Source organism: Clostridium sp. OS1-26 (genome assembly GCF_030915445.1).
Classification (GTDB): Bacteria; Bacillota; Clostridia; order Clostridiales; family Clostridiaceae; genus Clostridium_AM.
On the sequence record NZ_CP133264.1, the window covers coordinates 2,882,876 to 2,940,546 of the forward strand.

A 57,671-nucleotide genomic window follows, 5' to 3' on the forward strand; every position below is an offset into this window, starting at 1 on the left:
ATAGATAAAGGAGTTACAGATACTCTTTTATTGACAATAGGTATTCCATATTCTGTTTCAATTTCTCTTCCAACCTTAACTAAGTTTTCTGCATATTTAGTTATTTTATCATAAATTTTAATTCTTGATTGCTTTCCATCACTATGGCAGCAATCTAAAAGAGATATACCCATTGTAATTGTTCTTATATCTAAATTTTGATCATCTACCATTTTTATTGTTTCCATTATATTGTTTAAATTAATCATTGCTTTAAAACTCCTTATAATTTAAATTTTGTACATTGAATTAAATATATCTTCTCGCTGAACTTTAATAGAAACATCTATTTCTGCAGCTTTATTTTCAAATTTAGTCTTTAAATCCTTAAATTCAAGCTGCATTTTTGACAAATCAACAAGCATTACCATAGTAAAGTAATCATCTATGAGAGTTTGATTAATATCTAAAATATTTACGTTGTTTTTAGATAATACAGAAGTTACTTCATGAATAATACCTACCTTATCTTTTCCTAGTACACTTACAAATGCTTTCATTTTTTATCTCTCCTTATGAAATTAAATTTTAAACAATTTACCCAGGTGTGTATCCATCGGACAAAATAAAAGAGACTAAATTTAAATTTAGTCTCTGGAAAGCAAGATTTTTGAAGCAAAAAATAAATAGTTATTTTTCTCGTTCAAAATCCCCTGTCCTTTTACCTGAGAGCTTCACCAAAATATATTTTGGCTTTCCCCTTCGGTGCTCAGTCGAGTCTCTCCAGAGGTTCGTCCAATAACGGTTTAATAAAATTATTCCGCTAAATTCATCCGATCCGTATTAAATTGTTTAATAGGATATTAACATAGACATCAATTTAAATCAATTTTCGAATTTTGTTTGTTTTTGCAATAAAAACGTTTTCAAACAGGAGATTCCTGCAAAAATCTTGCATTTTGAATTACAACTAAAACTTTTAATCTTTTCAGTTTTTAGAAGAATATAAACTTACCAATAAAATTGAAAAATAAGCAAATGTTAACGTTTAAATTTTATAATTTAGAAATGTACGTGAATAAAATACATTTGACTTTTGTGTGGAAACATTATAAAGTATTAATCATATTTGAGTTTTAAATCTAAATGACATTAATTGCAAAAAGGGGGCTAATACATTGTTGTATAGAAGTACTAGGGGGAACGGGAAAGTTGTGGGAGCATCTGCAGCAATAATTAGGGGCATAGCTGAAGATGGAGGACTATATGTACCAGAGGAATTTCCTAAAATTACAAAATCCTTTCAAGAGTTAGGGGATATGAACTATAGGGAACTTGCATTTTATATTATTAAAAAGTATTTTGATGATTTTAGCGATGATGAACTTAGAGAATGTATAGATAGAGCTTATGATGAAAAGTTTGAAAATTCTTATATAGCACCACTGAACTACAAAGCAGAGGCATATTTTTTAGAACTTTATCATGGAAAGACATTGGCATTTAAGGATATGGCACTAAGTATACTTCCCTATCTTTTAAAAACAGCAGTAAAGAAAATAGGCATAACAAAAGAAATAGTTATACTTACTGCTACATCCGGGGACACTGGAAAAGCTGCATTAGAAGGCTTTGATAGTGTTGATAAAACAAAGATTGTAGTTTTTTATCCAAAGGATGGGGTAAGTGAAATTCAAAAGAGACAAATGACTACTCAAGAAGGAAAAAATACTTTTGTAGTTGGTATAGAGGGTAATTTTGATGATGCGCAAAATGGAGTTAAGGAGATATTTAGTGACAAAGCCTTTAACGAATTATTAAATAAGAATAACTATATGCTTTCTTCTGCAAACTCCATAAATATAGGAAGGCTGGTGCCGCAGGTAGTCTATTATGTTTATTCATATGCAAAACTTTTAAAAGATAAAAAAATACAAGAAGGAGAAAGCATAAATGTAGTTGTACCAACAGGAAACTTTGGCAATATACTAGCGGCTTTCTATGCTAAAGCAATGGGGGTGCCACTAGGAAGATTAATTTGTGCATCTAACGAAAATAAAGTACTTACAGATTTCATAAACACCGGAATTTATGACAGAAGAAGAGAATTCTCTGTAACCAATTCTCCTTCCATGGATATTTTAATATCCAGCAATTTAGAAAGATTTCTATATGAAATAAGCGACAGAGATGAGCAACTTATAAATAATCTCATGAAACAACTTAAAGAAGAAGGTAAGTATGAGATAAATGAAGACATGAAAGAAAAGCTAAAGATATTATATGGGGACTTTGCTGATGAAAAAGAAACTCTTGCAGCAGTTAAAAAGGTCTATGAAACTTCAGAGTATGTTATAGATACACATACTGCAGTAGCCTATGAGGTTTATGAAAAATATAAGAAAAATACATATGATGATAGAGCTGCCGTAATAGCTTCTACTGCAAGTCCATTTAAGTTTCCAAGAAGTATAAATGAGGTTCTAAACTTTGCAAATAGTAGTACTTCAGATTTTGAGATGGTACAAATGCTATCTGAGAAGATGGGGGTGAAAATACCTAGGGGAATAGAGAGTTTAGATAAAAAAGAAATTCGTCATAAAGTAACATGTAAAAAGGATGAAATGAGAGAAGTAATTAAAAATTTTTTAGGGGAGTAGGTGATAGTTATGGTAGAAGTTAGAGTACCAGCAACAAGTGCTAATATGGGACCAGGCTTCGATTGTCTTGGAGTAGCAGTTAATATGTACAATAGATTTTATGTGGAGGAAATCGAAGAGGGACTTGTTTTCGAAGGTTGTGAAGATAAATTTAAAAATGAAGATAACCTGATATATGTCGCAATGAAAAGATGTTTCGAAAAGATAGGCTATAAACCTACCGGTTTAAGAATAAGAATAGAGAGCGATATACCTGTATGTAGAGGTCTTGGGAGCAGCGCTGCCTGTGTAGTAGGGGGAGTTATTTGTGCCAATGAATTAGCTGGAAGAGTTTTAAATAATCAAGAGCTCTTAGATTTGGCAGTGGAGGTTGAAGGTCATCCGGATAACATAAATCCAGCCTTCTGTGGGGGAATGACTGTTTCTATATCAGAAGGCAAAAAGGTTGTTTACAACAATGTAAGGGTTAAAGAAGGTATTAAATTTTGTGCACTTATACCTAATTTTACATTATCTACAGAAGAAGCCAGAGCAGTTTTACCTAAAAATATAGATTATAAGCAGGGGATTTTTAACGTAGGAAGAACTGCACTTTTGATATCAGCATTAAATAATGGGGATTTTCATTTAATCAAATATGCTTGCAAAGACAAGCTACATGAGAACTACAGAGCTCGGCTTATAGAAAATTTTTATTCTATAAAGGAAGAGTGTGAAAGACTTAATTGTTTGGGCGTATTTTTAAGTGGGGCAGGCCCAACAATTATGGTTATGCTTAAAGAAGAAGACAAGGAGTTTTGCAAAAATATTCAAAGCTTTTTAGAAAATTTACAAAGTAAGTGGAAAGTTAAAGAGCTTAATATAGACAATGAGGGTACTGTGGTAAATAATTTAGGGCAGCTAATCCAGTGTGGGTAAGCAGAGAACCAAAATCTTAAGCAGGCATCCAAAATCTTAAGTAGATATCCCAAATCTGTGATTTGGTGATAGTCACTTACACAGCGTGCTGATTTTGAGATGGTCGCTTACTCCTCTGACATAAGGAAGAGGAGTTTCATTTAAACAATAAATGGGGGGCTAAAAATGAATAATTTAATCGTAGCTAAGTTTGGAGGAAGCTCACTTGCTGATAGTGAGCAGTTTAGAAAAGTAAAGAACATAGTCTTAGAAAATGAGAAAAGAAGATATGTTGTGCCTTCAGCACCAGGTAAAAGGTTTAGTAAGGACTACAAAATTACAGATCTTTTATATTTGTGTCATGCACATGCTCAAAATAGTATATCCTTTGATGATGTTTTTAAGCATATAGAAGAGAGATATACTGTCTTAGCAAGGGAGCTAGAGGTCAGGATAGATATAAAAAAGTATCTTGATGAAATAAAAAAGAAAATCGAAGATGGGGCTTCAGCAGATTATACAGCTAGCCGTGGGGAATATTTAAATGGACTAATTCTTGCTGACTATTTAGATTATGAATTTGTAGATGCAGCAGAAATTATACGTTTTAAAAATTATGGCAGGATAGATTTTGAAGCTACACAAAAAGCTGTAGATGAAAAGATGTCAGCTGTGGAAAGAGCAGTTATACCAGGCTTTTATGGGGCAATGCCTGATGGAACTATAAAGACTTTCTCAAGAGGAGGTTCTGATGTAACTGGGGCAATAGTTGCAAGATGTTTAGGCGCAGAACTTTATGAAAACTGGACAGATGTCTCAGGCTTTTTAATGGCAGATCCAAATATTGTAGAAAATGCAAAGCCAATAGAAGTAGTAACTTATAAAGAACTTAGAGAGCTTTCTTATATGGGGGCAAAAGTACTGCACGAGGAAAGCATATTTCCAATCAGAGATGTATGTATCCCTATAAATATAAAGAATACTAATAGACCACAGGACAAAGGAACTCTAATTGTAGATGATGACAAGCCTATAAGCTACAGTGGAACTATCACTGGTATAGCAGGAAAAAAAGGCTTTACAGTTATAGCTGTACAAAAAATGCTTATGAATTCAGAACAAGGTTTCTGTAGAAAGCTTCTTTCCATATTGGAGAGTAATGGAGTATCCTTTGAAAATATGCCCTCTGGTATAGATTCTGTTTCCTTGGTTATAGAAGATACACAGCTTGGAGATAAGCTGGATAACATATTGGAGGAAATCAAAAGGCAGTGTAATCCAGATTCTCTAGAGGTTTATCCTAATATGGCACTTGTAGCTACTGTGGGTAGAGGGATGGATAGAACTAAGGGAATATCCTCAAAATTATTTAGAGGTCTTGCAGAGGGAGACGTAAATATAAGAATGATAAATCAAGGAGCAAGTGAAATAAATATAACTGTCGGTGTGGAAAATGAAGATTTTGAAAAAGCACTAAGGGGCATATATAAAGCATTCGCATAGTTCGATAGCTTATAACTAGAAAAGAGGGGGCAAAATTATGAAAAAGGTTAGAATAGCGTTATTAGGTTTAGGAAATGTAGGTAAGGGTGTTTGGAATATATTAAATTCTAATAGAGAAGCCATAATGAAAAGATCAGGTTATGATATTGAGATAGCAAAGATACTGGTTAGAGATATAAATAAAAAGAGAACTGTAGATGTTTCAGAAGAACTTTTAACTACAGATGCAGATGAGATATTTAATGATGATAGTATAAAAATTGTGGTAGAAGTTATGGGGGGAATAGAACCTGCAAAGGATTATGTGTTAAATGCTATAAGAAGAAAGATGCATGTGGTAACAGCTAATAAAATGCTTATTGCAACTAACGGTCAGCAAATCTTTAAAGAAGCAGAAGAAAATGGGGTTATTGTAAACTTTGAAGCTAGTGTAGCTGGTGGAATTCCTATAATCAATGGTATAAATGAAAGCTTAACTGCGAACAAAATACAAGAGGTTGTTGGTATAATCAATGGAACTACAAACTATATACTAACTAAAATGACTTTAGAAAACATGAGTTTTGAAGAAGCGCTAAAGGAAGCACAGGAAAAGGGATATGCTGAGGCAGATCCAACCTCTGATGTAGAAGGTTATGATGCTGTTTACAAATTAGCCATTTTATCTACACTAGCCTTTGAAACAGAAGTAAACGTAAATGACATATATGCAGAGGGAATAACTAAAATAAAGGCTATTGATATTGAATATGGTAAAGAACTCGGATATGTTATAAAACTTCTGGCAATAGTTAAGGAAGCAAAGGGCAAGTTGGAGCTTAGAGTGCATCCTACAATGCTTCCGGCTATTCATCCTTTAGCAAATGTTAATGATTCTTTTAATGCTATTTTCATTAAAGGAGATGCTGTAGGAGACTTAATGCTTTATGGAAGAGGAGCGGGAGAACTGCCTACAGGTAGCGCTGTAGTTGGAGATATTATATCGGTTTTGAGAAACGATACTGAAGGATCAAATGTTTTAACTAGGAATTACACAGATAAAGAAGTAGTTCCTGTAGAAAGTTTTAAATCTCAATATTATTTAAGAATTTCAGTAAAAGATCTTCCAGGGGTTCTGGGAAAAATTGCTACTATTCTTGGTAAAAACGAAGTAAGTATTTTATCCTTTATACAAAAGCCTAAAAAAGGAGAGTTTGTATATATAGTTATTGTTACCCATGAAACTCTTGAAGGTAATGTTAATAAGTCTTTGGAAAATATAAAGGAATTGGAAGAAGTAAATAAAATTGAGAATGTAATTAGAATTGAAAATTTAGATTGTTAAAAAACTATAAAATGTTTTTGTGTTAAAATAACTTAATAAGGGTATGAATGAGAGGTGTGGAGAATGACCTTTTTAATAGAATGGTTTAAAACACGAAAAGTAATTTTTGATTATTTTGAGAGGAAGGTGATGTTATAATAACAAAAAAAGGAGAATTTAACATGATAGAGTATAGAATAGCAAATATAAATGAAATAGATGAAGTTTTTGAAGTATGGAAAGAATCAGTAAAAGCTACACATGATTTTTTGAAAGAACAAGATTTTCATGAAATAAAACTACAATTGAGAGGCTATCTAGATAAAGTTGTAATCGAAGTGGCTTATGATACGGAGCTAAAAAGTATATTGGGATTTGCAAATGTAAAAGACAACAATTTAAATATGTTGTTTTTACATCCAGATTCCATTGGAAGGGGAATCGGCAGCAGTTTATTTGATTATATGATGGAAAAGTACGCCTTTTTATCACTAGATGTAAATAAGGACAATCCAAAGGCAAAAGAGTTTTATTTACACAAAGGATTTAAAGTAGTATCTGAATCTCCAACGGATGATGATGGAAGACCTTATCCAATATTGCATATGGAAAAAGAACTATAAGGAACAAATTAGGATGGAGCCGCATCATTTTAATGATGAGGCAAGTTTGAAGACAAATGGGAGAGACTATCAGATGTTCCGATAGTTCTCCTAACCCAATATAATTATATATTTTCTGTTTTCATTGCTCTCATAGAATTTAATACAGCAAGTAGTGTTACTCCAACATCACCAAACACTGCTTCCCACATAGTACCCAAACCTAAGGCTACAAGAATTAATAAGATAAGCTTAATGCCTAAAGCAAAGAATATATTTTGCATTACGATGGTTCTTGTTTTCTTTGCTATTTTTATAGCTGAAGCAATTTTTGAAGGCTCATCAGTCATTATAACTACATCAGCAGCTTCAATTGCGGCATCAGAACCTACTCCACCCATTGCTATGCCTATATCGGCTCTTGCCAGAACTGGAGCATCATTTATTCCATCGCCTACAAATACTAACTTACCCTTTGCTGATTTTTCTTTATCTAGCAATTCTACCTTTTCAACCTTTTGATCTGGCAGTAGTTCAGAATGAACTTCATCTAATCCTAATTGTTCAGCAACTTTAGTTCCAACAGTTTTGTTATCACCTGTTAACATTACTGTTTTCTTAATGCCAAGAGATTTTAGAGCCTTAACTGCTTTGGCTGAATCATCTTTAACTTCGTCTGATATTACGATATATCCTGCATATTCTTTATCTACAGCAACGTGAACTACGGTACCTATAGTTTCAACTTGTTCATAGGCTATCTTTTCTTTAGTCATTAGTTTATAGTTACCAGCTAATATTTCTTTACCTTTAACCACAGCTTTTACGCCGTGCCCTGATATTTCTTCATAGTTTTCTATTGAGTCCTTAACTACTTCTCTACCATAAGCATTCAATATAGAAGTTGCTATTGGGTGATTAGAATAACTTTCTGCATAAGCTGCATAAGTTATAAGTTCATTTTTTGAGATGTTATTTTGTGATTTTACTTCAGTTACCTTAAATATACCTTTTGTAAGTGTTCCTGTTTTATCAAATACAACCACTTCAACATTGTTTAAAGCTTCTAAATAGTTGCCACCTTTAACAAGTATTCCATTTTTTGAAGCTCCACCTATTCCACCAAAGAAACCAAGTGGTATAGATACGACTAAAGCACAAGGACAAGACACTACTAAGAATGCCAATGCTCTATATATCCATTGTGAAAAAGTAGCACCTTCAATAAATAATGGTGGAAGTATAGCTAATGCTAACGCAGAGAAAACAACAGCAGGCGTATAGTATCTAGCAAACTTTGTAATAAAATTCTCAGTTGGAGCCTTTTTACTACTTGCATTTTGAACTAAATCTAATATTTTTGCAATAGTAGAATCTCCAAATTCCTTTTCTACTTCAATCGTTAAAAGTCCATTTTTATTAATAACTCCACCTAAGATATTATCTCCTACTCCAACTTCTCTAGGAACTGACTCACCAGTTAAAGCGGAAGTATCTATCATTGAATTACCTTCAATTACTTTACCATCTAGTGGAACTTTTTCTCCTGGTTTTACTACTATAATATTACCTACGTTAACCTCTTCTGGTGATACTTTTTTTATATCATCACCCATCTTTAAGTTAGCAAAATCAGGTCTTATATCCATAAGAGCTGTAATAGATTTTCTTGAACGATTAACTGCTATCCCTTGAAATATTTCTCCTAACTGATAGAAAAGCATAACAGCTACACCTTCTGGATACTGTCCAATAGCGAAAGCACCAATAGTTGCTATACTCATAAGAAAGTTTTCATCAAACACTTGTCCTCTGCTTATATTTTTTAATGCTCTTAATACTACTTCTCCACCTACAAGTGTATAGCTTATTAGATAGAGTATTAGCTCTATAGCATTTGAAAACTTTATAGCTGTTGCTATTCCAAAAATTGTAGCACCAACAACTAACCTAATTATTTCTCTTTTATTGCTTTCACCATGTTCATGTCCATGATCATGAGCTTTATTTTCTGATGTCTTGCTTTTATTTTCAAGTTCAATTACTTTAACATCAGGTTCTATTCTTTTAACTATTTCCTTTACTTTTTCTATGATATCATTTTGCTTCGATAGGTTGTCTATTTCCAAGATAAGCTTTGTAGATATAAAATCCACTACAGCTAATTTTACACCATCTATATTATTTGATTCTCTTTCTATCTTTGCAGCACAATTGCCACAACATAAACCTTCAAGTAGTATTTCTTTTTTCAAAACTTTTTCTGATTGGTTTTCTTTTATTTTTACATGAGATTCTATTTTTTGAATTTCCTCGGATGTTGCTGCAATTAATTCTTGTACTCTATTTATTTCTTCAATTTCTAAAGTCAGAGTTTTAGTTAGGAAGTTTACATTAGCTGAACTTATTCCTTTAATTTTACTAACCTTTCCCTCTATCTTAGATGCGCAGTGAGCACAATCTAATCCTTGAAGAATAAACTCTTTTTTAATATTTTTGTTCATAGTTTTTATCCCCCCAATAGTAGTTTAGTTTTTTTCAGATATATGAATTAGGCCTTGGTCAAATATACTTTTAACGTGTTCGTCTTCTAAAGAATAATAGACTACTTTGCCCTCCTTTCTATACTTTACAAGTCTTGCTTGTTTCAAAACCCTTAGCTGGTGTGAAATAGATGATTGGGTCATTCCTAGTAGTGCGGCTATATCACAAACACACATTTCAGCTTGAAGCAAGGCACATAATATCTTTATCCTTGTTGTATCACCAAATATCTTAAATAAATCAGCTAAATCATAAAGTAGTTCCTCTTGAGGTATACATTTTTTGACTTTACTAACTACATCCTCGTGAATTATTGTACAGTTGCAATTTTCAATATTATTTCTATCCTTCATAATTTATTTCCTCACTATTCAAATACATGAACATATGAACAATGATTCATATGTTCATGTATTCATTATATGCAAACATTTTAATCTTGTCAATTAAATAAGAAAATTTTTGATAAAAAAAGAACAGTTTTTTGTTTTTGATAAAATTCTTAATTAATGTTCTTTTTTATTAGTACTTAAAATACTAATAATATATATTAATTCTGTTAGGAGTTATTATGAGTAGATTTCTAAACACAATATTTATTACGGGTCTTTCAGGATATCTAACTGGTTGGATAGGCATTCTTGCTGGTATTACTTTTTCTTTTTTTATTAAACATCGGGGAAGAAAATTTAAAGGAACTGCGTTAGGATTTATTGGAGGTTTGATGCTTGCAATTGTGTGCTTTGATTTATTACCTGAATCTTTTGAGGCTGGGAGCATTTACATAGCTACAGTGGGAATTACTTTTGGGCTTATTTTAGCAGTAATTCTTGATGGTAGACTAGAGCACAACAAAGTATCTGTTTTCAATAATAAAGGACATAGATTTTTAAAGGCTGCCATTTTTATGGCTATTGGTATCGGAATACATAATATACCTAGTGGAGTGGCTCTTGGTTCGCTGATATCTACTTCACCAATAAAAGGATTTCATCTTGCAATAGCTTTAATTCTTCATGGAATTCCTGAAGGACTTGCAGTTGGAATTTTTTTAAGAGAAAGTAATGCAAGCACATTTAGTCTTATATTTATATCTGTGCTCACTTCAATTCCAATGGGTATAGGCTCTGTTCTCGGTGGTATTATAAGCAAGATATCGCCAGTTGTAATCTGTATAAGTCTTGCTTTTGCAGGAGGAATGATTCTTTATATAATTTGTAGAGAAACTCTTCCCTCAGCTCGCGATACGTGGAAGGGAAGAATGTCTACGATAGGAAATGTAATAGGTATGATTGCTGGAATGTTAATAGTATCTTTTTTAGACTAATAATAAAACTCCTATTAACTTTTTATTGAGTCTAATAGGAGTTTTACTTATAAATTTAAACGATAAAAGTCTATCAAAATTCTAACTTATAGTTTTTTCAAATTTATAATTAATTATATTTTACTACAAAAAAGACCATAGACATTAACTTATAATGTTTCATCTACAGTCTGACCGGAGCTTGAATAGCACTGGTCTATTAATTAAACTAAAAATGATTATAGAAAACAGTTTCTAAAATATCTTTACGTTTTGCATGATTAGGATGAGGTTTTGCATCTTTGCTTGGATAGCCTATTGGGAAAATACATACTGGTTCAAGATTTGATGGTATATTAAAAGCGTTACGAACAGCAATTGGATCAAAATGACCAACCCAAGTTGTGCCCAATCCAAGTTCAGTAGCTTGCAGCATCATATGTGTAGCAACGATACTTCCATCAATGTCAGTATGAACTTTTCCATCATAAGTACGTTTCCATGCTTCATCTTTGTTAGCACATATGAGTAAAGCCATAGGTGCATTAAAGTGATAAACCGTACAATCTTTTAGTTTAGCAAGTGCCTCGTTACTTTCAATTACTAAGATTCTTTGAGGTTGATAATTTACTGCAGTAGGGGCTAATTGTCCAGCTTTCAAAATTAAATCTAACTTTTCTTGTTCAACTTTTTTAGTATCAAAACTTCTTAAAGAATATCTTTCCTTTGCTAATTCTATAAAATTCATATATAAATACCTCCCTTTTATATGTTATTTGTAATGTAGTAGATTTTATATACTAGTCTGCTTACCCAATCTTACTCCCATATCAAAAGCCTTTTGACAGTCTTTAGGGAATTGTTCTTTTCTAACTTTTGCTTTTTCCTTTTCATCAAATGCTGTTACAACATATTTTGAATAATCATCAAACTGGTATGTGTCGTTGACAATCAATGATTCAGAAGAACCAAAGAGTCTTTTCATAACCATCTCTGAAGATTTAAAATCTTGTTCATATCCTAAATCTTTCATTCGTTCATTAGTTACATTCATAGTATAAATGAATCCAGTTGATATTTTTTTTCCAAAAAGACTTGAATAATCAGCATCATAAACTAAATATTGAAACATGAACCTTTCTAAAAAAGATCTCATAGCTCCAGTAACTGATGCAAAATATATTGGAGATCCAAGAATAATGGCATCAGCATTTGCAGCCTTTTCAAGTATAGGTGTTAAATCATCCTTTAAAGCACACTTACCATAACTTTTACCATTTTTCAGTTTGCAAGCAAAACAACTAACACAACCTTTATAATTTTGGTCGTAAAGATGGATAATCTCTGTTTCAGCTCCTTGTGAAGCTGATCCTTCAAGTGCTTTATTTAGAAGAATAGCAGTATTTTTATCTTTTCTAGGACTTCCGTTAATTGCTAGTACTTTCATTAATCATACCTCCATGTTTGCTTTTTTATTAAAATCGGAATAAATTATTTTATGATTCTTAATATACTCTTGTTTTAATTTGTACTGGACATTTCTCGCCGCTTATAAACCACTGACATTTTTTACATCCAAGGCAGGAATTATAATCTAGGTTTTTCATAGACTTTACCATAAAATTTGAGTCTGCGAGAAATGGTTTTCCATAAGCTACAAAATCGCATAACTTGCTTTCAATTAAGTAATTACCTCTATTTAATGTCCGTATATCATTTACAACGGTAACAGGAATATTTACATTCTTTTTAATTTGACAACCAGTATAGATGACTTCATTAAACTGAAAATCTTTGGGAAGTTCAAGGTTTCTGTCACTAGGTATTCCAGAAGAAATATGCAGCATTTCTATGCCTAAATTTTCTAAAGCTTGAGCAGTTTTGATATCGGTGTTTAAACAATCATTCCACCCCAATCGATAAGAGATGATAAAGTTATCGTCGGCAAATTCTTTTATTCCCTCAACGATTTTTTTTACTAAAGATAATCTCCCATTTATATCTCTACCATGCTGATCTTTACGCTTGTTTGAAAGGGGAGATGCAAGCATATTGAGGAAAAAACCATGTGCGCCATGTAGTTCAATACCATCACAACCAGCTTTTTTACAGGTTTTAGCAGCATTAATAAATTCATTTTGTATTTCTAAAATATCTTCTTCTGTTAAGTTATTAATAGTATCGCCATTTTGATAACCGATGCTAGGATAGGCAAGCTGTGCAAAAAAATTTGTGCCATTATCATGACAAGCTTTTACTATTGTGCTTAGATAATCTATATGAGAATCTGAATATGCACCTGCTCTACCATCTAATGTTTTTCTAGCCGTTATTGAAAGCGACTGAGAAATAATAAGTCCAATTCCAGTATCTGCTCTTTTTAAATAATGCTGCAGCATTTCTTCTTCCATAATCCCGTCATTACTCTGTAAACCGAAGGGAACCATAGGAGCCATAACCACTTTATTTTTAAATCGGATGTTTTTAACTTTAATTGGATTTAAAATTTCCATTATGATTTCATCTCCCTATAAATTTATGTGTAATATTTGGTATTTATTTTCTTTACATTTTTTATTATAATAACTTTGAAGCAAAAAGAAAGTATGCACTTTTTTGTAGCATACTTACCGTTAGGAGAGTGTAACTTAGATGAATACATTATGTCGTAGTAAACAAGCCCCTTTTGAATATACCCTTGCTATTATTAGTGGTAAATGGAAAATGAAAATAATCTATGAATTGGCTTGTGAATGTACATTACGGTACGGCGAACTAAAACGAAATATACCTTATATTACGCATAAAATGTTAAGTGGTCAACTCAGAGAATTAGAGAATGATGGAATTGTTGCACGTAAGGAATATCCTCAAATTCCTCCAAAAGTAGAGTATTCTTTGTCTGAAAAAGGTCTATCGCTAGTTCCTATAATTAATGAAATGTGTAAATGGGGTAAAAAAAATAAAGATATAATATAATGGAGTATATAATTGTATGGATATGTAAATAGATGGAGGAATGATGTTATGGGAGAATTGTCTGCCTTACCCAATATTGGGAAAACAGTTGAACAACAATTGAATAAAGTTGGAATAGAAACAATAAAACAATTAATTGAAATTGGAAGTAAGCAAGCTTGGTTGAGAATAAAAAGTATTGATGACTCTGCGTGCATAAATAGGTTATATGCTTTAGAAGGCGCGGTAGAGGGAATTCGATGGCATAATCTTTCAGAAGAAGTAAAAGCTGAGCTAAAAGAGTTTTATAATACTTTTAAATAATAGATAGAAATATATTAAAATGTAGTATATAAGCCAAAATCAATGTTCTTGGAGGTGATTTTTATGGAATGTGTTGAGATTAGTCAAGAGAAAAAAGAAAAATATCTTGAAATGGTAAGAGAATGTAGAGAAATGATTACTGAACCAAAACCATTAACTCCAGGAGAATATTGGGATTATGTAAATGAGGTGTGCCCTAGCAAGGATGATAAATAAATACTAAACAATATTTTGTAATTAAGTTGCTAAAGGAGATGTAATTATGAGCATAAAAATGATGCACCATGTATGTATTCAAACGGAAAAATATGAAGAATCACTTCAATTTTATACTAAAATTTTAGGATTTGAACTAGTTACAGAAACTGCAAATTTTCATAAAAGAAATTTTAATACATGGTTAAGATTAGGAACATTCATGATTGAATTACAGACTGGTAAAAAGGGAGATAAATTAAAAAGTTGGAGTCCATTAAATGAAGGAATAGTTCATATGTGCTTTTTAGTGGATAATGTTCAAGAAGAATTTGATAGAATAAAAAAATTAGGATATACAAACTTTAAGATTAAAAATGGAGAGATAGTATATAAAGTTGAAGATGGATATTTATTTAAAATTAAAGCACCCGAAGGCACAGAGATTGAAATAAGAGATTTACCGATATAGAGACTCAAAATTATAATTAATACTATAAGCAGGCATACAAAATCTATGATTTTGATATGATCGCTTACTCATTCGACGATAGGAGAAGGAGTTTCATATTAATTATATCATATGTATTTTTAGATATATATTAGGACAAATTATATATGAAAGTTTAAATACAGCAATTTGGTGTGAGGTATTATTATGATTGATAAAGAGACAGAGATAGATATGGAACTAGGAAGACATACAAAGAGACGTAATAAACAGCAATATGAAATAGATAAGCAGATAGATAGTATGTTAGCTTATGGTTCTGTTAATCTAGGATTAAATAATGTAAAGAGAGAAAGTTATTCAGAGGAAAGAATAAAGGAAGATTTAAAAAAATAAATCGGCCCGCATCCGCAGAGCGGGCGATATTGCATTCCATTACCATGGGATTTACCATAAGGCGTTTATTCTTTACAACGCCAAGTTCTTTTAGTTGAGATATCAATGCTTCATTGCTTCTTTTGCCAGATCCAGGAAAGCCTTTAATGCCGGTGAAACCCACTTGTCTTTGTGGTAAAGCATTTGTGTTACCAAGTCAAAACTAGTTCCCGCCCAATCAAGCTCAACTAACAGATTCCTGTTCAATTCATCCTCAACTGCAATTCGAGGAAGTAGTGTTATTCCCATACCACTTATGGTAAGCTGTTTAATAGCCTGGATACTGCCAGCTTCTATAATATACTTAGGAAAAACCCCAGCCTCTTCTAAGTTCTTCTCAAAAGTGCTACGATACCTGCAACCCCTTTGTGAAAGGATTACAGTGTATGAGGCTATATCTTCAGGAGAAATATGATGTTTGAAAGAAAGCGGGTGCCCTGGAATTGCCAGCAAAGCCGCAGGTTCTGGAAATTCCAGATCTGAAATGAATTCGGAAGTACATATTTTCGAGCTAATTACAAAAGCCACATCAATTTCATTTTCTCTTAATAATGTTTGTGATTCATTACAACTTGCCATTTTTAGAATTATTTTAACTGCAGGATATCGCTGATGGAATTCCTTGAAAAGAAGAGGTAACCTTAAGGTACAGAGTGATTCGCTTGCTCCGATAGTTATGGTCCCTTCTAGTTCATTAGATGCAGTTATGGAGTTTTTCGCTTCATTGTAAAGTTTAATTATCTGTTTGGAGTAGGCCAGAAGTTTCTCACCCTCGTGAGTCAAAAATATATTTTTTCCTATTCGGTCAAATAAGTGAACTTCTAATTCTTTTTCCAACAATTGTATTTGGGAGGTTACAGAGGACTGTGAATAGCCTAGATAGGCTGCAGCTTTTGTAAAATTATTAAATTTAGCTACGGTAACAAATGTGTTTAATTGACGTAATTCCATTACTTCACCTCATCATCAATCGTATTTATCGATTGTTATCATTAATATCATTAATTTTACTAATTAATATCTCTATGATAGCATAAGATATATAAATTGCAAATATATCATCTAATTAAGAGGAGGGGTTATATGAATAAGTTAATACATGTTGCCAAACAGTTTGAGAAGAGAGGAATCAGTGCGAGGGTATTTCCAAGTCGTTCAGAAGCACTTGGTGCATTGCTAGAGACAATTAAAGATGGTCAGACGACGGCTTTTGGCGGATCAATGACTCTTCAAGAATTAGGAGCATATGAAGCCCTAATGAACAGTGGAAAAAATGTACTTTGGCACTGGCGGGTTTCTGGTGAGAAAGTACCGAAGCTGTTGAAAGATGCCATGAATGCGGATGTATATGTTTCCAGCAGCAACGCAGTCATTGAGGATGGCAGACTATTAAATATTGATGGAGTAGGAAATCGAACAGCAGCCTTGTTCTTTGGGCCTCCCCGAGTTATCATTATCGCTGGGAAAAACAAACTTGCACCAGATTATTCTTCCGCTCTGGAACGAATCAAAACTGTAGCATGTCCCAAAAATGCTGAACGATTGAATCGAAATCTGCCTTGCCGCATTACTGGTAAGTGTCAGGACTGTCGCAGTCCGGAACGTATATGCCAAGTGTCAGTACTGATTGAAAATAATTTAAACCAGAGATCTTTGGAGGTTTGGTTGGTGAACGAAGAACTTGGATTTTAACAGTTCGCACATGTGATTGTGTATTATAAACTTAAAGGAGGTAGTGCCATGGATAAAGTCAATATACGTAAAGAACTTGCATCTATCAATGAACACTGGTCTCAGAAAATAATCGGAGAGGCCAATGGGCAATTGTTTAAACTTGCTAAAGGAATAGGTGAGACAAAATGGCATATGCATGAGGATCAAGATGAGCTATTCATTCTTTACAAAGGTCAATTGACCATACAACTGAGAGATAAAAACATTGAGCTGTTTGAAGATGAAATGTTTGTTGTGCCAAAGGGAGTAGAGCATTGTCCCAAAGCTCTTGGAGAAGTCGAATTTTTGATTGTTGGCTTAAACATTACCTCAAATGAAGCGGGTGGAAAACCAAATCTATAAATATATAAGTATCCATCAATGAACATAAGTTGATCCTGTGTTATATCTGGGAGATCACGATTGTCGTGTTTATAGATATGCTGAGAAGGATAAAGCTGATAAGTTTCAATCTTTTCTATAAAAGTATTGAGTCAATATGATTTTTATCATATTGGCTCATTTATATTTATGAAACAAGAATGAGGTTTTATGTAGTATGTGGAGTTGATAAAATATATATAGAAAAAAGATTGGAGGAACTATTTATGACAAGAGATATTTTTAATGCATAGCAGAGGCTGTTGCATTATTATAAAAATATGATGAAATAGCCTTTGCAAGCCCTAAAAGTTGAATGACTAGGAGGAGCAAAATGAGCTATTTAAAAAAATATCAATGGGAACTAGTCCCTGAAAATTTACCAATAGTAAAAAGAAATTGTCCTAAATGTAATGAAAAAGCACATTATATAAGTAGTGAAAAATTTAGGGTAAATGCAAATAAAAATAACATTGACATTTGGCTAATTTATCAATGTGAAAAATGTAAATCAACTTGGAATATGACAATATACGAAAGAATGAAGCCTTATGAGATTAATAAATATGAGTATGAAAGATTTCTTTCGAATGATAAAGGATTAGCTAGAGAATATGCTTTTAATTTAAGTATATATAATAAAAATAAAGCCGAAGTTATTTTAGAACATGTAAATTATAAATTAATCCAAAAGAAATTAGAAGCATATTATATAAATGAAAATGAACTTGTTATTGAAATTGTTTGTAAGTATCCGATAGAACTGAGAGTAGATAAGCTTTTAAGTGACAAACTTGGACTTTCAAGAAGCAAAATAAAAAATATGCATAAAAAAGGAGTAATCTTCATTAAAGATAATAAAAATTTATTAAATATAAAAGTAAGAGATGGAATGGAGATACATGTTTTAAAGGTAGTAGAGAATATAGAACTTTTAGAAGCTATAGTATAAGCCGTTTTATCATCAAGAAAGAGAATACTCAGATGCTATATAGTTCAAGCCAACCTCTAGTTTTAAAAGAGATTGGCCTGAATTAGCTTATTCTATTCCATTCGAGACTTTAAAGCTTCAGCCATGGAGATTCTAGTTATCTTTCTTCTGCTTAATAACTTTGATAGTTCATAGGTTAAGTATATTATAATGAAACCTACTAAAACATAAATGTAGTTTATAGTTACGGGGAAGGAGACACTCATGTTTTTGGTTATTGATTTAAACATAGCACTTAAGGATGCAAGAAGCAGTGATACTCCAAGAATATAGCCGATTACTACTATAAAAGAGGAACTGTTTAAAATCAGAGAATAAATCTCCTTCTTTCTGTAGCCTAAGACCTTCATAAGAGAGATGGTTTCCTTATTTTCCTCTATAATAAGGGAAGTAACAACATATATTACTATAAGCCCAATTATAAAGGACATAAAAGCTATACCTCCTATAACGGCCTGAAGGGGTCTTGTCATTGTATTAAAGGCATTTCTCATATCATCAACTGTTACAGCAGCTAATAGCTTGTTTTCTGGAATATCTATTTTTTCTGAACTCCATAGCCCCGTATAGCTGACTGAGGGGAATCCCAGCATATCATTAAGTTTATCAAGAGGTATATAAATATATTCACCTACGTAAGTTTCTGCTATACTATCGACTGTTATATTATGCTCTTTTGAGTCCAGTCTGTTAATAACTTTAGCAGTATCCTTTGGTTTTATGTTAAGCTTATCAGCTAGAGGTCTTGTTATAATAACTCTATCAGATTTCAATACATTGCCTGCTTTATCTTTAAAGGAAATATACTGAGAATTAGGACTTACACCATATACCGTGAAAGTTAGCTTGTTGTCTGATTTTAATGCAAAGGGTATTTCAGAGAAAGCTTCACCTTTTTCCGGTTTACCATTTTGAACAGAGTTGAATACATATTGATAATTATATTTAAATGCTTCACTAAAAGAATCTTTGATTAAGTAGTCCATAGAACTCTTTGCTGCAAAGCCCATTAAGAGCAGCATCGTTGCCATAATAACACCAAGTAAAAGAAATGCACTTCTTGGAATGCTTCTAAGCAGTTCTCTTATTCTAAACTTAGTATTGAAACTTAACTTATCAAGCTTTATCCTTCTTTCTATGAAGCCAACCTTATTTTTTTTCTTTCCGCCTCTCATAAGTTCAACAGGTGAATCTTTAAGTGATTTATTTACAACAAAATAGCTGAAGATAATTAAAAAGATTACCGGAAGCAGAACACTTATTATAAGATAATTTACATTAAAGCTTAAAGAACCTACAGGTATATTAAAGTATGACACATAATAGGAAATCATAGGTCTTAAGGTTATGGTTCCAAGTATAGTTCCAATTACACCGCCTAATAATGAGATAACTAAAGGATACAAAAGGTAATGTTTCATAATCTCTCTCTTTTTATAACCTAATGCATAAAGAGTGCCTATAATAGGAGCTTCTCTCTTTAGCATTCTCCACATTACTATACCCGTTAATATGCAGGTAAGAAGTAGTATACTTACAGGCATAGATGAACTCATCTCATCAATCCCGGCAAGCTTTGCAGTCATATAGGTTACTCTTGGGTTATCCGTTACATTCATCCAGCTGAGGATAATAAAATTTTCAGTTCTTAAGTAATCTTTAAATTGAGATATTTTATTATCTAAATTGCTTCTATCACCATTAAATCTTATAGCATAAAAACTATTGCCTCTATTTAGAAGGTTAAAATCATCTTTTCCTATTACTGCTATACCAAAACTGTTTGGATCATTCAGTATATCTGATTCTGATTTTAATGGATATATATAATTCGGCAGAGACATAAAGCCGGAAATAGTGAAATTCTGATTATATATTTTTATGCGGTCACCAATCTTTAATTTATTAGCTTTTGCATAGGAGGGATCAATAAGAATATGGCCGCCACTTAGAGTTTTACCTTCAATTATTGCAGGTATATCAACTTTAGTATTTTCTCGGAATATTCTCAGTGTTTTATTCTTTGATATGGAATAATCAATTGACTTTGATTCTTCTATGCTCATATCGAATTTTGACTCTAAAGCTTCAATATTATTTAATTTTTTATCGGTCATAAAATTTACATCTTCCTGCTTATAGTCTCTTTCAAAAGAGGATAATAGTCCGGTTAAGTTGACTGAAACTAAATTAAACATTGTAAAAAGGAGGCAGCTAAAAATAATAAGCAATAAGGAACCAAGGTATTGAGATTTGCTTTCCAACATGGTCCTTTTAATTTTTTTATTTATGATCATTACCACTCAATCCTTTCTGCAGGCGTAGTTGTCTTATTGACTATGCTCTCTACGATTTCTCCACTTCTTACCTTATAAACTCTATTAGCCATAGCACTGATTGCAGTGTTATGTGTTATCATAAGTATTGTTGAGCCAAAATCTTTGTTGATTTTCTGAAGAAGCTTCAATATCTCCCTGGAGGTTGAAAAATCAAGTGCACCGGTTGGTTCATCACATAATAAAAGTTTTGGATTTTTAACTATTGCCCTTGCAATGGAAACTCTCTGCTGTTCACCACCACTTAATTCCCTGGGAAATCTATGCTTTTTATCAATCATACCTACCGCTTCTAAAACTTCATCAGTGTTAAGAGGGGATATGCTTATGTTTGAAACAACCTCTATATTTTCTCCTACAGTAAGATTAGGTATTAAGTTGTAAAACTGAAATATAAAGCCTAAACTTTCTCTTCTGTAGTCTGTGAGCTTTGTATCATTTAATTTAGTAATTTCAATATTATCCACTGAAATAATACCGGAGTCGCATCTGTCAATTCCACCTATAATATTAAGAAGGGTTGACTTCCCGGAGCCTGAAGGACCAAGTATAACTCCAATTTCCCCCTTGTCTAAATCCATTCCTACACCTTTTAGAACTGCTGTAATTATCTCACCGGTCTTATAGCTTTTCTTTAAATTTTCTACTTTTAAAAACATTTACTTTCTCACCTAACATTCCATTTTTTATTAATTCAATCATGGCATTCAATTCTTTTTCGTATAATTTAAAAGGTTCATATATTATATCTTTTCCTACGCTTTTCGCTTTATCCATCATATCTTCTCTCAGATGGATTAAAAGCGTTCTTGAGCTTTCGTACAGGTAATCAAGTATATTTGCCTCTTTTCCATGCTTTCTACGTCCTTCAGAATAGCTGCGTGTTTAATTGTATAAAGGTAATAATTATTTATTGACTTTCTCAGAGGATTTCACTAAAATGATAATGATATTCATTATCATTTTAATTATAAAGGAGAATTAATATGGTTTTAATTTATTCACTAATTTTTGCAGCAGTTTTATCACTAGTTTTTACATCAAGTATTAAGAAACATTATTGGTTTTATTACTCATTATCAGGATTAATAGCAATTAGTACAACCATATACGAAATCTCAAGACTTACTTCTAATATGAAACTTTATGGATTTATTTCTATCCTAGAGAAAGCATCCATAAAAGGTATTTTTTCAATATCGTTTTTTATATTAATTATGTTTGCAGGTGCTTTAAAAGCAAGGTGGACAATTACAAGAAAATTATTAAGAATTAGAGCTGAATTAGCTATTATAGCTTCCATTCTTTTATTACCACATGGTCTTATATATTTAATTCGTTTTATTATTAAAGCGATGAATGGTTCTTTATCGGTAATATACGTGAGTTACATAATTATTGGGACTATAGGATTTATTATAATGATACCATTGTTTATTACTTCACTTAAAAAGGTAAGACTTAAAATGGAAGGTCGTCAATGGAAGAAGTTGCAAAGATGAGCATATCTTTTCTATCTCTTAGCATATCTTCATATTTTAATTATATTAGTAGGCAAAGAAAAAATAGATTGGTTAAAATTAAGCACTTATACGATAATATTTGGTGTTTATATAATCTTAAGATTTATAAAGTCTACAAATATTAGACAAGCTTAAATTGTGTCACTATACATAAACCTAGTTTTAAGAAGTTTATAATATACTTACATATTATTAGTGTGTTTTACATTTAAAATTAAATATTTTTTAGTTTAATATAAAAAGAGAGAGTAAAAAGACTGTAATAAGAGTTTAGAGAATAAACTTTACTATAGTCTTTTTAGTTTTTATTCTTTTCATAGAGTCTGTCAATAAATTTGTGTAAACTCTATTAAAATTTTTTCAATATGAATATATATTTTTTATTATATTCCACATTGGAGTTTACACAGAATATTTTACACTTTCTATGAATCAGATATTTTGCTTAAATACAATGATAAACTCTGTGAATTCATTATATATTGAGTTTACAATTATGTTATGTTCAAGCTTATTACATAGCTCTTTTACTAGATATAGCCCAAGTCCTGTAGATTTCGCATTGTTTCTACCGTTATTCCCAGTAAATCCTTTATTGAAAATTCTGTTTAAGTCTTCCTTTTTTATGCCGCATCCAGTATCTCTTATAATTACTATGAGCGAATTATCCTTTTTTTCACCTGTTATAGATATAGAATCCTCAGATTTAGTATATTTTAGAGCATTATTTATTAGTTGGTCAAATATAAATGAAAGCCATTTTTTATCAGATAAACAAATAAAAGCTACATTATCTAGATTCAATTTAATTTTCTTAGAAATAAAATATTTAGAATACCTTCGAATTATTTCTCTTAATATTTTTTCAAGTTGAACTTCTTGAATAAGAAAGTCATTATGAAAATCTTCGAGTCTTGACAAATAGAGTACTCGCTCAACAGAATTTTCAATTCGCATAACTTCATTGTCTATTTTATCTAAAAGCTGTTCACAGGATGGATTTTCATTTCTTTCTATTATAAGCTTTAATATTGATATAGGCATTTTTATATCATGTACCCACATATCCATAATTTCTGTATTTCTTTGAAAGTTATTACTAATTTTATTCATGGAATCTTCCCATTGTTCTTGGCAGTTTTTTAAAAGCTTAACATATATTTTTTCTTCATTAGTAAGTTTGAATAAATTAATATCATTAAACCTATTAATATTAATGCATTCGCTTAGCGAATGGAAAAAAATATTTTTTTTATAATAGCTAATACATATATAAAAGCTTAAAAATATTAAATTTACAATGACTATATATGATATAGTGTCAAGTAAAATTATATCTAATGGCGAGAAGATAATAACTAAAATAACAAAAGCTAAAAAAGAAAAGTTGAAAATAAATAATCCAAATTTATCTTTAATAAAATCTATAAATCTCATAATAATTCTTTATCACTACATTATAATGTAGCCTAAACCTCTCTTAGTTTCTATAAAAGTATCAAGTCCAACTTCTTTTAATTTTCCTCTTAGCCTATTTATATTTACAGTCAATGTGCTATCATCAACATACCAATCGCTATCCCAGAGTTTTTTCATGAGTTTATCACGGCTTACTATTTTTCCTATATTTTTCATTAATTCATGAAGTATTTTCAGCTCATTTTTGCTCAATTCTATAGTATTATTTTTATATAAAAGAAGAGCTGTAGACAAATCTAAGATTACTTCATTATGAACAATTTTATCAGAAGCCATTTCGTTAAAATTATAAGTTCTTCTTAAAATGGCATTAATCTTTGCAATTAGCACATCTATTGAAAAAGGTTTTTGTATATAATCATCTGCACCTAAGTTTACACCCATTATAATATCTAGGTTAGTGCTTCTAGAAGATATAAATATTATTGGTACTTTAGAGATCTTTCTTATTTCGTTACACCAATGAAAGCCATCATAAAAAGGAAGGTTTATATCTAGTAAAACTAGTTGAGGATTAAAAGCATTAAATTCCTCCATTATATTTTCTAAGTTATTTATTTTATAAACAGAATGTTTCCACTTTGTAAGTTCTTCTCCAATTTCATTTTTTAAGGTTACATCATCTTCAATTATCATTATTCGAAACATTAAGTACCTCCAAGTATAAATTTGTAAAACATATTGAGTAAAACATATCTACTAAGCAACATGAATCATTAAAACTATAAATGAAATTTATAAAAAAGTTTGACTAACACAATAGGCTATATGATTTTACAAGCACTCAAACTTTATTTAAAAGTAGCACTAAACCATGTATATGTGAATTATAGCATTAATCTGATATTATAGAAATTATAAGATGAAGAATGTTATATTACAAAAATGTTATGTTTATGTTATTTAAAGATATCGATAAAGAAATTAATGGTTTATATAATAATCTCATGAACTAAAGGCGTAGGAGGATATTATGGGAAATATATTGACTGTAGAAAATGTAAAAAAGGAATATGGAAAAAAGGGATTAAAATATGAAGCTTTAAAAGGTGTTAGTTTTAAGATTGAAAGAGGCGAATTTGTTGGAATAATGGGAGCATCAGGGGCTGGTAAGTCTACCTTATTAAATATAATATCTACTATAGATACTCAAACATCAGGTAAAGTTATTATAAATAATAAGGATTTAAGTAAATTAAATGAAGACGAAGTAGCTGACTTTAGGCGTGATAATTTAGGATTTATTTTTCAAAATTCAAATTTATTAGACACACTTACTATTAAGGAAAACATAATGTTACCATTGTCTTTAAAGAATGAAAAAGTATCTACAATAGAAAAAAGAATAGAAGAAGTAATAGAGACAATTGATATAAAAGATATTCTAAACAAATATCCCTACGAAGTATCTGGAGGGCAAAAGCAAAGAGGTGCGGTTTGCAGAGCTATAGTAACTAATCCTGCATTAATATTAGCAGATGAACCTACTGGAGCTTTAGATTCAAAGGCCGCTAGAAATTTATTAGAAACATTTTCAAAATTAAATAGTGAAAGAAAGTCTACAATTCTTATGGTAACTCATGATGTAACAAGCGCAAGTTTTTGCAATAGAATTTTATTTATAAAGGATGGTATTATATTCACAGAATTAGCTAAAGGAGAGAACAATAAAGAATTTTATTACAAAATTTTAGATACAGTAGCTTTACTTGAAGGTTGTGATAGAAATGAACTTATTTAATATATCCATGAAAAATGTAAAGAATAGTTTATCTAATTATATTATGTATTTTATGTCTGTAGTTTTCAGTGTATTTATATTCTTTAGTTTTAAGTCTATACAGTATAATAAAGCTTTAGTTAACATAGATAAAAGATTAATAGTAAGTATAAATGCAGCATCCATTATTTTAGCTTTGTTTTCATTTATGTTTATATATTATTCAAATCTGTTCTTTATAAATAGACGTAAGCAAGAGATTGGAACCTATAGCTTGCTTGGAATGAGGAAAAAGCAAATAGCAAGACTATTTATATATGAAAGTTTTATAATAGGAATGATTGCTATATTTTTAGGAGTATCTTTAGGATTTATATTTACTAAAATAATAACTATGATTTTAGTAAAACTTATGGGAGAAATTCTTGTAGTTAAGATGAGCTTAAGCTTAAAAGTTGTTTGTCAAACCTTAGTTACATTTGCAATTATATTTATAGTAATTGGTATTAGAAATAATATTGTAATAAGAAAAAAGAAGATTATTGACTTCTTTAAAGATGAAACAGACCCATTGGATACTAAAAAAACTTCTGCAATAAAGGGGATTATTGGAGTAATTTTAATAGTAATATCATACATGATAGCTACAAGTCAGTTACTATTTAAGGAAATTAGGTTGTCATTTGTTATTCTAATATTAATAATACCAGGTACACTTTTATTTTTCTCGTCAGCAACATCACTTATGATAAGCTTGATTAAAAGAAATAAAGTATTTTATTACAAAGGAAGGAACTTAATAGCTTTTTCTGAGGTTAGTTATAAAATATCCAGTAATTCAAAAATGCTTTCAATCATAGCAATACTAATAGCAACTAGTGTTACAATCTTAGGATATACAGTATATCTTTATTATGATATTGATAAAAACATAAAAGAAAATTATAAATTCAGTTATAACATAAACGCTGAAAATCAGAAGGTCGATAGTGAAATAGATAATATATTAGATAAAAATAATTATCAAATAAAATTTGATAGAACTATAGAACTTATAAATAAAAAGGCTAGTTATAAATTAGTTAATAAAAAAGATAAAATAAGTACTTCTAGTGAAGAATTTATACAACTTATAAAAGAAAGCGATTTTCAAAGCATAATGAAATATCAAAATAGAGAGTATTCTAGTTTAAAAACGAATAATGATATTTATTATATTAAAGAAAAGACCACAAACTTGTTTTATGAGACTTTAGAAAATAAATCAATAAATTTAATAGATGAAAATAAAATTTTTAATGTAAGCAAGCAATATGATGAGTTACTGCTAAATAAGTATTCAACTTATAGTTTAGTAGTAGTTAAAGATAGTGTATTTAATGAAATTAAGACTAAGGAAAATATATGGAAATTAAGAGCAATTAAGATAGAAAATGAAGAAAAATCACTAGAAGTATCTAGAAGTATTCAAAGGTTAGTCGATGAAAATATTAAATTTAAGCATCCATTTAATTTTATATCTAGTATTATAGAAAAGAAGGAACTCACACAGATTTATGGGTTATTTCTCTTTATAGGTATATTTTTAGCCATTGCATTTTTGCTTTGTACAGGAAGCATAATTCTATTTAAGCAGTTATCAGGTATATATGATGATAAAGAAAGATATATAATGCTTAAGAAATTAGGAGCAACAAATAAAGACATTAAAAAAATGTTGTCAAAGCAGTTAATGATTGTATTTATATGTCCTGTAATAGTTGGAACTGTGCATAATTTATTTGCAATGTCCATTGCACAAAAGATTATACAAAGACCTATAGTAATGCCTATACTTATAACTTTAGGAGGATATTATATTGGATATTTTATATACTACTTTGTTACTCTAAAATATGCAAATGATATGATAGCAAATTAAGAAAAATAGAAAAAGATGTAGCTTACTGGCTACATTTTTTTATTTAAACATTACAAAACTGTAATATAAACGTTATGTAGTTCAATGGCTCAGGTATCCTACTTAACTTATACTATATTTGTAAGTTAAAAGAAAGGGAGTTAAGATAATGAAAGGTATGTTAGAAAAATTAATAATATCAATAGTAAGCTTAGTTATGTTAACTAATTTGTTACAGAGCAATAATATTGCCCTTGCATCAAATAAAATTTCACATAGCAAAAGTGTAGAAGAGTTTAAAGATAAGTTAGACAAGTCTGTGCCAAAATTGCAAAAACGTTATGGAGTAGAAGGAACAGCTATAGGTATAATTAAAGATGGAGAAGTTAAATACGTATTGAATTATGGATTAGAAGATAAAGTAAAAGATAAACCTATAAGTAACAATACAGTATTCCAAGCAGCATCAGTGTCAAAAAGCTTGACAGCTTGGGGAATTATGAAATTAGTAGATGAAGGTAGAATATCTCTAGATGACCCTGTCGAGAAATATTTGACTCGATGGCATTTGCCAGATTCTAAATTTAATAAGGATGAGGTAACTATAAAAAGATTACTAAGTCATACAGCAGGATTAAATGTTCATGGATACTTAGGAATAGAGCCTGGTAAAAAAATATCTACAATAGAGGAATCTTTATCAACAAATAAATTTTCTAATAAATCATTAGAAATAGCTATGAAGCCAGGAAGTGATGTTAGCTACTCAGGCGGAGGATATACATTATTACAGCTAGTTATAGAAGAAGTAACAGGAAAAACTTTTGAGCAATACATGGAGAAAGAAATATTGAAGCCGCTAAAAATGGATAATAGTTCATTTAGTAACAATTTTTCAGATGATAATATGTCAAAGGGATATGGATATTTTAATCAAGTAATTCCAAACTATAATTTTACCGAGAAGGCTGCAGCAGGACTTAAAGCTACTGTACCAGATTTTTTAAAGTTTATATTAGCTAGTATGGATGGAGTTAATGATGAGGTTAGAGGAAGAAATATTTTAAAAAGTGAAACTGTAGATTTGATACATAAACCAATAATGGGTGATTCTGCACTAGGAGTTTTTTTGAAAAAGCTATCTGATGGTAGTGAGCTTTTATATCATAGTGGAGATAATAGGGGATGGCATGCTGTTTATGGTCTTATTCCAGAAAAAAAGGATGGTATAGTTATATTTACAAACAGCGATAATGGTATAGACTTAAGACAAGATATATATAATTTTTGGATAGAATATGAAACCGGAACATTACCTGAACAATATTATGCGATGGAGAAATATAGAAATACCAACTTTGTTATTGCAGTGTCCTTAGGAATTGTACTTGTAGTATATATTTTATTATTTGCTATAAGATTAAAACAGGGTAAAAGAGTCTTTATTTCTAAAAAAGAATACAAGACTTTATTAAAATCATTTATAAGGCTTTTTATTCCATTATTTGTGGCAGGCATAATATATTATGTATTATATGAAATGAATATACTTAAGCTTCAAGGAGGAGTTAAAAATATTGCTAGTGTAACTCTAGTATGGATAACAGTTTTATTTATAACTGGACTTTTCCCAAAAAACAAAATGAGGAATAAAAAGGAAATTTGCACTTCAAGATGATATGGTGAAGCATACCATAAGTAAATGCGGTTTTTAGTAAAATTGAATTGCGTTAAGAAGTAATATTAGAATTGGTTTCTCTAATCTTTTAGACAATCTATTTACTGGTAATTGCTTATAGATTTATAGCAACATTAATATAGAAATATTAATAAAATTTAAGGAGATAAGCTAAAAAATCACAGGGGATATATAATCGCCTGTGATTTTTGTTTTAATTAAAAATAGATTTTCATAAAACTACTTAAGGTTAAATTTAGTGAAAATTAAAGCTTATATTAAGCATTAACTAATTTTGAGGATTCATTTAAGTAGCTATCTTTAATACCAGCACTTAAAACACCCTTAATAGCTTCAGCTACATCAAAAACATTTTGAGGAGTAGCGGTAGGTATAACACCTGAGAATGTTTTTTTGTAGATTTTAGCTCCAGTCTTATCTGCTTCAGCTTCTACTTCAATGTGAAATGATGTTGAACTTAAAACTTTATTTACAGCCATATTGTTCATCTTCCTTTAAGTTGTTCAAGGAAGATATATGCATTTAAAGGGAGGGTACAGGGGAGGATGGAGAGTTTTTTTATTTTTATAAGTAATTATTAAAAAGAGAATACATTTTGAATAATATATAAATATAAATTATGTTATAATTATTATGCTAATTTAAGATGATTAAAAATATAAAAGATGAATTTGAAAAAGATATGTATGTAATGTATAATTAATTTAAATTTCAATATAGTTAAATTTGACTTATATAAGTTCATAATTGGTTGAACGTTTCTACCAACTACCATAATAGTTGATTATAAGTTAATTCTTTTGATGGAGTTAACTTATAATTCAATGCTTATGGTGGTTTTTTGTGCATTAAAAGTGATATTACTTAAGAAAAATAGTAAAATAGGAGGATTTTATGTTAATTAAAAATATTACACTAATAGATGAAAATTATGATGTTATAAAAGATACTAATATAGTTATAGAAGAAAATATAATAAGCTATATAGGTAAAGAAACGCCAGAAAATTATACTGGCTATACTTATGATGGGAATAATAAGGTTGCAGTTCCAGGATTCATTAATACACATTGTCATGTACCAATGACTTTAATCAGAGGATATGGGGAAGGACTACCACTTGATAGGTGGTTAAGTGAAAAAATATGGCCATTTGAATCATTTCTTACAGATGAAGACTGCTATTATGGATCGTTATTAGGAATTTCAGGAAATGCTTAAAAGTGGAATAGTGTCTTTTAATGATATGTATTTCAATTTAGAAGGAATATCAAAAGCTGTTTATGAAACAGGAATTAAAGCTAATCTGTCATATGGTTATGCTGATATTGAAGGCAGAAAAGATTATTTTAATGGAAATGCTTATAAAGAAACAACAATGTTAAATGAGTATATAAAAAATATTAACACTGACAGAATCAAAGCTGATGTTTCAATCCATGCTGTATATACTTCTTGTGAAGATTCAGTTAGAAAAATTTCTGAATATTGTAATGACACATATATGAATATGCATATTCATTTATCTGAAACAGAACTGGAAATAAAAGAATGTAAAAAAAGGTTTGGTATGACTCCAGTAGAATATTTTTTAAATTGCGGAACTTTCAAAAGTAATACAATAGCAGCACATTGTGTTCATCTTGAAGATGATGATTTTGATATACTTAAAGAAAATAATGTTACAGTAGCACATTGTCCAAGCAGTAATTTAAAACTTGGAAGTGGGATAGCTCCTTTAAAATCTATGTTGGAACATGAAATAAATGTAACTATTGGAACAGATGGTGCAGCAAGTAATAATAATTTAAATATGATAGAAGAGGTTAATCTTGCAGCTTTATTACATAAAGGAATTAATCAAGATCCATTATTTTTAAGTACAAAAGAAATTATGAAAATTTCTTCTTTAAATGGTGCTAGAGCTCAAGGTAGAAAAGATTGTGGATCAATAAAGGTTGGAAATAGAGCAGACATTGTAATTTACGATTTAGACAAACCTCATATGCAACCTGTACATAATGTTTTAGCAAATTTAATTTATTCTGCACAATCAGATGATATATGTCTTACTATAATAGATGGAAATATAGTATATAAAGATGGAATCTTTACAAATATAGATATGGAAAAAGTTTATTATAATGCAAATAAGATAAAAAATGAAAAATTAAAAATAATAAATCAACTATAAAAAGAAAGGGTTTTACGATTTGTAATTTATAAGAAATATAAATGTAAGACTTTTTAAGAAACTTTGTAGTTACTTCTTGTTACATTGAGCACTGTGCATAACTTCGCTACCCTGTATTTATGGCGATTAGTCTTGATAAACTCAAATCTTTTTACTTTTGATTTACCTGAAGCTTCATATCTTCTTACAGCTTCTAACTTAAATTCTGCACTATATTGTTTTCCCATGAATATCATTTCCTTCACTTTTAGTATAACACGAGTTTATCGTGTCTACTAAAGTGGGTAAGGGTCAAAAAACCTCACTTACAAGTGATACGCAGAACAATACCATAAATAACGTAGACTTTTTAGTATCGGAATTATAAATCTTAGAGTTTAAATTAATGTGGATATAGCCAAGGACTTACTGTGATAAAGTAAGTCCTTTTTTAAATTTAACCAATCAATTATTTTCACAAGATTACTAAGCAATAAGGTTAATGTTATTATTAATTATTTTTTAATAATTTCTATAATTTTATTAGTTGTTTCTAAAACAGAAATATCACTTGTATCAATTTTTATAGTATTCATATTTTTATATAGTGGAATGCGTTCTAATCCCATGTCTAAAGCTTCCTTCTCTCTTAAATTATTTGCTATATCCGCTGATACTCTTTCTCTAAAACTATCTTCATTGCACATAAGGGTTATCTTAATTACTTCAAATTCTAACCCATCGAGTTTACTTAAAACCATATCAAATATTTCTTCCAAATGTATTACCCAATTGAATATTACATATTTAAGGGAAGAATTCATTAAAAAATTTCTTAAAAGATGGGCAATATTATCTAGAACCATTTCTTTATTTTCATCGTTCACAATAAATGGATTCATCATCCAGCACCAATCTCCATCAAGCCATACTGAATTTTCTAGTTTCTTATATAACGTTTTGCTCGTTGCAGTTTTACCGACACCCATAGTTCCATTTATAATAATTAATTTTTTCATTGTTTTAACTCCTCTCACAAATTGCTTATCTAGATATTAAGGTAAACCTCTAATAAACTTACTATAGAAATATACTATTAAAATGATATCATCGCTTTCATCACCACATCAACCTATAACATTTTTCTGAATTAAAAATGCGCCATTAAGCTTCTAGCTAATGGCGCACTTTGTTATTTATTTTCTCTTTTCATTTTTGAAATAATTCTTTGAATGCTCTTGGTAGATTCGTAATTTTTATACAATAAAGCACTTTGGGTAATTATAGTTTTTTGTTTAATATTTCAATCCGTATTAAGGTAAGTATTAACAAATTTGAATATTTATATAGAATGTGATAAAGTTAAATTTATACACAATATGATCATTTTTACATAATGGGGGAGTATATAATGGTAAATAGGCAAAGATTAATAGGTGAACTTGTAGAATTAGTACAAATAAGTAGTCCAAGCTCCAAAGAAGGTGCGGTAGCTAGAGTCTTAGTAGAAAAGTTAGAACAATTAGGATTTGAGGTATATGTAGACGATGCTGGAGTAAAATCCGGAGGAGAAACTGGTAATGTTATAGCAACATTAAAAGGAACTAGACAAGGAAAAACCATACTATTTAGTTCTCACATGGATACGGTTAATCCAGCTGAAGATATAAAGCCTATTATAGATGAAGTTAATGGCATAATAAAGAGCGATGGAACTACAGTATTAGGTTCCGATGACAAAGGTGGTATAGCAGCTATATTAGAAGCTATAAGAATAATAAAAGAAAATAATATAGAGCATGGTGATATACAAGTTGTATTCTCTATATGGGAAGAAGGGGGATTATTTGGTGCTAAATATTTAGATTACTCTAAGGTAAATGCAGATTTTGCATTTGTATTAGATGGTGGTGGAGCTCCAGGAAAAATAATAGTTAAAGCTCCAGCTCAAGATAGCATAGAAGTTAAAATAAAGGGTAAACCAGCTCATGCAGGCTTAGTCCCAGAAGAAGGTATAAGTGCAATAATGGTTGCATCAAGAGCTATAGAAAATATGAAATTATTAAGAATAGATGAAGATACTACAGCAAATATAGGCACTATAAAAGGAGGAGTTGCTACTAATATAGTTATGCCAGAATTAGAAATATTAGCAGAAGCAAGAAGTTTAGATAACTCAAAGCTAGATGTTCAAACTCAACATATGGTAGACACATTTAAGCAAGCAGCAGATGATTTTGGTGCAGAAATAGAAATAAAAACTAAAAGAATGTATGAAGCCTTTAGTGTAGATGAAAATGATGAAATAGTTAACATGTTAAAGAAAATATTCTCCAAAATGAATATAGAACCTACTGTTATTTCTACAGGTGGTGGAAGTGATACAAATATACTAAATGCTAATGGTATAAAAGCTGTTAACCTAAGTGTAGGCATGGAAAAAGCTCATACACTAGAAGAATATATAGCTATAGAAGATTTAATGAATTCAGCTAAAATGGTAGTTGAAATAATTAGAGAAGCATAGTAAGGTAATAACCACTTAATCTAGCACTTAGGTTAAGTGGTTGTTCATATACAATTTTTTAAATTAGAATTAGTGAGCTACATCAAGTTTTAAGCTATCTTTTAACATAGAGAATGGAATTTTAAATTCAGGAGTACCAGCAGCATAAGGGGCAATTTCATATGGCTGGTAATAGATTACGATGCCATCTTCTGCAATGTAAAAGGATTGATCGTCTGAAATTGAATCTAATGCCGCAGCTGCGCCTGGATAAAATTTATTATCCGCTGCCATTTGTTTCTTTATTTCTTCTGCAATTATTTTTTTATAGTTTACTCCTTCCTTAAAGAAATCTTTTAGTAATATTTTTTCTCCAGTTTTTAGATTTATATTGGAAGTTTCAGTAAGGGTATTTCCATGTGCACCGCCAGTATATTGATGATAAGTGCTGGTAATACTTATAATATTCTTCTCATTGTAAGAAATATCGTAATTTACGAGAAGAATGTAAGGTCTAGCCTCATAGCCATAATTTTTGGCATCTTCTAAGGCTTTTTTTCCATCGCTTGTCATTTGTTCTTTAAGTTCTAATGCTCTTTTTTGAAAAGCCTTATTTATTTCAGACTGCATTTTTTCATTTTTCAAACCTTTTATTACTGGAATTTTTATATTAGAAATTAAAGCTTCTTTTTTTTCTGAAATTAATTCTGGCACAACTTTTACGGAATCTGCATTGAGTTCATATCCTGTTTTTACGCCTCCTTTAAATAGTGAGAAGGGAAGCTTAAACTGTGGAGCACCTGTCGAATATGGTGCAATTTCATAAGGATTAAAATAAAGAATCACATTGCCATCTTCGATTCCGAAAGGTTGATCTGGGTTAATACTAACGAAACCTTGATCTTTTTCACTAAAATATTTGCTTGAATTTAATTTTATTTGTTTTTGAATCTCTTCATTAATAACAGGGATATAGTTTTCGTTTTTGTTAAATAGATCTTTTAAAGCAAGTTGTTTTCCAGTGGTTAGATCGAAATTAAAAGTTTTTATTTCATAGTTTTCATGTGCACCAAGGGTGTAATTATAGTAAGTGCAGGCTATGCTTACTATATTGTTTTGCTTGTAGGTAACTTTGTAGCTAGTAGAAGCAGTATAAGGTCTTACTTCCCAGCCTTGTTTTTTTGAATCCGCTGCAAATTCAAGTCCTCGATTTTTTATACCCTCTGCAAATTCAAGTGCATCTTTTTCTATAAAAGTATTAATGGCTGTTTGAATTTCTTTATCTTGAACTCCTTCCAATACTGGAATTTGTAAATTAATTTTATAAGCTTCTTGACTGTCTTTTACTTCTTTTGTCGAAACTTTCACTTCAGGATGAACGGTAATTTGTCCACCTTGTACATAGAAAGTTGAGACAGGCTGAGATGTTGGTGCTGCTTTTACAAAAGAGGTAGCCCCTAAACTTAGTATTCCAATTAACCCTAAATAAAATATTTTTTTCATCTATATTCGCTCCTTAATTTGTGGTATTTGCTATTTGTTTCTACGCTTATACTATACTTCACAAATTATATAGATGGGTTACAAAATGCTTACAAACAGTAAAAATATAGTTACAAAAAGAATTACTAACTTTAATTTATCCGATCGCTACCATTGCTAACACCCCCATTCTTTGTATGAAACTCCTTCGCCTATTGTCGAAGGAGTAAGCGATTCGCACTAAATCATAGATTTAGGCTCTCTGCTTAACTGGGGGATAAGCACTGCTACGCGCCTGGATAAGTTCTTCTAAGGTTCAGATGGAGAAAGTCATCCTTATAAGCAAACTACATCTGAACCTAAGAATCACTTGATAATATGAATAGCAGAAGATGTAACTATTGATTGGCAAAATTGCTGCGGGTGTTTGATAGTTGTTTATTGATCAAATATTTATTTTTCATTCTACTATCACCATTTCTAAAATTAATTTAATAAATTATATCATATTTTTGTAGCTTTCTATTTGTGTATTATTATTTCTTCTTCATCATAAATGAGATTTTTAACAGCATTATTTATTATTAATTTTGTTGATTTAGAATTTGTAGTAACCTTTGTAATTACAGCTCCATTTTGTAAATTTCCCAATTGATATTCGATGGCTTTTAAATTAGGAACTTTTTTTACCAATGAATTATAAATTTTATCTCTTGAAGATTGATCCTTAAATTGTATATTTTCACTATTACTGATAGTGCTATCTGATCCTGAAAAAATAAAGTTAAATTCTTTGAATATTCTATTGGTTTTGCAGTATTCTATAGTCCATTCAGTAGAATCATTCTTCTCTTCCACAGAAGTAACTTTAAACTTTTCTCCATCACAATCAAATTCCATTGGAAGTTTATTTTTATCTATGTTATATATTTTTTGATTACTGAAAACATAGTTTGCTTGTATACCAATTAGTTTTATTCCTATTTCATTTGGGTTTTTATAGTATACTGATTTAAATTTTTGTGTTCCATGAGAACCTGTTCTTTCTCCTGAGTTAAGCTTGTCTTTACTACCAGTGTCAACTAAGCCTGCATCTGTACTAGAGTCGTCCCCCCATTCGTCAATTAAATATTCTTTATCTAACCTTACAGAGAATAAAGGATGTATAAATTCTATGTTTTTATCTTTTGGCATAAAACTGTAGTCCGTAATACTTTTTAAAACACCTACTTTAAATGAATTGATTTTCAATGTACCTATATCAAGTGGATACTCCCTATTTACAGGTATAATTTTAATCGGCTGCATTGGTACCTGCATTTTTAAAGTCCAGTCAACCTTAATGTTACTATAATTATTATTGTGAATTATAGAATTCAATTTATCAGATTTTTTATTATCAGTAAATAAAAGATTACCTACTTTTAGAGTTATTGGATTATTGTGCATGTAATCTGCAATACTATTGTTTATAGTAATAGACAAGGATTTTTCTTTAATATCTGAATTTGGATCTGGAAAACTTTGCCCCCAAGCTTCGAATTCTTTATTATCTTTGTCACAAAACGTAACTTTATTTATAGAATATCTAGGATCAGAGACATCGTATATAACTTCCATTCCCATATCATCTGCTAGAATTTCTTTAATTGTAAATTGAACATCTCTATATTTAAATACTTTATTTACTTCCGTAATATTTTTGTTTTCACGTGCTAAATCTATCTCTTGCTTATATAGGATACTGTCATTATAGTGAGCCAATGCCAATGTAGATATTGGAAGTATTATTAATAGTGAGACTATAGCAGCAGCTGCTATATGAATATATTTTTTTCTTTTTCTATTTTCAACGTGTTTTCTAAGATTTTTTTCAACATTATCCATTAAATTATCAGGAATATTATAATTCATTTTTTACACCTCCATTTCTAGTTCTTAGAAAGTTTAAACTTCTATATATCTTTGTTTTTACTGTGCTTAATGGCATGTCCATTATACTTGCAATTTCTTTTATTGAATAATCCTTAAGATATCTAAGTGCAAGTATATCTCTTTCATCTTTTCTAAGTTTAGAAAGTAATTCTTCTACCATAAGTCTGTCATCAATAGATTGGTAGGAAAACTCATCTCTAATTTGACTTAGTTCCTCATCAGAGGATGCAGTTAGCTTATTTTTTATCTTCTTTCTACATACATTTATAAGTATAGAAATAAACCAGCAATAAAATTTTTCTTCCTTTCTTAATTGCTTCAATTTGTCAAAAGCTTTTATAGAAGCTTCCGATATACAATCTTCAGCATCATATGAATTCTTTGTATAAGAAAAGGAAATATTATAAATTAGCCCTTCCTTTTCTTTTAAAAGTGACATAAATGAAGAAATGTCTCCATCTCTACTTTTCTGAACAAGTTCTTGTATGTTATACATTTTCTACCTTCTTTCAATGCTGCAGCAATATTGTTCTTACATAGATTAGATATTTAAGAAACACAAAAAGTTTCAAATTAATTTAGTAAGTTACTAATTTGATAAACAGAGTTCTTGGCATCAGATGGAGTTTGTGTGCGACCACTGGGCAATTCTGCCCGTTAAATGCCATTTAGGCATTTAACCTCCACCTGATGCTTATTAACAGGCTTCTTAGTGTCTTTAGCACTTAGAAGGCGTTATCCTTTAGGGGAAATCGTTATCCAGGGACATAGCTGCTCTTTACTCCCGCTTGGAGAAAAGCAGATATCCCAAATCTGTGATTTGGTGATAGTCGCTTTCACAGAGTGCGCCGGGAGTATTAGAGCGGGTAGTCATCGGATAAAAAGTCTATATTATACCATTTACAGTGAATAGTACCATAAATACCTATAAAAATTAACATAATAATAAATTTTTATGATATAATTGATAAAAAATTATGGGGATGAAGTTAATTAATGGATATTGAAATGCTTATAAATACATATGGGACTTATGTTTTTAACTATGCTTTAAAGTTATCTTGTCATCCATCTGCTGCAGAAGATTTAGCACAAGAAACATTTATTAGTGCATGGCAAAAAATTGAGACCTTGGAGAATCCAAATGCAATTAAAGCTTGGCTGCGAAAAATATGTTTTAATAATTTTCTAATGAAAGAAAGAAAAAATAAAGATTATAGTGAATTACTTTATGATGATATTAATCTCCTTGAAAAAGAGGGACATTTATTCGCGGACAACCCTCCAAAACCTGAAGATGAGGTAATTGTAGAAGAGGCTATTCGTGAGCTACAAAATGGTTGCTTCCTTGCAATGGTGAGACGGCTCACACTACATCAGAGAATAGCATTCTCACTAATCGATATGTTTGGATTATCTTTAGAGGAAGTTTCAAAAATAATTGGTATTTCAAAAAGTGCAACAAAAGGCCTTCTTTATCGTGCTCATATAAATTTAGACTCATTCTTTGATAAACACTGCAATATTTTAGATGTAAATAATCCTTGCAGCTGTAAAGCTTGGATTGAGTTCTCTAAAAGTAGAGATAATTTACAAAAGGATTCTAATAAACATAAATTTATTAAAAAGTTAGATTATACAGAATCAAATTATACTTTCAACGATGAAGTACGAGGTAAAATAAATTTCTTGTATAAAAACATGCCTGATAGAAAGCCTCCTAAAGAATGGTATGAAGAAGTCATTAGTACAATAAATAAAATGTATGTTTAGATAAAATTTTTTATAAAACGTGACTTTCCTCTTTTTATTGCATCTATATAGGTGAAAGAAATATTTTTATATTATAAGAGGAGGAATTATTATGAATAACTATGAACAAGCTGTAAAGGATTTAGCCCCTTGTGGGATTGACTGCTCAAGGTGTGCATATTATGAAAATGGTAAAATAGTACTATTAAGCAAAGAACTTGATGAGAACTTAGTAAACTTTGAGAAGATGGCTGAAAAAACAAAGGACTTTGTGCCTGCATTTAATCATTATGAACAATTTTTAGCCGTTTTAAAGCATCTTTCAAAGGGTAGTTGTCCAGGGTGTCGTTTTAGCGATAAGCCTAACTGTCAATGTAGTATAAATGAGTGCCATAAAAAAGAAAAAGTAAACTTCTGTTTTGAATGTTCCAAATATCCTTGTAATCCTACAACGTATAATGCACTTGTTGCTGAAAAATGGAAAGGGAATAATGACACTATGAAAAAAATTGGTGTTGATAATTTTTATATTGCTCAAAAAGAAAAACCAAGATATTAATATATGATAACATTTGATTTATAGGATTAAGGCATACCAGCCTTAATTGGTTACTTGTGTTTGTGATAATATTGTTGGATAATGTAATATTAGTAAAATAGGGGGATTCAATGAACAATAAAACTAACAAATTCATGTTTGAAAGTTTAAACATAATTAATAAATTATATTTTATAGGAAAGTATATTTTCTTCGGAGTGCTAACTTGGGCATATTGGGGGACTATGTTTTCATTTGCAAGAAAAAGTATATCGGGGGGTATTGTAAGTTTTACTTTATTAATACTATTTTTTTTATATAAGGAGACTATAAATCCAGAGAAAACAAATAGTAATGAATTTGGCAAATATACAAGTATTATTGGAGTAGCTATTTCAATAATTGTTGTAAGTTATTTATGCTTTAATGTTGGATTTATATTTAAGATATCATTAAATATATGATACTATATAACATTTGCTTTGTATCATAACAGTAAGACATTGTTAAATAAACGAGAAAGGAATAGGTTTCAATATATGTAAGTTAATATAATTCTTGATAAAATATTATTGTTTAAAAGAAGATGATTTGATAAAAGGTATGAACACTTTATGAGGTAGTTACCAATCTGTAATTTTTATAAAAGGGAAATACTATTATAAAAGTTACTGAGGAGATGTTATCAATGAAGAAAAAAACAATAGTAATATTTATGATATTGGTATTAGTTTTCAGTCTATCATCCAACTGCTATGCTACTTATGAATGCTCCGATAAGGTAAAGCCTTTAGTTAGTAATCCATACATTCCACCTGAGAAATCACGAGAAGAATTATATCAAGATATTTTTGTTTCATTACTTTAATAATTGAGATATTATCACCTTCTAATCAATCAAATGACCTTGTTGTAAAACTAAACTTATACATGAAATATGGTGTCAAGGAATATTGGATTGTAAACCCAATGCTTAATACAGTCCAGACATATAGTCTTAATGATGAAGGATTATATGACCAAATTGACGTTGTTAAAAATAGCGGCACCATAGATTCTAAAATTTTCACGGGATTTACTGTAGCTGTAGAAGAGTTATTTAAAGACTAATTTATGATAATGTCAATCTGCCATTTTCGTATCCAACATATATTTCATTCTGATACTAAGTTAAAAGATTTTAAAATAAACCAGTGTTTGAATAGCACTGGTTTCATTAACTAAATTCAAGTTCAGTAGCTTGCAGCATCATATGTATAGCAACAATACTTGAATCAATGTCAATATGGACTTTACCATTTAGATAAGGATTCAATGATAAATTTATAATAATCATCTAATAAATGCTAACAAATCAGTATTGACTCTAACCTAAGGTTAGGATTTAGAATAACTTTGAGAGGAGGCGAAGTCTTGAAAATTGGAGAGTTTGCTAGAAAATCGGGGATAACTGTAAAAACATTGCTTCATTATGATAAGATTAGGTTATTACAGCCATCATCAAAAACGGAAGCAGGTTATAGAATTTATTGTGATGAAGATTTTATCAAGTTACAGCAGATTACTACATTAAAATTTATTGGGTTATCACTTGAAGAAATAAGACAACTTATAAATGAAAAAGGTCAAAATATAGAAAGTATAATCAGTATCCAAACAAAAGCATTAGAGGAAAAGAAGAAGCATATTGAGACGGTTATTACTGCCCTAAATAAAGCCGAAAAACAAATACAAAATAATAGTTTTTTGGAAATTCAGCAACTTATAGATATTATCAAGATAACAAATATGGAAACAAGAGCAAAGCAGCGATTTAACCAAGCAAGTAACCAGTATGTCACTAATAGCTATTACTGGAGGTCTAAAACAGCAGAGCTAATAAATGAATTGATTAAACCTAATATTAACGATGTTGTACTTGATTTAGGGTGTGGCACTGGAAAACAAATTATAGAGCTATCTCGAAAAGTAAAATTAGCAATTGGGGTAGATATTAGTGATGGAATGATTAAACAAGCTAAAGAGAATATTGAAAATGAAAGAATACATAATATTGAACTTTATATAGGAACATTCGAAGAACCTAACTTGAATGTAGATTTACAGAAAAAATGTATTACAAAAATTATTTCAAATTATGCTTTACACCATCTAACTACAGCATATAAACAAAAAGCAATAGAAAAAATGATTAATGTAGGAGGAGAAAGTTTACAAAGTATTATTATTGGCGATTTAATGTTTTTTCAAAATCCTAACGATTATAGACAAGAATTTTCCTTAGTAGGATATGGACCAGAAGTAGATTTCCCATCAAGTGTTGAAGAGTTAATGAATTGTTTCTCGAATTTTGATTTTACAGTTGAAGTACACAGGTTACATCCACTTGTAGGAGTTATAGTTGCTAATAGAAATAGAATCGACCATTAATAAAAAAAATAAACACATGATACAGCAGATCATAACACGCAATCTTCTCATCTTATATCATACAAAATAAATTTTTATTAGTTTAAAATGTTTTTAAGTTGCGTCATAATGATAAGAGAATGCGAAGTTAAAGTAATTAATAGGAGAACTAAAATATGGATTTCAAAGATAGAGCAAAAAAATTAAAATTAGATATACCTGCTGTATTCATTGCTTTAAAGAAAAAAGAAACACCTGTAGCAGCAAAGATTTTTGCAGGAATTACAATTGGATATGCCTTGTCGCCTATTGACTTTATACCTGATTTTATACCAGTAATAGGTCTATTAGATGACATAATTTTACTTCCAATACTTATAGCAGTAACAATACAATTTATACCAGAAGAAATATTTAAGCAATGTAGAGTTGAAGCAGAAAATTTATGGAATAATGGAAAACCTAAAAGATGGTATTTTGCTATTCCAATTATATTAATATGGATTGTATTAGTATTTTTAATTATTAAATTAATTATTACATAATATTCTTTAAATGCAATGAATCATCTAAAATGATACGATTTGATAAAGGGCACAGATGGTTGTGAATAAAATTTTATTAGTTTAAAATGTTTTTAAGTTGCGTCATAATGATAGTATATAGCGAAACAGAGAGCAGCGCTTAAACATAGATTTAATAGAATCTATGTTTTTTTGTTATTTAACAGTTTAATACTATGTACTACTTTACACTATAGAGTAATCTATGCTATGATGTTACAGAGGTGATAATATTTGGAAATAAACAAAGAGATGATAAAAGGATACATTGAAAGTATAATATTGAGCCTATTAGAAGATGAAGATTTATATGGATATGATATTGCTAAAAAGATAAGAAACACAAGTCAAGAAACCTTTGAAATTAAAGAAGGAACAATGTATGTAGTATTAAAAAGACTTGAAAACAATGGACTTGTAGAGTCATATTGGGACGACTCAATAAGTGGCGGGGGGAGGCGAAAATATCACCATATAACTGATAAGGGCAAAAAATATTTAGAGAACTCACAAAAAGAATGGCAATTTTTTAAGAGCATAGTAGATAAATTTTTGGGGGAGAGAAAGAATGGATAGAATAGATAAATACCTAAATTCTATATATAGAGGTGCAAGTGATTCCTCTAAAGAAGCAGAAGATTTAAAACAAGAAATGAGAAGTCATTTAATACAAACTGTAAAGGAGCTTCAAGAAAATGGAGTTACTGAAGAAGAAAGTGTAAGAATTGCTATAGAAAGATTTGGAGAAGAGTTTCAGATAAGAAACGAATTAAATAAGGTACTAAAGTTTCAAAAATTATTTGCTCAAAAAACATTAATAACATCACTAGTTTTATTAGTGATATCTGCCATATTATTTGTAACATCATTCTTTGTACATAAAGGCTCTATGAAAAGTCTTGATATTATGGATTTCCAAATTAAAACAGCAGAGAATAAATTAGCTAATGAAGGAATTACAGGTGTTGATAAATATTTAAAAGAACTCTTTAAAGATGAAAAAAATAATAAACTTACTTATGTTGCCATAAAAGAATTACCAAAAGACTTCGATAGTAGTAAACATGATGAGTTATTCCCTGGAAAGATAAAGTACATTTATCCTGAAAAAATAAAAGATGAATACTATAGTAATAGGTTTGGACATGAAGTAAACGTAAATAATAGTAAATATTTTTTAGAAACAGGAGTCAAGACTTCTGCTAACTTAGATAGTAGTAGTATGTATAGGGGGCTGGCAATTTTAACTCTTGCGGTATGCTGGGTACTCTGGATAATATGGTCAATAATAAATGTTCATGGATATGGATATCTAAACACTAAATGTTGTATACTACTGATTTCAACAGGAATCTTAGGATATTTTATATTTTCACTTTCTGTTAATCCAAAAAATATTGCTAATAATCGAAGAAATAACATTGTATATATCAGCAGCTTTTGTTTTATAGTAATAGCATTAATAGTATATTATATGTATAGCGAACCTTACAGAACTCAAATGTTATATCAATTAATTTTTAATTGAAGCAAGATCTTAATTCAGATGGGGATTCTTTTACCCCATTTGAATTTTAGAGATGCGAATGCATGACTTACTTGGCGTTGAACTCCCACTTGAAGAAGTGGGAGACTTACGGCAAGTTGGTTAGGTTAAAAAGAGGGACGTACTTTAAGAATATTATGTCCTAATATCCTAATTTTGGAGGTGTAAAAGATGAAAAACAAAGATATAAAAATGTCTTGTTGAGCAAACAAAGAAAATTTTGTTGGTTCAGCAGAAGAACTTTCTATATGTCCTGTATGTAACGGAGATACTAAAGAAGTAAAAGGAATAACTGTTAGGCATTTTATACTTGATAGCCTTGTAAATAAAGTGAGTGAGGCTAATTATCATATTTGCCTAAATGAAGATTGTGATGTTGTTTATTATAATTTAGGTGGGAACGTAATATTTGAAAAACGAGATATGAAAATTCCTATTTGGTATAAAAAAGACGCTAATCCTAAATATATATGTTACTGCAATCAAGTAACGGAAGAACAAATTATTAATGCAGTACTTAATGATGGAGCAAAAGATATGAAAGATATTGTTAGGCTTACAGGAGCAATGAAGGATGGGAAGTGTGAAATTAACAATCCTTTAGGTAAATGTTGTAGTCCTATTATTAAAGAAACTATCAACAAAGCATTGAACATGAAATAGTACGTTATATTTTAAAACTGTGTCATAAGAGTAAGGAACCCTTATAGAATAATTATCGAACAATTTGAATAAGCATATAAAGAATTGTAGATACAAAATTATTGGGGGGATTACTATTAAAAATATATTAAAATTAGGTGCTATTTTTGCTATAACTATAACTTTTACGTCCTGTTCTTATACTTCAAGCATTAAGCAATCTATTCAAGGTGATGAACAAGCAGCAAAATCAACACAGGTTCAAACTCCTGTAAAAGTTCCGAATACTAAAGAAATTGTGAACACCTTATGCTCAGATGAATTTCAGGGAAGGCTAACTGGTTCAAAGGGAAACGAAAAAGCTGGGGAGTACATTGCCAAGATGTTTAAAGATATAGGACTAGATCCTCTATTTGGGAATACCTACTATGAAAAGTATTCTCAAAAGATTGCTAGCACTTATCGAGATGATGAAAAGAACGCTAAAACTAAGACTGTCAACAATGTTGTTGGGGTTATAAGAGGTAAGGATAGTAAAAATGCAGTAATAATATCAGCTCATTTTGACCATTTAGGATATGTTAATGGAAAGATTAATAGAGGAGCATTAGATAATGCTTCTGGTGTATCAGCTTTGATACAGATAGCACATATATTAAAAGAAAAATCAAAGAATAAACCTTTTAATATGGATATAGTTCTATGTGCCTTTAATGGAGAAGAAGAATTTATGGAAGGAAGTCGAGCTTTTGTACAGGATATCAAATCTAAGCACTTATATAGTAGTAATTTATACAACATTAACATTGATTGTATAGGCGCTAAAAATGCAGGTAAAAACCTTGCGCTGCATAATGAAAGCAGATTATCTGAGAAACTATATGACGCTGTAGAGTCTACCTTTAAAAAGAATAATATTAGCTTTGCAGACTCTAAAATAGAAGGTTTAAGTGACCATTGCAGTTTTCAAGCTGAAGGCATACCTAATATTTTTATAGTGCAAGAAAGTATAGAAAAATTAGCTAATAAGCCTACAGATACTCCAGATATTTTAGACTATGACCAAATAGATAAAATTGCAAATGCTATATGTGATTTTGTAGAGGCAAATGATGGAGTAGAGTTTTCGAATTGGAGAAGTAACTAAAATAACTGTGTATAAAGAAAGAACAGTCACAATGGATTCTGTATTTAAGAATATTATAGCTTTTGCCTTTTATGCTTAAACCAAAGTATTATAAATATAACAATAAATGCAAAAGAGATTACTATTGTTATTACCTTGTATATATTTATACCTATTTCTATTGCTGACAGCACACTGGTAATAAATATGGCAAAACATAATATTCCTAGTCTAATAATTATTTTATAATATGCTGGATTGCTATTCATTGTTAGACTCTCCTTTCTATATTATATTTCGCCATAGCCTATTGCTCTATTGAGCAGTAAGAACACTATCACTTAAGTAACGATAATGTATTACATTTTATTATGATATATACTCCTAATAAAATCAGCACAAATGGAAAACATGATTTTCCATACTTCTTAAATATAATACCTGTAAGTTTATTATTCGCAAAGAAAATTACTATCTCGCACCAAACAGCAACCATGATTAAAAACATGACAATAGTAAATATAAGTTCACTTAAATTAAGTGAAGCAAATAATGGTACATAAATACCTAAATTATCTCCTCCATTTGAGAATGTAACCATTGCAACAAAGGAAATCTTTGAATTTACTATCTTTTTTATAATATTTGTAGTACTATTTTTTTGCTCATCAATATTTTCAATAGTAATTGCATTAGATGTATTGATAGAAATTATATTATCATCAATATATCTTTTTCTATTTTTAACATACCTAACTATATGCTTACTTCCAATCATAATAGGCAGAACACCAAGAATTCCAACCCACTGCATAGGAAGCAGCATTTTAAAAATATATCCAATACAACTAACTGCAATTATAATAAGCATACCTATGTATTGTCCTATTATAACTGTTTTCTTACTGTAGGAATTATCAGAAAAAAAAGCAGCTAATACAAAAAAATCATCTATATTGGTACTTATAAATGCTATTATTGCAATACCTAATAACGTTATAATCTGTTCCATTACAGCCCCCAAAAACATTAGTTAAAATATACTATGATAAATTTAAAAATAATGTTACTTATCTTAAAAGAGGTAATGCATACATGTTAAAATGCATTACCTTCTATTAATAAAAATCCTATAATAAAAACAACATATAAAAGAGCATTTAAAGATAGCTTTTTAGCTGACAAACAACTTATTTTTAAAGTTATCCATATAGTTATAATAGCCCCAAAGGTCACTATAGCGGCAAACATTAGCGACTTATCAAGGATCCATGGAGTGAAAATGATACCTAATGCACTTGGGACTGTGGCTTGAATCATCATAGAACCACTAATGTTTGCAATTGCTAAATTTTCTTTACCTTGTTTTACCCATATAAATACATTTAATATTTCAGGCAGCTCTGTAGCAATTGGACTTAATAGTAAAGCAACTAAATGGGGTGGCATTCCCAGGGAAATGCTTAGGGCATCCAAATTATGCACAAATAATTGTGAAGCAATAAATATAAAAATCAGTGACAGGATAGTTTGAGATAGAATTAATGATTTCTTAGGATTTATGCTTTTAGAACTAAATCTCAACGGCTCAAGTTCTTCTGTTACTTCTACTGCATCTACACTCATTTCTTTATAAAAATAAATTGCATAAGCTATTAAAAATAAAAATCCTAACCATGGCTTAATAGCAAAAGTAAGAAGTCCTAGTCCTATCTTGAATATAAAAATAAACATAAACCAAATCTGATCTCTTGCTAATTTTTTTACATTGACATTAATACAGCTTCCTATTTTTCTTCTACCACTAAAAATGATTATACAAATACCAATAACAGAATATCCTATTGTACTTAATACAAGAGGTCCTCCTAAGGCTGCACCAACTCCAATGTCTTTTTGACTTGCGTTTATGCCAAAAACTACAGCTATGAAAGTTACAATGCTTTCAGGCAAAGCTGTACCGAAAGCTGCAAGCACGGAACCTACTGCACTTTGAGAAATATTAAATGCTTTACCTACCCATTCAATTCCGTTTACAAACAGTTTGCAGCTAAAATAAATTAATAGTGCTGAAACAATCATAATTAAAACTGTTATAATCATACTTGTCCTCCTTCAAAAAAATAAAAAGACTTTTAGCGTATTTTAAATACGCTAAAAGTCTCGTTTCACATTTTTGCGGATATTGCCAGGTTTTTAACCAATATGTTGACAATATCTATTAAACTACTCCCTTTTAGGTGAATTATTTTTATCAATATATTCCTTATGATAATCATTATAGCATAGCATTAGGTTAAAGTAAATATTTTACTCTAATAAGAATAAATGTAATTTAAATTTAAGTATAATATTATATTCTCAGCTGCAAAATATATTGCAATTACTACTGATAATTATTGATAAAATAACTTAAAAACAAGAAATATTAATTAAGGAATTCAACTATACCAAGTATTATTAGCAATACGCCTGAAATTAATGGTGCATATTTACCAAATAGTTTACCCAATACATGGTTACCTACAGCTTCACCAAGTATAATTGTAAGTATGCTTAATATAAATGTAAATATCACTGTAAATTGAATACTAACTCCAGTTATACTGGCTGCTACACCAGTTCCTAGGTTGTTAAAGGTTAATCCTAATGCTACAATGAGAGCTTCCTTTATATTTATATCACCGGAGTTATCTAAATCTGATTTTTCAGCATACTCAATCATATCAGTAATGTCTTTTAAAGCAAGTTCTTTTGATTTTTTATTATTTATAAGTTTTATTATGCTTTGGCTTACAAAATACACTCCCAATATAATAATAGCTCCAGCACCTAATGCATTTGCTACAGCATGAGGTAAGAATTTTGATATATAAACTCCAAGTGACATAGACAAAAATGTTCCTGTAGATGTTATAGCTGCTATTATAAAATTTGAAATTATTCCTATTTTTATTTTCTTTATTCCATAAGCGATACCTACAACTACATTATCTAAGTTAGATGATAAACTAAACAATAATGCAGATAAAATTAATGCCATATATGATCTCCTTTTTTCATTCTTTCCGTTTTAGTATATGACTTCTAAATTTTAGTGTGATTAAGAACTCAATAAAATTAAGATTTGGTTGCGAATTTTATGCCTATATTTAACCATTACGAACAATTTTTAGCCATTTTAAGGCATCTTCCAAAGGGCAGTTGTCCTAAATGTCGTTTTAATGATAAGCTTGCCTGTTAATGTAGTATAGATGCTTGTCATAAAAAAGAAAAACCAAGATATTAATATAACAAAGATTATATAAATAAGGATTTAAGTTAAAAAATTATAGTGAAGCATTCTTACTTTTTTCGTATTCAACATATAGATAATTCATTTAAATCAAGATGATATCTGCCTTATCAAGCCAAGTCACTATAAAGAAGCGGCTGATCATTCTTTACAGCATACAGAATACACATAAAATACCCTCCAAACTCATAGGTTTGGAGGGTTGCGGTAATTATCAATTAGGTACGGAGATATATCTGCCAAACTCACTTTTTTTATTTAGCGAGATTGATTTCTACTGTTAGCCAAGATAGAAAATGGTTCAATGACAACCATTTTAACAAGACTAACTATTGTTTTGACACATTCCAAGCAGAAATATATTTGAAATAATTATACGTTCTAGAAAGATAAAAATTATTTACTATGCACTTCATCTGGATTCCGCTTAAGAAGTAAAGATAAAACTGCAAACGTTGCGCTTACCACTCCCGCAACTAAAAACGCTGCGTGATAACCTGCCATTTGTCTAACAGCAGTCGTATTATAATAAATGCTTTCTTGCCCAGTGGTGACGGCTTGAGACAACGTGACTAAAATGGCAACTCCCAAAGCACCACCTAGTTGGCGAGCAGTGTTTTGAAGTCCCGACACAATCCCGGATTCTTCTTGTGGAACACCAGCTAGTACTGCTTGGATTGCTGTCATTAACATAAATCCGATTCCAGAACCGACTAAAAGAGTCGGTAAAAGGAACTGTGTAACGTATTGAGGATTGACCGGTAACCAATTTAGCCATACAAATCCAACTGCTGCTGTTATCCCACCCCAAAATGGCAATCGGGTAAAGCCTGCTTCGCGAATATAGCGGGATGAAATAGAAGCTACAGCCATGACACTAGCCATTGGCAGCATAGCAAGCCCTGTTTGTAATACACCATATTGACTTACCTGCTGTAATGTTTGTGACAGAAAGAATATATTGGCTGTTAGAATTGCACCTAATCCCAAAATCATTACTACCCCAATTTTCACATTTCGATGGCGAAAGACTGTCAGGCGCAATAACGGTTGCTGTACGCGAGATTCCACAACTCCAAACACTATAAACAATATAATTGATGTACAAATAGACATCGAAACCATCGGAGAATTCCATCCAGCACTTGTACTTTGTGTGATTCCAAAAATGAATAAGGTCGTGGCAAAAGTAATTAATAGTGCTCCAGGGATATCTAATTTTATATTGGTGTTGTTTTGGGATGGACGTATCATACTAACGGCAACAATCATACTCAAAGTAATACCGATAGGAATGTTAACAAACATAACCCAGCGCCAGTTTAAAAAGTGAGTAATAAACCCGCCAAAAACTGTTCCAAACGCAGAAGCCATAGAAGATGAAGCCGCCCATAAAGCTACAGCGTGGTCTTGATTTTTCCCTCTTGGATGAGCAGCAACAATTACTGCGAAGGTGGATGTTGCAAGAACAGCCCCACCTAAACCCTGTGCTGCACGTGCAAGCATCAACATCTGTCCGTTCATAGAAAAACCGCCAACCAAACTTGCACCTGTAAACAAAATAAGGCCTATCTGCAATATGTTTTTTCTGCCAAAGAGATCACTTGCTCGGGCAGCTAACATCATAAATCCGCCCAACGTCAAAAGATAAAGATCAATAATCCACTGCTGTCCAATCACTGATAAATTGAGATCGGTCGCAATACTTGGAAGTGCCACATTGACAATAGCACTATCCATCACAACCATAAAAGCACATAAGCAAGCAACTGCTGTGGCTACATTTGGCGATACTCCAGACCGTAGCAATACCGGCTTTAGATGTACTGAAGATTTAGAAACAGAATTCATACAATTTCCTCCAAACTTTTTATTTTAGTTTACTTTTCACAAAATATATTATAAAATAATTTAAGAAGAAACGATAACGATATTTGGACATAATATATCGAATATTGGCCAAAAGAAATGGGGTATAGAATATGTCTTCCTCTTCTATAGATATCAGCGACTGGTTAGATGGTCCACCTCTTGTAGCATTGTGGAGCAGCAATGATCCCAACCAACAATTTGAACTCGGCTCCCGTGAATATGGATGGCACAGTCATTTACGTGGCCAAATGTTTTGTGTGGAAAACGGATTGATACAGGTACATACTGAACATGGTTCTTGGATACTTCCACCTCATCGCGCTGGTTGGATTCCTCCATGTATCCGTCACAAGGTAAGTGTAAGCGGTGTATTGAGTGGCTGGAGCGTTTTACTTGTACCTGAGATATGCAAAGAACTTCCTGAACAGCCCCGGGTATTCGGCATAAGTAGCCTTATGTCCTCCCTTGTAGAAAGGGCATCAACGTGGTCTTTACAAGATCAGCTCAATGAAGTGCAGGATCGAGTAGTAGGCGTTCTTTTAGATGAAATCAAGCAAGCTCCCCAGCAGTTATTGTATTTACCGTTGCCAACTGACTCTGGATTATTAAAAATTGCAAGGGAAATTATTTCGCATCCAGAAGATACCCGTACACTGGACCAGTGGGCGAAATGGGGGGCGTTATCACCGCGCACTCTGCGTCGGATGATATTGCAGGAAACTGGATTAACCTTTGCTCAATGGCGACAACAGGCAAGGTTGACACATGCCCTTGAAATGCTTGCTCGCGGTGAATCAATAAGTGATATTGCTGATGCACTGGGCTATGCAACTCCCAGCGGTTTTATTGAAATGTTCCATCGTGCGTTTGGAGATTCTCCTGCGCGTTATTTTTCAATAAATTCTAATCAAAACAAAAAGCATAATTGACAAATTAAAAAAGCCTACGGTATTTTAACAACGACCGTAGGCTTTTTGATTGTAATAAAATTAGTTTATGTATCCATAACATAAATGTTAGAGCTTTCTAAACACAACATTACCATAAATATTGAAAGTTTAGAAGACTTTATTACTGTAAGTTTTGTCATCATTGATATTTTGAAGTAGTTCAAGAATTTCATCTTTCATAAGATTTCTATTATCTTCATCTATTTTTACTACATAAACATCATTTCTGCTTTTAATTTTATTGATAAAGTCTGTATTGCACTCTTTTAAAACTCCTAAGACTGGTTTGTTACTGTCAAGTATTTTATAAATAGTCTCTTTGAATAATTCGGAGCCTTCTTCAAGAAAACCTAATTCATCAAGAACTATGAGATCTCTATAATAAAGACTTTTCAATAAGATGGTTTCCGATATAATATTAAAATTTTCTATAAGCGGATATGAGGATTTTTTCTTAATATCATGACTTCCGATAATGTAAATATCATTTAAATCATATAAAGATATAACATTAAAAAGTATAGTTCTTCACCACGCAACTTCTCTTGAACAAAGCCGCCTATAGAACAATCTACCTCTTCTATAATTTTTTTCAATAATGTAGATTTTCCTACTCCTCTTTTACCAGTTATAAAAATATTTTTCATAAATTTTAAGTATCCTTTCTTTTATTTTTCAGTTAAATTTTATAATAATATTCCATTTAAAGTAAACCTATAGTGTTCAAAAAAATATGTGTAGTTAGTGAGCACTGTTAGAAAATTTAACAAACCAAATCATATAGGAGTATTAGGCTGAAAGTTAACTTTCGGACTTATAAACTTTTGGTTGTATATGGATAAATTTAAGTTGTTTTTCAAAGATAAATATATGTTATACAATTTATCTGTACACATATGAGAAAATTGAAGTTTTACTGGTCTTTTTATGCCTTAAGTTATATCGTTAAAGCTTAATTTTATATTTAAACTTTATCAACAGTAGTTAGGGAACTTAAAAGGAGGAATATAATTGACCATTAATATAAAATCACCTGAAGTTGAAATCAGGGAAGCAAGGTTAGGTTCAAGCAACGGGTTCATTGGAACTGCCAAGGAGTTATGTCATAAATCTAAGAGAAATAAGTGCTGTCATAGAAATCGTTCCTTTAGTCAATGTCTCGAATGCAGCTCCAGCAGGGCATTATCCATGCTTGTAATGATACGGGATGCCGCAGTAATAAATCATGGACCACTAGGATGCAGTGCAGATTTTGCTGAATTTAACTTTACTAATAGAGCAGAGCAAATAAGAAGAAATTTACCTTTAAAAAATGTTAAATTACTAAGCACAAACCTCCAGGAGAAAGACATGGTTTATGGAGGAGAAACTAAGTTAAAAGAGGCCATAAGAGATGCTTATGTAAGATTTAGACCAAGGGCAATATTTGTAACAGCTTCCTGTGCATCCGGCATTATTGGAGATGATGTGTCAGGTATAACCGATGAACTAGAAAAAGAACTAGGCATTCCAGTAGTATACGTTTCTTGCGAAGGCTTTAAATCGCAAATATGGGCAACAGGTTTTGATTCTGCTTTTCATGCCATTGTTAGAAAAATAGTTAAACCACCTATTAAGAAGAAAAAAGACTTAATTAATATTATAAATTTTTGGGGCAGTGATGTATTTACTGATTTATTTGCAAGAATAGGTCTTAGACCGAATTATATTGTACCCTTTACCACCATTGATCAGCTAAAGAGAATATCTGAAGCAGCTGCTACAGTTCAAGTTTGTTCCACCTTAGGAACCTATCTAGCCGCAGCCCTGGAACAAGAATATGGAGTTCCAGAGGTCAAATCACCACCACCTTATGGTCTTAAAGGTACAGATGAATTTCTAATAGAGCTTGGTAGGTTAACTGGTAAGAAGAAAGAGGTTGAAATACTTATAGAAAAAGAAAGAGAAAGAATTGCAGAGGAGCTTGAAGAGATAAAAGATAAATTAAAAGGGAAAAGAGTTTATGTATCCGCTGGTGCGGCTCATGGTCATAGTTTATTAGCACTGCTTAGTGATCTCGAAATGGAGGTTGTTGGAGCAGGAATATTTCATCATGATCATTGCTATGACAATGGAGATGAGAGAAGTGATGCCTTGAAACATGTAGTTGAAACTTATGGAGATATTAAAAATTTCAGTGTATGCAATAAGCAAGTCTTCGAATTGGTGAATGTGCTAAATAAGTTAAAACCAGACCTATTAGTTGTAAGGCATGGAGGCTTGGCAGTTTGGGGAATTAAGCTCGGGATACCAACTTTGTTAGTAGGAGATGAACAATTTGGTATAGGCTATCAAGGAATTATTAACTATGGCAAGAAGATTTTAGACGTTCTTTCAACTAAGGACTTTGTAGATAACATTGCAGCTCATTCAGAACTTCCATACACCAATTGGTGGCTAAGGCAAAATCCGTATAGGTTTTTAGGGAGGGGACAACATGAATAATAACGATTTACAGCTTATAGAGAAATGGAATTCCACTTTAATATGGTGGAGAAATAAAATAAGTAATGTTGTTGAACAACCGAGACATTATTGTGCCTTAGGAGCCCAACAAACAGTAGTAGCAATTAATAAAGCTATTCCAATACTGCATTCAGGTCCAGGCTGTGGATATAAACTCTTTCGTGGATTAAGTATTACGTCAGGATACCAGGGAGGAGGCTGTACTGGGGGAAGCGCTATTCCTTGTACTAACTCATCGGAAAGAGAAGTGGTATTTGGTGGAGAAGATCGATTAAGAGAAGTAATAGATGGAACGTTAAAAGTCTTGAAAGGGGACTTATTTGTTGTCTTAACGGGATGTACCGCTGATATAGTTGGTGATGATGTAGGACAGGTAGTTAAAGAATATCAGAACAAAGGGATACCAATAGTTTTTGCAGAAACTGGAGGATTTAAAGGAACTAATTATAAAGGTCATGAGTTAGTAACTGAAGCTATTATAAATCAATTTATCGGTGATGTTGAAGTTGAAAAAGAAAAGGGATTAGTAAACCTTTGGTCGGTGATTCCATACCAAGATAGTTTTTGGAGTGGAAACTTGAGAGAAATAAAACATTTGTTAGAGGGAATAGGATTAAAGGTAAATACACTCTTTGGACCGGAGTCTGAAGGAGTTAAAGAGTGGAAGAAAATTCCTAATGCAGAATTTAATTTAGTCCTGTCTCCTTGGGTAGGATTAAAAACTGCTCAGTTACTGGAAAGTAAATATGGGACACCATATTTACATTATCCAGTTTTGCCTATAGGGGGAAATGAAACCAGTAAATTTCTAAGGCAAGTTGGAGAATTTGCAAAGCTAGACAAAGAAAAGGTTGAAAGCTTTGTTCAAAATGAAGAAAGGAAATTTTACTATTACATTGAAAGAGCAGTGGATTTCTTCACTGAATTTCGCTTTGACATAGCAGATAGATTTTTTAATATAAATGATTCTTTTTATGCACTTGGGGTTAGTAAGTTTCTATTAAATGAGCTTGGTATTCTGCCAGGAGATCAATATATCACAGAGGATATACCAGAAGAATATAGAGAAATTATAATAAAGGAATTTAAGCATTTATCTAAAAGAATCTCAGCTAAGGTTATATTTGAAACTGATGGAGGAAAGATAGCCCATATGCTGAGAGAATACCATTATGATGGACATAAACCCTTATTCTTGGGAAGCTCTTGGGATATAGATATAGCAAATCAGTTAAAGGGATTTTGGCTGAATATATCTTTGCCAGTTATGCACAGGCTGGTTTTAGATAGAAGCTATGTTGGATACAGTGGAGGTCTTAGGCTGGCAGAAGATATATATGACAATATTTTGTCATCATATAAATAGAGTTCTTGACATCAAGTGGAATTTTAACTCCATCGGATGAAGTGTAAACTTGAATCAGATGGGGTTTCAAACCCCACCTGATTCTTAGTTGAACGAATCCAGGGACTTAGCCGCTCTTTACTCCCTCTTTGAGAAGAGGGAGTATTAGAGCGGGTAGTCATCGGATAAATAGCAGGTTTGCAATAGGGGGGAATGAAATGGCCAAGAAAGTCAAGGGAATTGCAATATATGGCAAGGGTGGAATAGGTAAATCTACAACAACTTCTAATATAAGTGCAGCATTAACTAAAATGGGATATAAGGTTATGCAGTTTGGTTGTGATCCTAAAAGTGACTCAACAAATACGCTGAGAGAGGGTACGTATATCCCAACGGTTTTAGATACATTGCGTGAAAAAAACAAAGTGAATGCACTTGATGTAATTTTTCAGGGCTTTAATGGAGTTTACTGCGTGGAGTCAGGTGGGCCAGCACCTGGAGTCGGCTGTGCAGGTAGAGGTATTATTACAGCGGTGCAGCTTTTCAAACAACAAAAAGTATTTGAAGAGTTGGATTTAGATTATGTAATATACGATGTCCTAGGAGATGTTGTATGCGGCGGTTTTGCAGTTCCAATAAGAGAGGGAATAGCAGAGCATGTATTTACAGTATCATCTTCGGATTTTATGTCTATATATGCATCAAATAATTTATTTAAAGGCATTAAAAAATACTCTAATTCTGGTGGAGCATTACTTGGGGGCATTATAGCAAATTCTATTAATAAACCTTATGACAGAGATATAATAGATGATTTTGCTAGTAAAACAAATACTCAGATAATGGAATATGTGCCAAGGTCAGTTACCGTTACACATAGTGAGCTTCAAGGCAAGACTACTATTGAGGTTGCACCGGATTCAGAGCAGGCTAAAATTTATACTGCATTAGCAGAGAAAATAGCTAGACATACTGAGTCAAAAGTGCCTTCTCCTCTTGACATTCAAGAGCTAAGAGCCTGGGGGAAGCAGTGGGCTGATTCTCTGCTTAAGGAATCTTCAAAAAATAGCTAGTCAGTATGTTAGTACATTTAGTTTGTTATTTTCTTTCAGATGCATAAACAAGAGAGATAGTAGGACAAGGAGAAAATATTATGATAAATCATCTTTCTAAGCTTCATCCCTGTTTAGGAGGGGAAGCTCATTTAAATTTTGGGAGAATTCATCTTCCTGTAAGTTCTAGCTGTAATATTCAATGCAGGTTCTGTAAAAGAGAATATAACAATAATGAGGAGAGGCCTGGCGTTTCAAAGGGAATATTAGCTCCAAAGGATGCTGTAGAAACAGTAAAAAAAGCTTTAGAGATTTGCCCTCAAATAACTGTAGTAGGCATAGCTGGCCCTGGCGATACACTAGCGACCACTGAAGCTATTAAGACATTTAGACTTATTGATGAGGCCTATCCTGAACTTATAAAATGCCTTAGCACCAATGGACTTTTGCTTTATAGATATGCTAAGGAAATTTATGATGCAGGAGTAAGAACTGTGACTGTAACTATAAATGCTGTTGATCCATGCATTCAAAGTAAAATTATATCCCACATAATATATGACGGGAAGAAATACTATGGCGAAGAAGCAGCCACAATTCTTATAGCTAATCAGCTGAAGGGTATAGATGAAATGAACAGACTTGGAGTTATGGTAAAGGTAAATTCCGTATTAACTCCAGATATCAATGATGATCATATAGAAGAAATAGCTAAAACCATTAAAGCACATGGAGCAGCTTTATATAACATCATACCACTGATACCTCAACATGAATTAAGTCATATTCCTGCTCCTACCTGCGAACAATTGAATAAAGCAAGAGAAATAGCTGAAAAGCATATTGAGATATTTAGACATTGCAAACACTGCCGTGCAGATGCATGTGGAATACCTGGCAGGGAAGATCTTTCGAATAAGCTCTATGGAACATATAAATATCTTGAAACCTTCTCTCATGGCTAATAATAGAAAGCAGACACTTACAGTTAATCTAAAATAAAGTGTATAATGGAAATGAAATACAAAATAATTAGATAGGCAAAGATTAGATTGAATGAAGCAAGTAGGTGTTAAAATGT

64 protein-coding genes and 2 riboswitches (2 of these 66 running past the window's edge) are annotated in these 57,671 nt (G+C 31.0%); of the genes, 38 read left to right on the plus strand and 26 right to left on the minus strand.

The features are described 5' to 3' along the window. Both RCG18_RS14040 and RCG18_RS14045 read right to left on the minus strand, forming a co-directional pair. Positions 1-245 carry the 5' portion of a PFL family protein gene (locus RCG18_RS14040; protein WP_308042031.1) on the minus strand. Its footprint begins 1,111 nt before the window's first position, so the window shows 245 of its 1,356 coding nt (coding positions 1-245); the start codon lies at positions 243-245; the stop codon falls past the left edge of the window. Between the two features lie 24 nt (positions 246-269). Continuing rightward, entirely contained in the window at positions 270-539 is a 270-nt protein-coding gene (locus tag RCG18_RS14045; RefSeq protein ID WP_308041872.1) for an ACT domain-containing protein, read from the minus strand. 143 nt (positions 540-682) lie between these two features. Next, positions 683-776: riboswitch (glycine riboswitch) on the minus strand. A gap of 381 nt (positions 777-1,157) precedes the next feature. Here RCG18_RS14045 and thrC point away from each other — a divergent pair. The 5 genes from thrC (at position 1,158) to RCG18_RS14070 (ending at position 6,965) form a co-directional block, all read left to right on the plus strand. Beyond that, a complete protein-coding gene (thrC, locus tag RCG18_RS14050) occupies positions 1,158-2,639 on the plus strand; it encodes a threonine synthase (RefSeq protein WP_308041873.1) in 1,482 nt (493 codons plus the stop codon). Positions 2,640-2,648: 9 nt separating this feature from the next. Beyond that, positions 2,649-3,557 (plus strand): homoserine kinase, encoded by a 909-nt coding sequence (gene thrB / locus RCG18_RS14055; protein ID WP_308041874.1) that lies wholly within the window; start codon positions 2,649-2,651, stop codon positions 3,555-3,557. Between the two features lie 165 nt (positions 3,558-3,722). Beyond that, positions 3,723-5,039 carry an aspartate kinase gene (locus RCG18_RS14060; protein ID WP_308041875.1) on the plus strand — a complete coding sequence of 439 codons (1,317 nt, stop codon included), beginning with the start codon at positions 3,723-3,725 and terminating at the stop codon, positions 5,037-5,039. 37 nt (positions 5,040-5,076) lie between these two features. Then, complete coding sequence (locus tag RCG18_RS14065) at positions 5,077-6,363, plus strand: homoserine dehydrogenase (RefSeq protein WP_308041876.1); 1,287 nt, start codon at positions 5,077-5,079, stop codon at positions 6,361-6,363. A 161-nt stretch (positions 6,364-6,524) separates the two neighbouring features. Next, positions 6,525-6,965 carry a GNAT family N-acetyltransferase gene (locus RCG18_RS14070; RefSeq protein WP_308041877.1) on the plus strand — a complete coding sequence of 147 codons (441 nt, stop codon included), beginning with the start codon at positions 6,525-6,527 and terminating at the stop codon, positions 6,963-6,965. Positions 6,966-7,069: 104 nt separating this feature from the next. Here the strand turns inward: RCG18_RS14070 and RCG18_RS14075 are convergent, their stop codons facing one another. Both RCG18_RS14075 and RCG18_RS14080 read right to left on the minus strand, forming a co-directional pair. Next, entirely contained in the window at positions 7,070-9,448 is a 2,379-nt protein-coding gene (locus RCG18_RS14075; protein WP_308041878.1) for a heavy metal translocating P-type ATPase, read from the minus strand. A gap of 24 nt (positions 9,449-9,472) precedes the next feature. Continuing rightward, on the minus strand, positions 9,473-9,841 hold the full coding sequence (locus RCG18_RS14080; protein ID WP_308041879.1) for a metalloregulator ArsR/SmtB family transcription factor: 369 nt from the start codon (positions 9,839-9,841) through the stop codon (positions 9,473-9,475). Positions 9,842-10,059: 218 nt separating this feature from the next. On the opposite strand from RCG18_RS14080, the gene RCG18_RS14085 reads away from it, so the two are divergent. Continuing rightward, positions 10,060-10,815: a ZIP family metal transporter gene (locus tag RCG18_RS14085; protein WP_308041880.1), complete on the plus strand. Its 756-nt coding sequence runs from the start codon at positions 10,060-10,062 to the stop codon at positions 10,813-10,815. 208 nt (positions 10,816-11,023) lie between these two features. On the opposite strand, the gene RCG18_RS14090 is transcribed toward RCG18_RS14085, so the two are convergent. Genes RCG18_RS14090 through RCG18_RS14100 form a run of 3 tightly spaced genes read right to left on the minus strand, consistent with a single transcriptional unit; the run spans position 11,024 to position 13,307 of the window. Continuing rightward, the gene (locus tag RCG18_RS14090) at positions 11,024-11,542 is read right to left on the minus strand and encodes a nitroreductase family protein (RefSeq protein ID WP_308041881.1); all 519 of its coding nucleotides are present in this window, start codon (positions 11,540-11,542) and stop codon (positions 11,024-11,026) included. A gap of 45 nt (positions 11,543-11,587) precedes the next feature. Next, positions 11,588-12,241 carry a flavodoxin family protein gene (locus RCG18_RS14095; RefSeq protein WP_308041882.1) on the minus strand — a complete coding sequence of 218 codons (654 nt, stop codon included), beginning with the start codon at positions 12,239-12,241 and terminating at the stop codon, positions 11,588-11,590. Positions 12,242-12,299: 58 nt separating this feature from the next. After that, complete coding sequence (locus tag RCG18_RS14100; protein WP_308041883.1) at positions 12,300-13,307, minus strand: NADH:flavin oxidoreductase; 1,008 nt, start codon at positions 13,305-13,307, stop codon at positions 12,300-12,302. Positions 13,308-13,446: 139 nt separating this feature from the next. On the opposite strand from RCG18_RS14100, the gene RCG18_RS14105 reads away from it, so the two are divergent. The 5 genes from RCG18_RS14105 (at position 13,447) to RCG18_RS14125 (ending at position 15,118) form a co-directional block, all read left to right on the plus strand. Next, positions 13,447-13,773, plus strand: a complete 327-nt coding sequence (locus tag RCG18_RS14105) for a helix-turn-helix domain-containing protein (RefSeq protein ID WP_308041884.1) — start codon at positions 13,447-13,449, stop codon at positions 13,771-13,773. A 48-nt stretch (positions 13,774-13,821) separates the two neighbouring features. Then, entirely contained in the window at positions 13,822-14,076 is a 255-nt protein-coding gene (locus tag RCG18_RS14110) for a TfoX/Sxy family protein (protein ID WP_308041885.1), read from the plus strand. A gap of 63 nt (positions 14,077-14,139) precedes the next feature. Then, positions 14,140-14,292, plus strand: coding sequence for a hypothetical protein (locus tag RCG18_RS14115; protein WP_308041886.1), 153 nt, complete (start codon positions 14,140-14,142; stop codon positions 14,290-14,292). Positions 14,293-14,338: 46 nt separating this feature from the next. Continuing rightward, positions 14,339-14,743 (plus strand): VOC family protein, encoded by a 405-nt coding sequence (locus RCG18_RS14120; protein WP_308041887.1) that lies wholly within the window; start codon positions 14,339-14,341, stop codon positions 14,741-14,743. A gap of 186 nt (positions 14,744-14,929) precedes the next feature. Beyond that, complete coding sequence (locus RCG18_RS14125) at positions 14,930-15,118, plus strand: hypothetical protein (protein ID WP_308041888.1); 189 nt, start codon at positions 14,930-14,932, stop codon at positions 15,116-15,118. A 102-nt stretch (positions 15,119-15,220) separates the two neighbouring features. Here the strand turns inward: RCG18_RS14125 and RCG18_RS14130 are convergent, their stop codons facing one another. Further along, the gene (locus tag RCG18_RS14130) at positions 15,221-16,108 is read right to left on the minus strand and encodes a LysR family transcriptional regulator (RefSeq protein WP_308041889.1); all 888 of its coding nucleotides are present in this window, start codon (positions 16,106-16,108) and stop codon (positions 15,221-15,223) included. A gap of 132 nt (positions 16,109-16,240) precedes the next feature. Here RCG18_RS14130 and RCG18_RS14135 point away from each other — a divergent pair, with 132 nt between their 5' ends. The 3 genes from RCG18_RS14135 to RCG18_RS14145 all read left to right on the plus strand — a co-directional run bounded on the left by RCG18_RS14135 (position 16,241) and on the right by RCG18_RS14145 (position 18,203). Further along, positions 16,241-16,849: a lactate utilization protein gene (locus tag RCG18_RS14135; RefSeq protein WP_308041890.1), complete on the plus strand. Its 609-nt coding sequence runs from the start codon at positions 16,241-16,243 to the stop codon at positions 16,847-16,849. Between the two features lie 48 nt (positions 16,850-16,897). Continuing rightward, positions 16,898-17,233, plus strand: a complete 336-nt coding sequence (locus RCG18_RS14140; RefSeq protein WP_308041891.1) for a cupin domain-containing protein — start codon at positions 16,898-16,900, stop codon at positions 17,231-17,233. Between the two features lie 352 nt (positions 17,234-17,585). Then, positions 17,586-18,203, plus strand: coding sequence for a DUF1062 domain-containing protein (locus RCG18_RS14145; protein WP_308041892.1), 618 nt, complete (start codon positions 17,586-17,588; stop codon positions 18,201-18,203). A 92-nt stretch (positions 18,204-18,295) separates the two neighbouring features. Here the strand turns inward: RCG18_RS14145 and RCG18_RS14150 are convergent, their stop codons facing one another. The 3 genes from RCG18_RS14150 to RCG18_RS14160 are packed head-to-tail and all read right to left on the minus strand — an operon-like array spanning position 18,296 to position 21,358. Then, the gene (locus tag RCG18_RS14150; RefSeq protein ID WP_308041893.1) at positions 18,296-20,539 is read right to left on the minus strand and encodes an ABC transporter permease; all 2,244 of its coding nucleotides are present in this window, start codon (positions 20,537-20,539) and stop codon (positions 18,296-18,298) included. Further along, a complete protein-coding gene (locus RCG18_RS14155; RefSeq protein ID WP_308041894.1) occupies positions 20,539-21,237 on the minus strand; it encodes an ABC transporter ATP-binding protein in 699 nt (232 codons plus the stop codon). Before RCG18_RS14155 ends, RCG18_RS14150 begins: the two co-directional genes overlap by 1 nt. Then, on the minus strand, positions 21,200-21,358 hold the full coding sequence (locus RCG18_RS14160) for a hypothetical protein (protein ID WP_308041895.1): 159 nt from the start codon (positions 21,356-21,358) through the stop codon (positions 21,200-21,202). Before RCG18_RS14160 ends, RCG18_RS14155 begins: the two co-directional genes overlap by 38 nt. 206 nt (positions 21,359-21,564) lie before the next feature. Between RCG18_RS14160 and RCG18_RS14165 the strand changes: the two genes are divergently transcribed. Further along, on the plus strand, positions 21,565-22,080 hold the full coding sequence (locus RCG18_RS14165; protein WP_308041896.1) for a ferric reductase-like transmembrane domain-containing protein: 516 nt from the start codon (positions 21,565-21,567) through the stop codon (positions 22,078-22,080). A gap of 453 nt (positions 22,081-22,533) precedes the next feature. On the opposite strand, the gene RCG18_RS14170 is transcribed toward RCG18_RS14165, so the two are convergent. Together RCG18_RS14170 and RCG18_RS14175 are read right to left on the minus strand one after the other, a co-directional pair. Then, the gene (locus RCG18_RS14170; RefSeq protein ID WP_308041897.1) at positions 22,534-23,214 is read right to left on the minus strand and encodes an ATP-binding protein; all 681 of its coding nucleotides are present in this window, start codon (positions 23,212-23,214) and stop codon (positions 22,534-22,536) included. 339 nt (positions 23,215-23,553) lie between these two features. Next, a complete protein-coding gene (locus RCG18_RS14175; protein WP_308041898.1) occupies positions 23,554-24,228 on the minus strand; it encodes a response regulator transcription factor in 675 nt (224 codons plus the stop codon). Between the two features lie 325 nt (positions 24,229-24,553). On the opposite strand from RCG18_RS14175, the gene RCG18_RS14180 reads away from it, so the two are divergent. From RCG18_RS14180 to RCG18_RS14190, 3 genes are all read left to right on the plus strand, one after another. Then, positions 24,554-25,321, plus strand: a complete 768-nt coding sequence (locus tag RCG18_RS14180) for an ABC transporter ATP-binding protein (protein ID WP_308041899.1) — start codon at positions 24,554-24,556, stop codon at positions 25,319-25,321. Further along, complete coding sequence (locus tag RCG18_RS14185) at positions 25,308-27,221, plus strand: FtsX-like permease family protein (RefSeq protein ID WP_308041900.1); 1,914 nt, start codon at positions 25,308-25,310, stop codon at positions 27,219-27,221. The genes RCG18_RS14180 and RCG18_RS14185 overlap by 14 nt, the downstream gene beginning before the upstream one ends. A 148-nt stretch (positions 27,222-27,369) precedes the next feature. Next, complete coding sequence (locus RCG18_RS14190) at positions 27,370-28,878, plus strand: serine hydrolase domain-containing protein (RefSeq protein ID WP_308041901.1); 1,509 nt, start codon at positions 27,370-27,372, stop codon at positions 28,876-28,878. A gap of 278 nt (positions 28,879-29,156) precedes the next feature. Here the strand turns inward: RCG18_RS14190 and RCG18_RS14195 are convergent, their stop codons facing one another. After that, positions 29,157-29,378, minus strand: coding sequence for a DUF1659 domain-containing protein (locus RCG18_RS14195; protein ID WP_308041902.1), 222 nt, complete (start codon positions 29,376-29,378; stop codon positions 29,157-29,159). 232 nt (positions 29,379-29,610) lie between these two features. Further along, positions 29,611-29,706: riboswitch (purine riboswitch) on the plus strand. Between the two features lie 87 nt (positions 29,707-29,793). On the opposite strand from RCG18_RS14195, the gene RCG18_RS14200 reads away from it, so the two are divergent. Next, positions 29,794-30,120 carry an amidohydrolase family protein gene (locus tag RCG18_RS14200; RefSeq protein ID WP_308041903.1) on the plus strand — a complete coding sequence of 109 codons (327 nt, stop codon included), beginning with the start codon at positions 29,794-29,796 and terminating at the stop codon, positions 30,118-30,120. After that, positions 30,113-31,093, plus strand: a complete 981-nt coding sequence (locus RCG18_RS14205; RefSeq protein WP_308041904.1) for an amidohydrolase — start codon at positions 30,113-30,115, stop codon at positions 31,091-31,093. The genes RCG18_RS14200 and RCG18_RS14205 overlap by 8 nt, the downstream gene beginning before the upstream one ends. A gap of 53 nt (positions 31,094-31,146) precedes the next feature. Here the strand turns inward: RCG18_RS14205 and RCG18_RS14210 are convergent, their stop codons facing one another. Next, positions 31,147-31,320 (minus strand): hypothetical protein, encoded by a 174-nt coding sequence (locus RCG18_RS14210; RefSeq protein WP_308041905.1) that lies wholly within the window; start codon positions 31,318-31,320, stop codon positions 31,147-31,149. Between the two features lie 267 nt (positions 31,321-31,587). Further along, the gene (locus RCG18_RS14215; RefSeq protein WP_308041906.1) at positions 31,588-32,091 is read right to left on the minus strand and encodes an AAA family ATPase; all 504 of its coding nucleotides are present in this window, start codon (positions 32,089-32,091) and stop codon (positions 31,588-31,590) included. 392 nt (positions 32,092-32,483) lie between these two features. Between RCG18_RS14215 and RCG18_RS14220 the strand changes: the two genes are divergently transcribed. Then, the gene (locus RCG18_RS14220) at positions 32,484-33,599 is read left to right on the plus strand and encodes a M20/M25/M40 family metallo-hydrolase (RefSeq protein WP_308041907.1); all 1,116 of its coding nucleotides are present in this window, start codon (positions 32,484-32,486) and stop codon (positions 33,597-33,599) included. A gap of 69 nt (positions 33,600-33,668) precedes the next feature. Here RCG18_RS14220 and RCG18_RS14225 read toward each other — a convergent pair whose 3' ends face one another. From RCG18_RS14225 to RCG18_RS14235, 3 genes are all read right to left on the minus strand, one after another. Continuing rightward, entirely contained in the window at positions 33,669-35,081 is a 1,413-nt protein-coding gene (locus RCG18_RS14225; protein WP_308041908.1) for a PdaC/SigV domain-containing protein, read from the minus strand. Positions 35,082-35,582: 501 nt separating this feature from the next. Beyond that, the gene (locus tag RCG18_RS14230; protein ID WP_308041909.1) at positions 35,583-36,974 is read right to left on the minus strand and encodes a DUF4179 domain-containing protein; all 1,392 of its coding nucleotides are present in this window, start codon (positions 36,972-36,974) and stop codon (positions 35,583-35,585) included. Continuing rightward, on the minus strand, positions 36,964-37,491 hold the full coding sequence (locus tag RCG18_RS14235; RefSeq protein ID WP_308041910.1) for a sigma-70 family RNA polymerase sigma factor: 528 nt from the start codon (positions 37,489-37,491) through the stop codon (positions 36,964-36,966). Before RCG18_RS14235 ends, RCG18_RS14230 begins: the two co-directional genes overlap by 11 nt. Positions 37,492-37,991: 500 nt before the next feature. Between RCG18_RS14235 and RCG18_RS14240 the strand changes: the two genes are divergently transcribed. The 11 genes from RCG18_RS14240 to RCG18_RS14295 all read left to right on the plus strand — a co-directional run bounded on the left by RCG18_RS14240 (position 37,992) and on the right by RCG18_RS14295 (position 45,592). Further along, complete coding sequence (locus RCG18_RS14240; RefSeq protein ID WP_308041911.1) at positions 37,992-38,768, plus strand: RNA polymerase sigma factor; 777 nt, start codon at positions 37,992-37,994, stop codon at positions 38,766-38,768. A gap of 91 nt (positions 38,769-38,859) precedes the next feature. After that, on the plus strand, positions 38,860-39,306 hold the full coding sequence (locus RCG18_RS14245; protein ID WP_308041912.1) for a DUF3795 domain-containing protein: 447 nt from the start codon (positions 38,860-38,862) through the stop codon (positions 39,304-39,306). A gap of 110 nt (positions 39,307-39,416) precedes the next feature. After that, on the plus strand, positions 39,417-39,749 hold the full coding sequence (locus tag RCG18_RS14250) for a hypothetical protein (protein WP_308041913.1): 333 nt from the start codon (positions 39,417-39,419) through the stop codon (positions 39,747-39,749). Between the two features lie 224 nt (positions 39,750-39,973). Continuing rightward, positions 39,974-40,153, plus strand: a complete 180-nt coding sequence (locus tag RCG18_RS14255; RefSeq protein WP_308041914.1) for a hypothetical protein — start codon at positions 39,974-39,976, stop codon at positions 40,151-40,153. Between the two features lie 8 nt (positions 40,154-40,161). Then, the gene (locus RCG18_RS14260) at positions 40,162-40,395 is read left to right on the plus strand and encodes a Uma2 family endonuclease (protein ID WP_308042032.1); all 234 of its coding nucleotides are present in this window, start codon (positions 40,162-40,164) and stop codon (positions 40,393-40,395) included. Between the two features lie 303 nt (positions 40,396-40,698). After that, a complete protein-coding gene (locus RCG18_RS14265) occupies positions 40,699-41,715 on the plus strand; it encodes a MerR family transcriptional regulator (RefSeq protein ID WP_308041915.1) in 1,017 nt (338 codons plus the stop codon). Positions 41,716-41,870: 155 nt separating this feature from the next. Beyond that, complete coding sequence (locus tag RCG18_RS14270; protein WP_308041916.1) at positions 41,871-42,239, plus strand: DUF1232 domain-containing protein; 369 nt, start codon at positions 41,871-41,873, stop codon at positions 42,237-42,239. A 252-nt stretch (positions 42,240-42,491) separates the two neighbouring features. After that, on the plus strand, positions 42,492-42,833 hold the full coding sequence (locus RCG18_RS14275) for a PadR family transcriptional regulator (protein ID WP_308041917.1): 342 nt from the start codon (positions 42,492-42,494) through the stop codon (positions 42,831-42,833). Further along, positions 42,826-43,785, plus strand: coding sequence for a permease prefix domain 1-containing protein (locus RCG18_RS14280; RefSeq protein ID WP_308041918.1), 960 nt, complete (start codon positions 42,826-42,828; stop codon positions 43,783-43,785). Before RCG18_RS14275 ends, RCG18_RS14280 begins: the two co-directional genes overlap by 8 nt. 189 nt (positions 43,786-43,974) lie before the next feature. Further along, positions 43,975-44,466, plus strand: a complete 492-nt coding sequence (locus RCG18_RS29070; RefSeq protein WP_374119107.1) for a Csac_0668 family 2Fe-2S cluster-binding (seleno)protein — start codon at positions 43,975-43,977, stop codon at positions 44,464-44,466. A gap of 64 nt (positions 44,467-44,530) precedes the next feature. Further along, positions 44,531-45,592 carry a M28 family peptidase gene (locus RCG18_RS14295; RefSeq protein WP_308041920.1) on the plus strand — a complete coding sequence of 354 codons (1,062 nt, stop codon included), beginning with the start codon at positions 44,531-44,533 and terminating at the stop codon, positions 45,590-45,592. 53 nt (positions 45,593-45,645) lie between these two features. Here RCG18_RS14295 and RCG18_RS14300 read toward each other — a convergent pair whose 3' ends face one another. From RCG18_RS14300 to RCG18_RS14320, 5 genes are all read right to left on the minus strand, one after another. Further along, the gene (locus RCG18_RS14300; protein WP_308041921.1) at positions 45,646-45,840 is read right to left on the minus strand and encodes a hypothetical protein; all 195 of its coding nucleotides are present in this window, start codon (positions 45,838-45,840) and stop codon (positions 45,646-45,648) included. A 68-nt stretch (positions 45,841-45,908) separates the two neighbouring features. Then, positions 45,909-46,583 carry a cadmium resistance transporter gene (locus tag RCG18_RS14305; protein WP_308041922.1) on the minus strand — a complete coding sequence of 225 codons (675 nt, stop codon included), beginning with the start codon at positions 46,581-46,583 and terminating at the stop codon, positions 45,909-45,911. Positions 46,584-46,669: 86 nt separating this feature from the next. Next, positions 46,670-47,674 (minus strand): sodium:calcium antiporter, encoded by a 1,005-nt coding sequence (locus tag RCG18_RS14310; RefSeq protein ID WP_308041923.1) that lies wholly within the window; start codon positions 47,672-47,674, stop codon positions 46,670-46,672. Positions 47,675-47,999: 325 nt separating this feature from the next. Next, positions 48,000-48,614 carry a manganese efflux pump gene (locus tag RCG18_RS14315; RefSeq protein ID WP_308041924.1) on the minus strand — a complete coding sequence of 205 codons (615 nt, stop codon included), beginning with the start codon at positions 48,612-48,614 and terminating at the stop codon, positions 48,000-48,002. A gap of 648 nt (positions 48,615-49,262) precedes the next feature. Continuing rightward, entirely contained in the window at positions 49,263-50,717 is a 1,455-nt protein-coding gene (locus RCG18_RS14320) for an MFS transporter (RefSeq protein WP_308041925.1), read from the minus strand. A gap of 131 nt (positions 50,718-50,848) precedes the next feature. On the opposite strand from RCG18_RS14320, the gene RCG18_RS14325 reads away from it, so the two are divergent. Next, complete coding sequence (locus RCG18_RS14325) at positions 50,849-51,667, plus strand: helix-turn-helix transcriptional regulator (RefSeq protein ID WP_308041926.1); 819 nt, start codon at positions 50,849-50,851, stop codon at positions 51,665-51,667. Between the two features lie 129 nt (positions 51,668-51,796). Here RCG18_RS14325 and RCG18_RS14330 read toward each other — a convergent pair whose 3' ends face one another. Together RCG18_RS14330 and RCG18_RS14335 are read right to left on the minus strand one after the other, a co-directional pair. Beyond that, complete coding sequence (locus RCG18_RS14330) at positions 51,797-52,210, minus strand: nucleoside-triphosphatase (RefSeq protein WP_308042033.1); 414 nt, start codon at positions 52,208-52,210, stop codon at positions 51,797-51,799. Beyond that, a complete protein-coding gene (locus tag RCG18_RS14335) occupies positions 52,177-52,335 on the minus strand; it encodes a nucleoside-triphosphatase (protein ID WP_308041927.1) in 159 nt (52 codons plus the stop codon). The genes RCG18_RS14330 and RCG18_RS14335 overlap by 34 nt, the downstream gene beginning before the upstream one ends. A gap of 364 nt (positions 52,336-52,699) precedes the next feature. Between RCG18_RS14335 and RCG18_RS14340 the strand changes: the two genes are divergently transcribed. The 5 genes from RCG18_RS14340 to RCG18_RS14360 all read left to right on the plus strand — a co-directional run. Continuing rightward, positions 52,700-54,172: a nitrogenase component 1 gene (locus tag RCG18_RS14340; protein WP_308041928.1), complete on the plus strand. Its 1,473-nt coding sequence runs from the start codon at positions 52,700-52,702 to the stop codon at positions 54,170-54,172. Positions 54,173-54,230: 58 nt separating this feature from the next. Beyond that, positions 54,231-55,559 carry a nitrogenase component 1 gene (locus RCG18_RS14345; protein ID WP_308042034.1) on the plus strand — a complete coding sequence of 443 codons (1,329 nt, stop codon included), beginning with the start codon at positions 54,231-54,233 and terminating at the stop codon, positions 55,557-55,559. A gap of 197 nt (positions 55,560-55,756) precedes the next feature. Next, positions 55,757-56,611 (plus strand): nitrogenase iron protein, encoded by an 855-nt coding sequence (nifH, locus tag RCG18_RS14350; RefSeq protein WP_308041929.1) that lies wholly within the window; start codon positions 55,757-55,759, stop codon positions 56,609-56,611. A gap of 80 nt (positions 56,612-56,691) precedes the next feature. Then, complete coding sequence (locus tag RCG18_RS14355) at positions 56,692-57,555, plus strand: radical SAM protein (RefSeq protein WP_308036733.1); 864 nt, start codon at positions 56,692-56,694, stop codon at positions 57,553-57,555. A gap of 112 nt (positions 57,556-57,667) precedes the next feature. Continuing rightward, positions 57,668-57,671: the 5' end (the start) of a response regulator transcription factor gene (locus RCG18_RS14360; protein ID WP_308036734.1), read on the plus strand. It continues 677 nt past the right edge of the window; 4 of the gene's 681 nt are visible here — the first part of the coding sequence; its start codon is at positions 57,668-57,670; its stop codon lies beyond the right edge, outside the window.

Excerpts from the sequence above, each read along its gene's own strand:
- RCG18_RS14045 (WP_308041872.1), bottom strand. The coding sequence starts at position 539 with ATGAAAGCATTTGTAAGTGTACTAGGAAAAGATAAGGTAGGTATTATT.
- thrB (WP_308041874.1), top strand. The coding sequence starts at position 2,649 with ATGGTAGAAGTTAGAGTACCAGCAACAAGTGCTAATATGGGACCAGGC.
- RCG18_RS14060 (WP_308041875.1), top strand. The coding sequence starts at position 3,723 with ATGAATAATTTAATCGTAGCTAAGTTTGGAGGAAGCTCACTTGCTGAT.
- RCG18_RS14065 (WP_308041876.1), top strand. The coding sequence starts at position 5,077 with ATGAAAAAGGTTAGAATAGCGTTATTAGGTTTAGGAAATGTAGGTAAG.
- RCG18_RS14070 (WP_308041877.1), top strand. The coding sequence starts at position 6,525 with ATGATAGAGTATAGAATAGCAAATATAAATGAAATAGATGAAGTTTTT.
- RCG18_RS14075 (WP_308041878.1), bottom strand. The coding sequence starts at position 9,448 with ATGAACAAAAATATTAAAAAAGAGTTTATTCTTCAAGGATTAGATTGT.
- RCG18_RS14080 (WP_308041879.1), bottom strand. The coding sequence starts at position 9,841 with ATGAAGGATAGAAATAATATTGAAAATTGCAACTGTACAATAATTCAC.
- RCG18_RS14085 (WP_308041880.1), top strand. The coding sequence starts at position 10,060 with ATGAGTAGATTTCTAAACACAATATTTATTACGGGTCTTTCAGGATAT.
- RCG18_RS14090 (WP_308041881.1), bottom strand. The coding sequence starts at position 11,542 with ATGAATTTTATAGAATTAGCAAAGGAAAGATATTCTTTAAGAAGTTTT.
- RCG18_RS14095 (WP_308041882.1), bottom strand. The coding sequence starts at position 12,241 with ATGAAAGTACTAGCAATTAACGGAAGTCCTAGAAAAGATAAAAATACT.
- RCG18_RS14100 (WP_308041883.1), bottom strand. The coding sequence starts at position 13,307 with ATGGAAATTTTAAATCCAATTAAAGTTAAAAACATCCGATTTAAAAAT.
- RCG18_RS14105 (WP_308041884.1), top strand. The coding sequence starts at position 13,447 with ATGAATACATTATGTCGTAGTAAACAAGCCCCTTTTGAATATACCCTT.
- RCG18_RS14110 (WP_308041885.1), top strand. The coding sequence starts at position 13,822 with ATGGGAGAATTGTCTGCCTTACCCAATATTGGGAAAACAGTTGAACAA.
- RCG18_RS14115 (WP_308041886.1), top strand. The coding sequence starts at position 14,140 with ATGGAATGTGTTGAGATTAGTCAAGAGAAAAAAGAAAAATATCTTGAA.
- RCG18_RS14120 (WP_308041887.1), top strand. The coding sequence starts at position 14,339 with ATGAGCATAAAAATGATGCACCATGTATGTATTCAAACGGAAAAATAT.
- RCG18_RS14125 (WP_308041888.1), top strand. The coding sequence starts at position 14,930 with ATGATTGATAAAGAGACAGAGATAGATATGGAACTAGGAAGACATACA.
- RCG18_RS14130 (WP_308041889.1), bottom strand. The coding sequence starts at position 16,108 with ATGGAATTACGTCAATTAAACACATTTGTTACCGTAGCTAAATTTAAT.
- RCG18_RS14135 (WP_308041890.1), top strand. The coding sequence starts at position 16,241 with ATGAATAAGTTAATACATGTTGCCAAACAGTTTGAGAAGAGAGGAATC.
- RCG18_RS14140 (WP_308041891.1), top strand. The coding sequence starts at position 16,898 with ATGGATAAAGTCAATATACGTAAAGAACTTGCATCTATCAATGAACAC.
- RCG18_RS14145 (WP_308041892.1), top strand. The coding sequence starts at position 17,586 with ATGAGCTATTTAAAAAAATATCAATGGGAACTAGTCCCTGAAAATTTA.
- RCG18_RS14150 (WP_308041893.1), bottom strand. The coding sequence starts at position 20,539 with ATGATCATAAATAAAAAAATTAAAAGGACCATGTTGGAAAGCAAATCT.
- RCG18_RS14155 (WP_308041894.1), bottom strand. The coding sequence starts at position 21,237 with ATGTTTTTAAAAGTAGAAAATTTAAAGAAAAGCTATAAGACCGGTGAG.
- RCG18_RS14160 (WP_308041895.1), bottom strand. The coding sequence starts at position 21,358 with ATGATGGATAAAGCGAAAAGCGTAGGAAAAGATATAATATATGAACCT.
- RCG18_RS14165 (WP_308041896.1), top strand. The coding sequence starts at position 21,565 with ATGGTTTTAATTTATTCACTAATTTTTGCAGCAGTTTTATCACTAGTT.
- RCG18_RS14170 (WP_308041897.1), bottom strand. The coding sequence starts at position 23,214 with ATGAATAAAATTAGTAATAACTTTCAAAGAAATACAGAAATTATGGAT.
- RCG18_RS14175 (WP_308041898.1), bottom strand. The coding sequence starts at position 24,228 with ATGTTTCGAATAATGATAATTGAAGATGATGTAACCTTAAAAAATGAA.
- RCG18_RS14180 (WP_308041899.1), top strand. The coding sequence starts at position 24,554 with ATGGGAAATATATTGACTGTAGAAAATGTAAAAAAGGAATATGGAAAA.
- RCG18_RS14185 (WP_308041900.1), top strand. The coding sequence starts at position 25,308 with ATGAACTTATTTAATATATCCATGAAAAATGTAAAGAATAGTTTATCT.
- RCG18_RS14190 (WP_308041901.1), top strand. The coding sequence starts at position 27,370 with ATGAAAGGTATGTTAGAAAAATTAATAATATCAATAGTAAGCTTAGTT.
- RCG18_RS14195 (WP_308041902.1), bottom strand. The coding sequence starts at position 29,378 with ATGGCTGTAAATAAAGTTTTAAGTTCAACATCATTTCACATTGAAGTA.
- RCG18_RS14200 (WP_308041903.1), top strand. The coding sequence starts at position 29,794 with ATGTTAATTAAAAATATTACACTAATAGATGAAAATTATGATGTTATA.
- RCG18_RS14205 (WP_308041904.1), top strand. The coding sequence starts at position 30,113 with ATGCTTAAAAGTGGAATAGTGTCTTTTAATGATATGTATTTCAATTTA.
- RCG18_RS14210 (WP_308041905.1), bottom strand. The coding sequence starts at position 31,320 with ATGGGAAAACAATATAGTGCAGAATTTAAGTTAGAAGCTGTAAGAAGA.
- RCG18_RS14215 (WP_308041906.1), bottom strand. The coding sequence starts at position 32,091 with ATGAAAAAATTAATTATTATAAATGGAACTATGGGTGTCGGTAAAACT.
- RCG18_RS14220 (WP_308041907.1), top strand. The coding sequence starts at position 32,484 with ATGGTAAATAGGCAAAGATTAATAGGTGAACTTGTAGAATTAGTACAA.
- RCG18_RS14225 (WP_308041908.1), bottom strand. The coding sequence starts at position 35,081 with ATGAAAAAAATATTTTATTTAGGGTTAATTGGAATACTAAGTTTAGGG.
- RCG18_RS14230 (WP_308041909.1), bottom strand. The coding sequence starts at position 36,974 with ATGAATTATAATATTCCTGATAATTTAATGGATAATGTTGAAAAAAAT.
- RCG18_RS14235 (WP_308041910.1), bottom strand. The coding sequence starts at position 37,491 with ATGTATAACATACAAGAACTTGTTCAGAAAAGTAGAGATGGAGACATT.
- RCG18_RS14240 (WP_308041911.1), top strand. The coding sequence starts at position 37,992 with ATGGATATTGAAATGCTTATAAATACATATGGGACTTATGTTTTTAAC.
- RCG18_RS14245 (WP_308041912.1), top strand. The coding sequence starts at position 38,860 with ATGAATAACTATGAACAAGCTGTAAAGGATTTAGCCCCTTGTGGGATT.
- RCG18_RS14250 (WP_308041913.1), top strand. The coding sequence starts at position 39,417 with ATGAACAATAAAACTAACAAATTCATGTTTGAAAGTTTAAACATAATT.
- RCG18_RS14255 (WP_308041914.1), top strand. The coding sequence starts at position 39,974 with ATGAAGAAAAAAACAATAGTAATATTTATGATATTGGTATTAGTTTTC.
- RCG18_RS14270 (WP_308041916.1), top strand. The coding sequence starts at position 41,871 with ATGGATTTCAAAGATAGAGCAAAAAAATTAAAATTAGATATACCTGCT.
- RCG18_RS14280 (WP_308041918.1), top strand. The coding sequence starts at position 42,826 with ATGGATAGAATAGATAAATACCTAAATTCTATATATAGAGGTGCAAGT.
- RCG18_RS14300 (WP_308041921.1), bottom strand. The coding sequence starts at position 45,840 with ATGAATAGCAATCCAGCATATTATAAAATAATTATTAGACTAGGAATA.
- RCG18_RS14305 (WP_308041922.1), bottom strand. The coding sequence starts at position 46,583 with ATGGAACAGATTATAACGTTATTAGGTATTGCAATAATAGCATTTATA.
- RCG18_RS14310 (WP_308041923.1), bottom strand. The coding sequence starts at position 47,674 with ATGATTATAACAGTTTTAATTATGATTGTTTCAGCACTATTAATTTAT.
- RCG18_RS14315 (WP_308041924.1), bottom strand. The coding sequence starts at position 48,614 with ATGGCATTAATTTTATCTGCATTATTGTTTAGTTTATCATCTAACTTA.
- RCG18_RS14320 (WP_308041925.1), bottom strand. The coding sequence starts at position 50,717 with ATGAATTCTGTTTCTAAATCTTCAGTACATCTAAAGCCGGTATTGCTA.
- RCG18_RS14325 (WP_308041926.1), top strand. The coding sequence starts at position 50,849 with ATGTCTTCCTCTTCTATAGATATCAGCGACTGGTTAGATGGTCCACCT.
- RCG18_RS14335 (WP_308041927.1), bottom strand. The coding sequence starts at position 52,335 with ATGAAAAATATTTTTATAACTGGTAAAAGAGGAGTAGGAAAATCTACA.
- nifH (WP_308041929.1), top strand. The coding sequence starts at position 55,757 with ATGGCCAAGAAAGTCAAGGGAATTGCAATATATGGCAAGGGTGGAATA.
- RCG18_RS14355 (WP_308036733.1), top strand. The coding sequence starts at position 56,692 with ATGATAAATCATCTTTCTAAGCTTCATCCCTGTTTAGGAGGGGAAGCT.